The organism is Sphingomonas sp. AOB5, assembly GCF_029433115.1.
Classification (GTDB): domain Bacteria; phylum Pseudomonadota; class Alphaproteobacteria; order Sphingomonadales; family Sphingomonadaceae; genus Sphingomonas.
In genome coordinates this window covers 1-55,607 of the sequence record NZ_JARNTV010000010.1, presented here as the reverse complement: position 1 = coordinate 55,607, position 55,607 = coordinate 1, and the positions used below count along the sequence as shown (strand labels likewise).

The window sequence follows — 55,607 nt, the reverse complement described above, 5'->3', positions numbered from 1 at the left end:
GCGCGGGGGAGGTAGCCTTCCTTCACGCCCCAGGCGAGTGCGTGGACGAAGAAGCCGGTGCCGCTCGATTCATCCTGCGCGGTCTTGAGATCGCCGAGCAGTGAGGGTGCCCAATAGCCGTTCTCGCGCTGGAGCGTCAGCAGCTTGGCTGCCATCTGCTTGTAGAGCGCGATATAATAGGGGCGGCGCGGATCCTTCTTGTCGAGCACCGGGATCAGCCGGGCGAGGCCCGAGATCACCCAGCCGTTTCCGCGCGACCAGTACAGCTTTTCACCATGGGCGCCGCGCTGGGTGAAGAAGCGGCTGTCGCGATAATAGAGATGGTCCGACCTGTCGTAGAGATAGTCGGTCGCGGCGACATATTCCTTGTGCGCGAAATCGCCGTAGCGCTTGTCGCCGGTCTCCTTCTGGAGCGCGTAGAGCGTGGGCGGGGCCATGAACAAAGCGTCGCACCAGCACCAGCGGATGGTGCATTCCGGATCGCCGCTGGTCGGGTTGATGAATTCGAGCGAGCTGACGGGCGGGGCGGCGAGGATCTGTTCGAACCGGGCCTTCATCGGCGCCAGCGCCTCGGGTCCGGCGCCGTTGCGAGAGGCCCAGAGCCAGGTCCAGCCGATCAGGTGATCGTCGGCATGGAAGACGCGGCCGCCGAGCTGCCAGTTTTGCGCGCGACCCATGGCGAGGATCGCGTCGCGATAGCGTGGCGACTTCGAGCGATCGGCGACATTGGTCAGCGCAACCCAGAAGGTTGCCTGCTGCCAGTCGCGGGGATTGCTGAGGCTGGGGCGGGCGAGGGGGATATAGGAGGAGATATTGTCGAGATGGGCGAGCTGCCAGTCGGCCATGCGCTCCATCGAGGCGAGGATCTCGGCGCGGGCGGGCAGCTTTGCGGGAGCGGCCTGAGCCGTGGGGATCGCGACGGCCTGAGCGCCCGCGGTCAGCAACAAGGCGGCGAACGCACCGGCGAGCTTCGAAACCATCTTCATCCCTCCTGCTACCGCTGTCACTCGCGGCCGGGCGGACGATGTTTTGGCCAGACGATCAAGTCAAGTGGTAAGGCCAATTCTTTGCGGATGACCAAGAGGGAAACGGCAGCTTTAGCGGCGCGGAAAATCGGCTGGCTTGCCGTGCCGGGCAGGGCGGACTAGCTGCGATTCCCAAAGCGAGGAGAGACGGGATGAGCGAAGCGCCATCGGTGTTGTTCGAAATGGACGGGCAGGTCGCCGTGCTGCGGTTGAACCGGCCGGACCGGCTGAACGCGCTCACCCCGGAAATGCTCGACCTGATCGCGGCGTCCCTGCGCCGCGCCGTCGATGAAGGCGCGCGCGCGGTGTTGCTGACCGGCGAGGGCCGGGCCTTCTGCTCGGGCGCCGATCTGGCCGCGGCGATGACGGCGCCGCCGGAGAAGCGCCAGCTGGGCGATGCGCTGCGCGATCATTACAATCCGGTGGCCGAGACCTTCGCCGCGTTGCCGATCCCGGTCGTCAACGCGATCAACGGCGCGGCGGCCGGTGCCGGTGCGGCGATCGCGCTTTCGGGCGACATCATCGTGGCGGCGAAATCATCCTATCTGCTGCTGGCCTTCGCCAATATCGGGCTGGTGCCCGATGCCGGATCGACCTGGCTGATCGCCAAGGCGGCAGGCCGGGCCAAGGTGCTGGAAATGGCGCTGCTGGGCGAGCGGATGACGGCCGACGATGCGCTCGAGGCCGGACTCGTGACCGCGGTGGCCGAGGACGAGGCGCTGTTCGAAACCGCGATGGGCTATGCCCGCAAGCTGGCCGGCATGCCCACGGTGGCGCTGGGGCTGATCCGCAAACAGGTCGCGTCGGCGCTGACGGGCACGCTGACCGAGACGCTGGAAGTCGAGGCGGTGCACCAGAAGATCGCATCGGGGACGAGCGATTTCGCGGAGGGCGTCATGGCCTTCCTCCAGAAGCGCAAGGCGGAGTTCACCGGCAAATGAGCCATTATGACGTGTTGATCGTGGGTGCCGGCCATGCGGGCGCACAGGCGGGGATCGCGCTGCGCCAGAACAAGTTCGAGGGCAGCGTGGCGATGATCGGCGACGAGCCGGAAATCCCGTACGAGCGCCCGCCGCTGTCGAAGGAATATTTCTCGGGCGAGAAGGTGTTCGAGCGGATCCTGATCCGGCCCGCTGCCTTCTGGGAAGAGCGGCAGGTGACGATGCTGCTGGGCAAGCGCGTCGTGAGCGTCGATCCTGCGGCCAAGACCGTCACCACCGATGGCGGCGAGACGATCGGATACGGATCGCTGATCTGGGCGACGGGCGGCAAGCCGCGCGAGCTGCCGTGCGGCGGGCATCATCTGACCGGTATCCATACCGTGCGCACGCGGGCCGACGCCGACCTGATGCTGTCCGAACTGGACGGCGTGCAGAAGGTGGTGGTGATCGGCGGCGGCTATATCGGGCTGGAAGCGGCCGCGGTGCTGACCAAGTTCGGCAAGCATGTGACCGTGCTGGAAGCGCTCGACCGGGTGCTGGCGCGGGTTGCGGGCGAGCCGCTGTCGCGCTTCTACGAAGCCGAGCATCGCGCGCATGGCGTGGACGTGCGGCTGGGCGTGCAGGTCGCCTGTATCGAGGGTGAGGACAAGGTGACCGGCGTGAAGCTGGCCGATGGCAGCGTCGTGCCCGCCGACATGGTGATCGTGGGCATCGGCATCGTCCCCGCGGTGCAGCCGCTGATCGATGCGGGTGCGACGGGTGGCAATGGCGTCGCGGTGGACGGCCAGTGCCGCACCTCGCTGCCCGATATCTATGCGGTGGGCGATTGCGCACACCATGCGAACCGCTTTGCCGATGGGGCCGATATCCGGCTGGAATCGGTGCAGAACGCCAACGACCAGGCGACCGTCGCGGTGAAGACGATCCTGGGGCAGGAAGTCGCATATGACGCGGTGCCGTGGTTCTGGTCGAACCAGTACGACCTTAAGCTTCAGACCGTGGGGCTTTCGATCGGGTACGATCAGATCGTCGTGCGCGGCGATCCGGCGGCGCGGAGCTTTTCGGTGATCTACCTGAAGGGCGGGAAGGTGATCGCGCTCGACTGCGTGAACATGGCCAAGGATTATGTGCAGGGGAAAAAGCTGGTGGTGGAGGGGCTGTCGCCCGATCCTGCCACGCTGGCGGATACGGGTGTGCTGCTGAAGGAACTGGCGGGCTGAATCAAATCCTCCCCCGCCAGGGGGAGGTGGCGCCGAAGGCGACGGAGGGGGAGGACTCTTCAACACTCGTTCTGGAATCCTCCCCCTCCGTCAGCTGCGCTGACACCTCCCCCTGGCGGGGGAGGATTTGATTCACCGAAACCCGTACGGCACCGCGCCGCGCGCATCGGCATCGATACGGATTTCGCTGCCGGCGGGCGGGAAGGCGCGCTGGTCGCAGTCGTGGCGGGGGCAGATGCGGCAGCTGGTGCCGATCGGCGTGGCGATGCCGTCGGTCCGCAGGCCATCGGCATAGATGAAGTCGGGCGCGTGGCTTTCCTCGCAGCCCAGCGCGACGGCGTAGCGGCGCGGCGGGCGGGTATAGCTGCCCGAGGGTTTCACCAGCCCCTTGGCCATCGAGACGTAGCGGACGCCATCGGGCGTCTCGGCGAGCTGGACGAGGATGCGGTCCGGGATCGCCACTGCCTCATGCACCACCCAGAGCGGGCAGGCGCCGCCGAAGCGGGCGAATTGCAAGCGGGTGGCCGAATGGCGCTTGGTGATGTTGCCCGCCATGTCGACGCGGCAGAAGAAGAAGGGGATGCCCGCCGCACCCGGCCGCTGAAGGGTGGAGAGGCGGTGGCAGGCCTGTTCGAAGCTGGCGCCGAAGCGCTGGCGCAGGCGATCGATATCGTGGCGCATTTCGCGTGCGGCGACGCGGAAGCGGCCATAGGGCATGACGAGCGCGCTGGCGGCATAGTTGGCGAGGCCGGCGGACAGCAACTCGCGGCCTGCGGGCGTGTCGATCCCGCTATGCGCGATGTCGCGGATCAGGTCGGCGAACTCCAGCCGGGCGAGCTGGTGGGCGAGGCTGAACAGGTTCGTCTCGGGCGCCTGGGACGGATCGAGGCGCAGCGTGCGGGTTTCGGGGTCGTAATCGCGGAGGCGTTCGCCGCTGGCGATGGTGACGCCGTGGCGCTCGCGCAGCCGCTGTTCGATGCCGCGGGGGCCTTCGGCGAGTTCGTCGGCGATGCGTTCGGCTTCGCGGTCGATGGGATCGACATAGTTGCGCTCGGTGTGGAACCAGTCGCGCACCTCGTCCCATGGCAGGCGGGCCTCGCCGGTCTCGAACCGGTCGTCGAGCACGCGGAGTTGGTCCTGCGAGCGGCGATAGGCCCCGTGCAGCGCGACCATTCGACGGACGAGCAATGGCTGTTGCTTCACGCCACGCTGGACGATCTCCTGCGCGAGCGCGCCTTCCGGGACGCTGGGATCGGAGGCTGCGTCCATGCCCTCGATCAGCAGCGAGGTTTCCTCCTGCGGATCGATGGTGGCCCAGTCCGTAGGGAAGGCCTCGCCCAGCGCGGTGAGGACGGCAGGGGTGATCGGGCGGTCGCCATTCTCGATCTGCGAGAGATAGCTGACGGAGATGCGCAGGCGCGCGGCCATTTCCGCCTGCGGGAGTGCCAGGCGGGTGCGGAGTTCGCGGACCAGATGTCCGGCGAAGATGCGGCGGGTCATGCGTCCGCTATAGTTTGCAAACCTATCCCCCACAACTTTGCAACATCACAGTTGCGCCGCGATGTGACATATGGAACGGGCTTCAGCCACTCAGCGGAGAGATGCCCTTGTCCTCGACGATCCAGGAACTCGAACGGCGCCGCGAGGCGGCACGCGCCGGTGGCGGCGAGAAGCGCGTCGCGGCCCAGCATAGCAAGGGCAAGCTGACCGCGCGCGAGCGGATCGAAGTGTTTCTCGACGAAGGATCGTTCGAGGAGCTGGACATGTATGTCGAGCATAACTGCGTCGATTTCGGCATGCCGGATCAAGTGGTGCCGGGCGATGGCGTGGTGACTGGCAGCGGCACGGTCAACGGCCGCCTCGTCTTCGTGTTCAGCCAGGATTTCACCGTGTTCGGCGGATCGCTGTCCGAGCGACATGCCCAGAAGATCTGCAAGATCATGGACATGGCGATGAAGGTTGGCGCGCCGGTGATCGGCATGAACGACAGCGGCGGCGCGCGCATTCAGGAGGGCGTGGCTTCGCTCGCGGGCTATGCCGAAGTGTTCCAGCGCAACGTGCTGGCCAGCGGCGTGGTGCCGCAGCTGAGCCTGATCATGGGGCCGTGCGCGGGCGGCGCGGTCTATTCGCCTGCGATGACCGACTTCATCTTCATGGTGAAGGACAGCAGCTACATGTTCGTCACCGGGCCGGACGTGGTGAAGACCGTCACCAACGAAGTGGTGACGCAGGAGGAACTGGGCGGCGCGGTGACGCACACCACCAAATCCTCGGTCGCGGACCTCGCGTTGGAGAATGATATCGAGACGCTGCTGGCGGCGCGCGATTTCATCGACTTCCTGCCCGCATCGAACCGCGAAAAGCCGCCCGAGCGGCCGTGCCACGATCCGTGGGACCGCATCGAGGACAGTCTCGACACGCTGATTCCGCCCAGCGCCAACCAGCCCTACGACATGCACGAGCTGATCCGGAAGACGTTGGACGAAGGCGATTTCTTCGAGCTGCAGCCGGCGCATGCGGCGAACATCATCATCGGTTTCGGCCGGATCGAGGGCCGCACGGTGGGCGTGGTGGCGAACCAGCCGATGGTGCTGGCGGGGTGCCTCGACATCAACTCGTCGAAGAAGGCGGCGCGCTTCGTGCGCTTCTGCGACGCGTTCGAGATTCCGATCGTCACCTTTGTCGACGTGCCGGGCTTCCTGCCGGGCGTGGGGCAGGAACATAGCGGCATCATCAAGCATGGTGCGAAATTGCTGTTCGCCTATGCCGAAGCGACCGTGCCCAAGATCACCGTCATCACCCGCAAGGCCTATGGCGGCGCGTATGACGTGATGAGCTCAAAGCATCTGCGCGGCGATCTCAACTATGCGTGGCCGACCGCCGAGATCGCGGTGATGGGCGCGAAGGGCGCGGTGGAGATCATCTTCCGCGGCAAGACGCCCGAGGAGATCGCCGAGCGGACTGCGGAGTACGAAGCGCGCTTCGCCAACCCGTTCGTGGCGGCGAGCAAGGGTTTCGTGGACGAAGTGATCATGCCGCATTCCACCCGCCGCCGGATCGCGCTGGGGCTTCGCAAGCTTCGCAACAAGAAGCTCGAAAATCCGTGGAAGAAGCATGACAATATTCCGCTTTGATCCCGGGATGCGCGGATGAGCGCACCGTCGAAGCCCATGTCGAACGGCGTGCTGATGCTGGTGGCCGCGATCGTGTTGATCGCGGTCGGCGCGGTATCGTGGATGCAGCATCTGCAGGGTGGTCAGGGCGGGCCGCGTGATGCCGGCGGGATGCTCGCGGGTCTGGCCGCCATCGCCTTTGCCGTCATGGCGCTGGCGAAGCGCGGCTCGCCGCAGCGCCGTCGCGATCCGGTGCGCTTCTGGACGATTTTCGTGCTGCTTGCCGGGACCGGGACGATCCTGGTCCTGAGCGGCCTTTCCCGCTTTGCCTTGATCTGATGGAACCTTGATATGACCGATCCCGTCGTCATCCTCTCTTTTGCCCGCACCCCGATGGGCAGCTTTCAGGGCAGCCTGTCGGGCGCGACCGCGACCGAGCTGGGCGCTGCGGCGGTGAAGGCAGCGGTGGCGCGCGCGGGCGTGGACGGCGCCGATGTCGAGCGCTGCTATATGGGTTGTGTTCTTCCGGCCGGCCTCGGCCAAGCCCCGGCGCGGCAGGCCGCGCGTGGTGCGGGTCTTCCAGATCATGTCGAGGCGACCACCGTCAACAAGATGTGCGGCAGCGGCATGAAGGCCACGATGATGGCCGCCGATGCAATTCTGGCGGGGAGCGCGGACATCATCGTCTCGGGCGGCATGGAGAGCATGTCGAACGCGCCGTATCTGTCGAAGAAACATCGCGCGGGCGCGCGGATCGGGCATGACACGGTGTACGATCACATGATGCTCGACGGCCTTGAGGATGCCTATGAGCCGGGCAAGGCGATGGGCGTGTTCGCCGAGGCGACGGCGGGTGAGTATCAGCTGACCCGTCAGGCGCAGGACGATTATGCGATCGAGTCGCTGACCCGTGCGCAGAAGGCGCAGGCATCGGGCGCATTCGATGGCGAGATCGTCGCCGTGCAGGTGAAGACTCGCAAGGGCGTCGAGACGGTCGACAAGGACGAGCAGCCGCTGAAGGGCGATCCGTCGAAGATCCCGACGCTGCGCCCGGCCTTCACCAAGGACGGCACGATCACCGCGGCCAACGCCTCGTCGATCTCGGATGGCGCGGCGGCTCTGGTGCTGGCGCGCGCTTCGGTGGCTGCGGCCAAAGGGCTGAAGCCGGTGGCGACCATCGTCGCGCATGCCGGCCATGCGAAGCTGCCCGCGCAGTTCACCACCGCGCCGGTGGGCGCGATCCAGAAGGTGCTGGACAAGACCGGCTGGAGCGTCGGTGAGGTCGACCTGTTCGAGATCAACGAGGCGTTCGCCTGCGTCACCATGTTCGCGATGCACGATCTGGGCATCCCGCACGACAAGGTGAACATCCATGGCGGCGCGACCGCGATGGGCCATCCGATCGGCGCGTCGGGCGCACGTATTCTGGCGACGCTGATCGCGGCGTTGCAGAAGACCGGCGGCAAGCGCGGGATTGCGGCCTTGTGCATCGGCGGTGGCGAAGCGACGGCGATGGCGGTGGAGCTGGTTTGATGAAACTCGGACGGCTCAACCATGTCGGCGTGGCGACGCCTTCGATCGCGGACTCCATCGCCTTCTATCGCGACGTGATGGGCGCCTCGGTGATCACCGAGCCGTTCGACCTGCCGGCGCAGGGGGTGAAGGTTTGCTTTGTGGATACGCCGAACAGCCAGATCGAGCTGATCGAGCCGCTGGGCGAGGCGTCGCCGATCCATGGGTTTCTGGCGAAGAATCCGGCGGGGGGGCAGCATCACCTTTGCTACGAAGTGCCCGATATCCATGCGGCGAAGGCGTGGTTCGAGGGCAAGGGCGCCAAGGTGCTGGGCGAGCCGCGGATCGGTGCGCATGGGACGCTGATCTTCTTTGTGCATCCGAAGGACATGGGCGGGGTGCTGACCGAGATCATGGAGACGCCGAAAGATGCGCACTAACTTCCGTTCGCCTCGAGCGAAGTCGAGAAGCCTGTCCTTCAATCTCCGTTTCTCGACTTCGCTCGAAACGAACGGAGTGGGGGTGACCCGTGGCTAACAAACCCACCCTCGACCAATGGTCCGCCGCCGCGTCCAAGGAAGTGAAGGGCAAGGACCTCATCTGGCGCACGCCGGAGGGGATCGACGTCAAGCCGCTCTACACCGCTGAGGACGTGGCGGGGATCGATCCCGGCCTGCCGGGCTTCGCGCCGTTCACGCGCGGGGTGCGCGCGTCGATGTATGCCGGGCGGCCCTGGACGATCCGGCAATATGCGGGCTTTTCGACCGCCGAGGAATCCAACGCCTTCTACCGCCGCAACCTCGCGGCGGGTCAGAAGGGTCTGAGCGTCGCTTTCGATCTGGCCACCCATCGCGGCTATGACAGCGATCATCCGCGCGTCACCGGCGATGTCGGCAAGGCGGGCGTGGCGATCGACACGATCGAGGACATGAAGATCCTGTTCGACGGGATTCCGCTCGATCAGATGTCGGTCAGCATGACGATGAACGGCGCGGTGATCCCGATCCTCGCCTTCTTCATCGTCGCGGGCGAGGAGCAGGGGGTCGACCGCAAGCTGCTCGACGGGACCATCCAGAACGACATCCTCAAGGAGTTCATGGTCCGCAACACCTACATCTACCCGCCCGAGCCGAGCATGCGGATCATCTCGGACATCTTCGGCTATACCAGCCGCGAGATGCCGAAGTTCAACAGCATCTCGATCAGCGGCTATCACATGCAGGAAGCCGGGGCGACGCAGGTCCAGGAGCTGGCCTTCACCATCGCCGACGGCATGGAATATGTGAAATACGGCGTCGCCAGCGGGCTCGATATCGACAAGTTCGCCGGGCGGCTGAGCTTCTTTTTCGCGATCGGCATGAACTTCTTCATGGAGATCGCGAAGCTGCGCGCGGCGCGCGTGCTGTGGCATCGGGTGATGACCCAGCTGGGCGCGCAGGACGAGCGCAGCAAGATGCTGCGCACGCATTGCCAGACCAGCGGCGTGTCGCTGACCGAGCAGGATCCGTACAACAACGTCATGCGCACCACGATCGAGGCGATGGCCGCGATGCTGGGCGGGACGCAGAGCCTGCACACCAACGCGCTGGACGAAGCCATCGCGCTGCCCACCGATTTCTCCGCCCGGATCGCGCGCAATACGCAGATCGTGATCCAGGAAGAGACGGGGATGACCAAGGTCGTCGATCCACTTGGCGGCTCCTATTATATCGAGGCGCTGACCCAGGAACTGGTCGACAAGGCGTGGGAGATCATCGAGCGGGTCGAGGCCGAGGGCGGCATGGCGAAGGCTGTGGCGGCAGGCTGGCCCAAGGCGATGATCGAGAGCGCCGCAGCCGCCACCGCCGCAAGGATCGACCGTGGCGAGCAGGTGATCGTCGGGGTCAACAAGTACCGCAAGGACGGCGAAGACCCGATCGACATCCTCGACGTCGATAACGTCGCGGTACGCGAGGCGCAGATCGCGCGGATCAAGCAGGTCCGCGCGAACCGTGACGAAGCCGCGTGCCAGTCTGCCCTGATGGCGCTGCAGAACGGCGCGGCGGGCAGCGAGAATTTGCTCGAACTCGCGGTGGAATGCGCCCGCAAGCGTGCGACGCTCGGCGAGATCAGCGCGGCGATGGAAGCGGGCTTCGGACGCCACGCGACCGTGCCGACGCCGGTGAAGGGCATCTATGGCGGCGCCTATGCCGACGATCTCCGCTGGGCGCGGTTGAAGGACGGCGTGGCCGCGACCGAGCGCCGCCTTGGCCGTAAGCCGCGCATGCTGGTCGCCAAGATGGGGCAGGACGGGCATGACCGGGGTGCCAATCTGGTCTCGTCCGCATTCGGCGATCTCGGCTTCGAAGTGGTGCCGGGGCCGCTGTTCCAGACGCCTGCCGAAAGTGCGGCGCTGGCGTTGGAGAAGGATGTCGACGTGGTCGGCGCCTCGTCGCTCGCCGCAGGGCACAAGACATTGATCCCCGAGCTGATCCGCGAGCTGCAGGATGCCGGCCGCGCGGATATCAAGGTGATCGCAGGCGGCGTGATCCCGGCGCAGGATTACGAGTTCCTGCGTGAGGCGGGGGTGCAGGCGATCTTCGGGCCGGGCACGAACCTTGTCGCGGCGGCCGAGGAAGTGTTGCGGCTGCTGGGGCACAACATGCCGCCGATCGAGGAAGCCGCGGAATGAGCGACGGCGGGGAAATTGGCGCGTTCGTTCAGAGCGTTGCGTCGGCGGTTCTGAAATGATCCTGTCGATCGGCCTTGCGCTGTTCGCGGCGGCACCTGCGCTGGCGCAGGACCGGGCGCCGACCGCTGGCCGTTCGATCTCGACGCTGGCAGGCGTGCCGCTGAAGTCGCGCAACGGTGCGCCGATCACGCTTGGATCGCGGATCGTGCCGGGCAAGCCTACGCTGATCGCATTTTGGGCAAGCTGGTGCGGGCCATGCTATGCCGAGGCGCCCCACCTCAACCGAATCCGCAAGCAGTTGGGCGAGCGCTATAATTTCATCTATATCAATCGCCGGGAAGGCGATCCCGATCCCGACCAGACCCCCGCTTGGATCGCGCGTTTCCTCGCCTATGGCGGGATGACCGATGTCGATTACGTCATTGCCGATGTGGCTGCCTATCGCCGGATTCTCGGGAAGGATATCGCGACCGTGCCCGAAGGCCGGGTTGGGATTCCGCGCGTCTATCTGTTCGATCGCAACGGGCGGCAAATCTACATGTCCCACGGGTTCGCGGAATCGGATGGCCCGGAGCTTGAGCGGCTCGTGAAACAGGCGGTGGCAGAGCGATGATCGCACTGCTGCTTTCCCTTGCGGCCTTGCCGGCGCAGGACATGACGCAGATGCGCGTGCGGCCGACGAGCGAGCAGGCGGCGGTCGCCGAGTTCGAGGCGACCTGCGTCGCCAACTTCCGCGATGTCGAGGGGTTGAAGAGTGCGGCGGCGGCCTCGTCGCGCGGCTATGCGTTCGATGACAAGGGGCCGCTCGACTGGCGCAGCTGGTCGTCGGCCTATGGTGGCGTCTATTATTATCAGGGGCGGCCCGAGGGCAGCGCGATCACGCCCGAATGCAACCTCACATCGTATACGCGGCTGGCGGTGGACGACGATCTGCTGATGTCCGAGCTTCGCGCGATGATCGCGCGGCAGAACGGCGCGCAGGTTGTGCGGACCAGCTTTCGCACCCGTCCGGTATGGCGCTGGCGCGATGCGGCGGGCAAGCCGATGGCGGTGATCGTTGCGCTCGATCCGCGGACGCCGCAACAGATCACGCTGTCGCTGCGGCCTGGCGTGGCGGATTCGTAAGGGAATGGGAATGATGCGTACCGACTGGACCCGCGACGAGATTGCCGCGCTGTTCGACATGCCTTTCCTCGATCTGGTGTACGAAGCGGCGTCGATCCATCGCGCGCATCATCCGCGTAACGAGGTCCAGCTTTCCACGCTGTTGTCGATCAAGACCGGCGGTTGCGTTGAGGATTGCGGTTACTGCAACCAGTCGGCCAGTGCCGAGACCGGCCTGAAGGCGACCAAGCTGATGGACGTGCGCGCGGTGCTGCAGGCGGCGGCACAGGCCAAGGACAATGGCTCGTCGCGCTTCTGCATGGGCGCGGCGTGGCGCAGCCCCAAGGATCGCGACATGCCCGCCATCGTCGAGATGGTGAAGGGCGTGCGCCAGATGGGGCTGGAGACCTGCATGACGCTGGGTATGCTCAGCGAGAAGCAGGCTGCGCAGCTCGCCGATGCGGGCCTCGACTATTACAACCATAATATCGATACCTCGCCCGAGAACTACGCGAACGTCATTACGACGCGGACCTTTGAGGATCGCATCGAGACGCTGGAGAATGTCCGCGGCGCGGGGATCAACGTGTGTTCGGGCGGGATCGTCGGCATGGGCGAGAAGCGCGAGGACCGGGTGGGTTTCCTCCATGCGCTGGCGACGATGCCGCATCCCGAAAGCGTGCCGATCAACGCGCTGGTGCCGGTGAAGGGCACGGTGCTGGGCGACATGCTGGCGGATACGCCGCTGGCCAAGATCGACGAGATCGAGTTCGTGCGGACGGTGGCGGTGGCGCGCATCGTGATGCCGCTGTCGATGGTGCGTTTGTCGGCTGGCCGAGAGAGCATGAGCGATGAGACGCAGGCGCTTTGCTTCATGGCCGGGGCGAACTCGATCTTCACCGGCGACAAGCTGCTGACCACCGGCAATGCGGGCGACGACAAGGACAGCGCGCTGTTCGCGCGGCTGGGTGTGCGGGCGATGCAGGGCGAGGTTAAGGCCGAGCTGGAGGCGGCGGAGTGATCAGCCGGGCGACATGGCGCCTGATCCTGGCGTTGTTGCTGTTGCTGCCCGTCCCCGCGCTGGCGCAGCCGGCGGGCGGGACGCCTATCGCGATCGGGCAGACCTACAAACTGCCGTCCAAGGTGATGGGTGCCGAGCGCGCGCTGAATATCTGGCTGCCGCCCGGCTATGCGACAAGCGGCAAAAACTATCCCGTGCTGTACCTGCTCGACGGCGGTCTGGAACAGGATTTCCAGCATATCGCGGGGCTGGCGCAGTTGGGGACGGTGGTCGATACGATCCAGCCGATGATCGTGGTGGGGATCGAGACGGTCGATCGCCGCAACGAGCTGGCCTTCCCGACCAGCAATGCCAAGGATCGCGCGACCTGGCCGACTGCCGGGCATTCGGAGCGGTTCCGTCGCTATCTGTCGAGCGAGGTCCTGCCCTGGGTGGAGACCAATTTCCGCACCACCGGCGATACCGTGCTGATGGGGGAATCGCTTGCCGGCCTGTTCGTGGTCGACACGCTGCTGAAGCAGCCCGATCTGTTCCGGCGCTATATCGCGATCAGCCCCAGCCTGTGGTGGGACGACATGTCGCTGGTCAAGGCTGTGGGGCCGGTGATCGCGTATGTGCCGGGCGAGCGCTGGCTGTGGCTGGCGCTGGCCGATGAGGGCGCGGCGATGGGCGTCGATCCGCTGGTCGCGGCGCTGAAATCTTCGGCGCCCGCGGGCCTGCACTGGAGCTTCACGCCGATGCCGGCCGAAACCCACGCCACCATCTATCATCCTGCGGCACTTGCCGCGCTGCGTGCCCTGTTCGGCCCGCCATCCGAGAGCAAATGATGATCACCAAAATCCTGGTCGCCAATCGCGGCGAGATTGCATGCCGCGTGATGCGGACCGCCAAGAAGATGGGCATCAAGACCGTCGCGGTTTATTCCGATGCCGATGCGCGCAGCCCGCATGTGCTGATGGCGGACGAGGCGGTTCGGCTGGGGCCGGCGCCTGCGTCTGAATCCTATCTCAAGGCCGAGCTGATCCTGCTTGCCGCCAAGGAGACCGGGGCGGATGCGATCCATCCGGGATATGGCTTCCTGTCCGAGCGCGAGAGCTTCGCCAAGGCTTGCGCGGAGGCGGGCATCGCGTTCGTCGGGCCGCCGCCGAATGCCATTGCGGCGATGGGCGACAAGATCGAGTCCAAGAAGCTGGCCAAGGCCGCGGGGGTGAACGTCGTGCCCGGCTTTGTCGGGGTGATCGACGATACCGAGCATGCCGTGCGCATCTCGAACGAGATCGGCTATCCGGTGATGATGAAGGCCTCGGCTGGCGGCGGCGGCAAGGGCATGCGCCTCGCTTATTCCGAGAAGGACGTCCGCGAAGGCTTCGAGGCGACCAAGCGCGAGGGGTTGGCGTCGTTCGGCGACGACCGCGTGTTCATCGAGAAGTTCATCGAGAGCCCGCGCCATATCGAGATCCAGGTGCTGGGCGATCAGCATGGCAACATCGTCTATCTGGGCGAGCGCGAATGCTCGATCCAGCGGCGCCACCAGAAGGTGGTGGAAGAGGCGCCGTCGCCCTTCGTCACGCCCGAGATGCGCAAGGCGATGGGCGAGCAGGCGGTCGCGCTGTCGCGGGCCGTGGGCTATTACAGCGCGGGCACGGTCGAGCTGATCGTCAGCGGCGCGGACACGACCGGGCAGGGCTTCTACTTCCTCGAGATGAACACCCGCCTGCAGGTGGAGCATCCGGTGACCGAGGCGATCACCGGCCTCGATCTGGTCGAGCAGATGATCCGCGTGGCATCGGGCGAACCTTTGGCCTTCACCCAGGACGAGGTGACGCTGACCGGCTGGGCGATCGAAAACCGCGTCTATGCCGAGGATCCGTATCGCGGCTTCCTGCCCTCGACCGGGCGGCTGACCCGCTATCATCCGCCGATGGAGACGGTGCCGGGCAGCCCCGGCGCGCACGCCCATGCGGGATGTTGCGGCCCCGCACCGGAGCAGACGGGCAAGGGCTATGTCCGCGTCGATGACGGCGTTCGCGAGGGCGGCGAAGTCAGCATGTTCTACGATCCGATGATCGCGAAGTTGATCACTTGGGGCGAGACGCGCGACGAGGCGGCGGACCTTCAGGTGACTGCGCTCGACCGGTTCCAGCTGGAAGGGGTGGGCAACAATCTCGATTTCCTGTCGGCGATCATGCAGCATCCGCGTTTCCGCGCGGGCGAACTGACCACCGGCTTCATCGCCGAGGAATATCCCGAGGGCTTTGCGGGCGCGCCTGCGGCCGAGGGGCTGGCGGCGAAGATCGCGGCAGTGGCGGCGTTCGTCGCGGCGACCGAAGCGAGTTGGGCGGGGAGTATCAGCGGGCAGTTGAACGGCGCTCCGGCGGTGTCGACCGAATGGATCGTCTCGTTCGACGGCAACAAGCATCAGGTGATCTTCGACCAGATCATGACCGTGGTGGATAACCGGGCCATGGCGCTGAACATGGCCTATCAGCCCGGCCAGCGGCTGGTGGACGCGACGATCGATGGCGAGACGCTGTCGGTGCAGATCGAGCGCAAGCGCGGGCACTGGAAGATCACCACGCGCGGCGCATCGCATCAGGTGCGTGTCTATCGTCCGCGCGTGGCGGCGCTGGCGAAGCACATGATCGAGAAGATCCCGCCGGACATGTCGCGCTTCCTGCTGGCGCCGATGCCGGGCCTGCTGACCCAGTTGCACGTCCAGCCGGGCGACAAGGTGGAGGCGGGCCAGCCGCTGGCGGTGGTCGAGGCGATGAAGATGGAAAATATCCTGCGCGCCGAGAAGGCCGCGGTGGTGAAGGCGGCGAACTTCGCACCCGGCGACAGTCTGGCGGTTGACGCGGCGATCCTCGAATTCGAATAAGGGCCGATGATCAAGTTCCTCCCCTATGTGCTGCCCTATGCGGTGGTCGCCGCCGTCATTCCCGCTGCCGCGATGGTGCAGGACGCGCCCGACGCGACCACGCCGCAGGACGCCGCGTGGCACAACCGCCAGCAGCTCGCGATCTCCAGCCTGAAGGCGGCGGACGGCTGGCAGCCCTTGCCGGGCAATGGTCGCTGGCGCCGGGTGAAGGGCGATGGCACCGGACGGCATCCGGCGGTGACCGATACGGTGACGCTGCACTATGCCGGCACGCTGATCGACGGCACCGAGTTCGACAGCTCGTTCAAGCGCGGCGAGCCGGCGACCTTCCCGCTGAACCGGCTGGTCAAGGGCTGGCAGGTGGCGGTGCCGAACATGGGTGTGGGCGACACGATCGAAATCGCGATCCCGGCGGACATGGCCTATGGCCCCAACGGCCGCGGTCCGATCCCGGGCAATGCGACCCTGCTGTTCACCATCCAGCTTATCGCGATCCAGTAGGCCTCACGAAATCGCTTGCGCTGGTTAGCGCTAACATAACAAGATGCCGGCATGATCCGCTGGCTATTTTCGCTCATGCTGCTGGCCGCGACGCCGGCCTTTGCCCAGATCCCGCAAGTCGCGCAGCGCGGCGAGGTGCGGCAGTTGATCGTGGACGGAAAGCCGTTCCTGATCCTGGGCGGCGAACTGGGCAACAGCAGTTCATCGAACCGCGCCTATATGGCCCGGCACTGGGCTAAGCTGCGCGCGATGCGGCTGAACACGGTGCTGGCGCCGGTCAGCTGGGAGCTGATCGAGCCGGTCGAGGGGCAGTTCGATTTCTCCAGCGTCAACTGGCTGATCGAGGATGCCCGCGCCAGCGATATGCGGCTGGTGATCCTGTGGTTCGGCACGTGGAAGAATTCGATGTCGAGCTATGTGCCGGCATGGGTGAAGCGCGATACGAAGCGCTTTCCGCGCACCACCGATGCCGAGGGCAGATCGCAGGAGATCCTTTCCGCGCTTTCGCCCGCGGTGCGCGATGCCGATGCGCGGGCGTTTGCGGCGCTGATGGCGCATCTGCGCAAGGTGGATGGCGAGCGGCACACGGTTATCATGGTGCAGGTGGAGAATGAGATCGGCTTCCTGCCGACCGCGCGCGAGCATGGTGCGGTGGCGGATGCGGCCTATGCCAAGGCGGGCGGCGATGAGGAGCGGTTCACGGCGCTGAGCTATGCGCGGTTCGTCGAGGTTGTGGCGGGGGCGGGCAAGCGGGCCTATCCACTGCCGATGTTCGTCAACGGGGCGCAGGGGCGGCCGGGCAAGAAGCCGGGCGAATATCCCAGCGGCGGCCCGCTGGCGCATCTGATGGCCGAATGGCGCAAGGGCGCGCCGTCGATAGATTTCATCGCGCCGGACATCTATTTCCCGAACTTCGCGGGGATCGTCGCGGGCTATGTGACGCCGCAGAACCCGCTGTTCGTGCCCGAAGCGAACAATGCCGGGGATCCGCGCGCGGCGGCGAATGCGATGCTGGTGATCGGCAAGCATGGCGGCATGGGGTTCAGCCCCTTTTCGATCGAGAATATCTCCGATGCTGGCGCCGAGCGGCTGGGCGGGCTGTACGCACTGCTGGAAAGCATGGCGCCGGTGATCCTGACGGCGCAGTCCGAGGGGCGGATTGCGGGCTTCGCGCCGCCGGTGACGTTCGACGGGGTGGTGGACGAAGCGCCGCAGAGCGTGACGATCGGCGGCTATCGCCTGACGGTCAGCTTCGTCGATCCGTGGACAGCGAAGGACAAGCAGCAGCCGTCGGAGCATGGCGGGATGGTGATCTGGCTGGGTGGGGAGGAATTCCTTGTCGCGGGCCGCGGCGTGACGCTCACGGTCGAGCCGGCGGATGGGAAGGGCCGGGCAGGGCTGGACGCGGTGGACGAGGGGCGGTTCGAGGGCGGCAAGTGGATCGCGGGCAGGCGCCTGAACGGCGACGAGACCCATCAGGGGCGGCATGTGCGGCTGCCGCCGGGGCAATTCGGGGTCCAGAAGGTGCGATTGTACCGCTATTGACGTCGCGCCGGTCTGGCGGCTGGCGTCACGCTGAGCCATGATGCCCGGGGAGGGCCATCATGTCGCTGAACGAGTTGGTGCTCGCATTTATCGGGGTCGTCATCGGGCTGGGCGTCGCCGATCTACTGACCAGCTTCCACAAGCTGTTGCGCGCCGGATCGCGGGTGAAGTGGGACTGGTTGACCATCGTCTATGCCGTGATGATGCTCTACTCGATGATCGTCTTCTGGTGGTGGCAGTTCGGCTATCCGGGCACGCAGACACTGACGATCGCGGCGTTCCTGATCAACTTCGTGTTCCTGGTCATCTCATTCCTGATGGTCGCCGCTGCGCTCCCCGATGAGGTGCCTGCGGAGGGGATCGATCTGAGAGCTTTTTATCTGGAGACACTCGCGCACCGATGAGGACTCATGCTGATCTCGCTGGTGCTGGCCATCGTCATGAACCTTTACAGCGCCAGCACGACGGGCAGGTGGAGCCAGACGATATGGAATCTGTTCCCGGTTGGCAGCGCAATCCTTGCCGCTTTGGCGATCCGCATTCGCGCCGCGTGGTTCCAGGCCCTGGTGATCCTGTGGATCTTCGCCGTGACGAGCTATTTCAATCTGTTTCGGGCAATCGGTCCATAATTGCCGCCACCAAATCGATTCCGATGCGTTACGATCACCATGCAACGTCTCTGGTTCATCACCAATCCCAATTCCGGCACTGCGACTCCCGCCAAATGCGAGGCTCTTGAAAAGGTCTTTGCCGAGCGCGGGATGGAGCTTGCCGGCCGCACCGCCTTTCCCGACGAGGAACTCCCCAAGGGAGGTTCGCTGACCCGCAAGAAGGTCGACACCGTCGTGCTCTATGCGGGTGACGGCACGATCAACGCGGCGCTCAGCGCACTGTCGACATGGAAGGGATCGTTCCTGATCCTGCCGGGTGGGACGATGAACCTGCTCGCCAAGGGGCTGCACAAGGAACTGGATCCCGCGAAGATCATCGCTGCGGCGCACAAGGAAACCACGCGGGTGACGCTGCCCTATATCGAGGCGGGGGAGCATCGTGCGTTCGTTGGGCTGATCCTGGGTCCGGCCGCATCCTGGTTCCGTGCGCGCGAGGCGGTGCGCAAGGGGCGGGTCGGGCGGCTGTTCCAGGCGGCGCGGGCGGCGTGGGCGAATACCTTTGCGCGCAAGGGCATCCGCGTGCGCGGCGCGCCCGAGCTGGAGCGCCATTATCAGGCGGTTTTCGTGTTCCCCGACAGCGACGGGCTGGAAGTCACCGGCGTCGACGCGCGCGACTGGCGATCGATTGCGCAGCTGGGCTGGGAATGGCTGACGGGCGACTGGGTGGCGGCGCATGCGGTGACCAAGACCAATACGCCCGAGCTGCGGCTGAAGGGCAATCGCAAGGTGCTGGCGCTGTTCGACGGCGAACCGGTGACGCTGGATCCCGCGACGCGCATCCGCAGCGGCACCAGCCTGAAGGCGTTCATCTCGACCCGCGAGGCATGAGATGATCCGCCTGTTCCATGTCAGCGACATCCATTTCGGCGCCGAGGATCAGGTGGCGCTGGACTGGTTCGCGGGGCTGGTGAAGGCGGAAGAGCCCGATGCGGTTGTTGTGACCGGCGACCTGACGATGCGGGCGCGGCACCACGAGTTTGCCGCGGCGTCGAAATGGCTGGAAGGGCTGGGGCGGCCGGTGACGGTGGAGGTGGGCAATCACGACCTGCCCTATTTCAACCCATGGGCGCGCTTCGTGACGCCGTACAAACGCTACACCGCGCTGGAGCGGATGATCGAGCGGCCGCTGGACATCAAGGGCGTGAGCATCGTGCCGCTGCGCACCACCGCTCGCTTCCAGTTCCGGCTCAACTGGTCGAAGGGCCATGTCGGCATCCGCGCACTGCAGCAGGCGCTGGCACTGGTCGAGGCGGCACCGGCGGACGATCTGAAGTTCGTCGCCTGCCACCATCCGCTGATCGAGGGCGGCACGCGCATGTCGTCGAGCACGCGCGGCGGGCGGCGGGCGTTGGCGGCGCTGGCCGCGGCGGGCGTGGACGCGGTGTTGACCGGGCATGTCCATGACCCGTTCGATCTGGTGCAGGAGGTTGGCGGACGCACGGTGCGGATGATCGGCGCGGGCACATTGTCGGAGCGCGTTCGCGTGTCGCGGCCCTCATTCAACGAGATCCGGATCGAGGGCAGGGCGTTCCGGACGCTGGCGCGGGTGATGGACTGAAGCGGATCGCGGCTAGCGGAACCGCGCGCATCGGCCTGCGTCCCAATCCTCGCGATTGTCGTAGAATGTCGGCTGATAGGTCATGTCTCCGATCCCCTCGAAACGAAGCGTCCGGGTGATCGCCAGATCGTTCCGCTGATTGGGTACGGCGGTTAGCTGGATATATTTCCCGCCCTTGCCATAGAGCTGACTGGCCCAGCAATTGCGCGTGACCCAATCGGTGATGTCAGCCACGTTGGTTGCGGTGATCGGCGAAAGCTTGTTGCCGTTGCGATAGATCACCGTCGCGGGGCGATCGGTCAGCCGTGCGATGACGTTCGAAGTACCGGCGCGGTGGATCGCGAACGGCAGGCAATTGCCCTGCAGATTGACTTCGAGCGACACCTCCCGCCGACGTTGGTCCATCGTCATGCGCGGGACGGTGCAGGCACCATTCTCCTGTTTAATGTCCTCGGCCGGGTCTCCATTTGGGTTTCCGGCGGCGTCCAGCCAGTCGTCGTTGAAGACGAGACCGCGTGTTGCCTTCTGGCTGGTCACGCCGATCGGCAGCACCCAGGCGCCGGTGCCGTCGACATCGAGCGCGAGAATGAGATCGTCGGTCTGCTCGGGTGAATCCGCGTCAGCCATCAGCATTTGCAGCAGCGGGATGAAGGTGTGCCGATAGCTGTTTGAATCGTCGAAATATTCATGGGCATCGGCAAGACGGCCGTATTCGTCGTCGCTCTCGTCATATTCGGCGACAGCGGCGAAGCCCTCTTTCAACGTCTCAAACTCTGTGGCGCTGAACCCGCCAAAGGTCATCCGGATCCGCAGCGAGCCGAGCGGCTGGCCCTGCAGGACGATGCGTTGTGACTGGGCGAGCTGGAAGATCCGCGCATTGCCCGCGATGGTGCGGTCGCGTTGTTCCTCGATCGCGGCGAGCAGGTCCTGGTTGGAGACGATGCGGCCGCCTTCCTCGCGGGTCGCGGCAATGCCGAGCTGGCTCAGCGCCTCCTGATATCTCTTGTTAAACGCGCGCCAATTGGCCTCGTCGCGCTGTTCGGCTTCGGCTGCCTGTTTCTGCTGGAGTGCCAGCAGCCGTGCGTCGGCCGCGGCCCTTTCCCGCCGTTCGGCTTCCGTCCGCTGCTTGTCGTTGTCGACCATGGCCTTGAAGCCGATGCTGGTCACCGCGACCAGCGCGCTGATCGCGGCAAAGCCGATCGCCACCCGGCCCGCGGGCGTGAGCTGCTTGCTGCCATCCTCGGCCTTTGTCGAAACTTCGCGGGTCAGTCCCCAGAATGCCGAAGTGGCGGCAATGATCGGCGCGGCTATTGCGAGCCCGATCAGGATCATTTCGCTGACGGACATCAAGGCCCCCCTTCGTAACCGGCAGTCAAACCGGAACGCTGTCGTCACGAACAAGAATGTCGCGGGCAGGGGGCAGAGTCGAACAAACTATGGGGTTCGTCACCATTTCGGAGTCGAAACCCGTGCAAAGAAAAAGGGCCGCCCCTCGCGGGACGGCCCCTTTATTTCACTGCGTTTCGATCAGAACTTGAACGAGATCGATCCGCGATAGGCCTGGCTCTTCACGTCTTCGCGTTCGAGCGTGGTCTCGGCCGAGATCGAGAGATCGAACGAACCTGCGCTGATGGTCAGGCCGCCATTCAGTTCGAACCAGTCATGATCCTGGCCGTTCAGGGCGAACAGGACGTTGCCGCCCACGCCGCCGACGAAGTTCGCGCCGATCACGGCCGGACGGTCCGTGAAGTCGTGAACCACGGTGCCGCTGATGTACGGACGGATCTTCGGGCCGGTGCCAGCGATGGTCAGACCACCGCGGGCCTGGGCACTGTTGACAGGCGAACGATCGGTCATGAGTGCCATCGGCCCACCGGTCTCGATCTCACGCGAGAAGCCGATATGGGTCGTGCGGCCGGCGATGCGCGGGGTGAGCCGCGCGGCGCCGAGATCGAAATCATAGCCCAGGCCCAGTTCGCTGGAGAGGACCAGCGAAGACTGCGACGAGCGCAGCGTGTAGGGCGTGCCCACGAAGCTGACCACGCGGGTGGTGTCGGTCGACAGCGCACCGGCGCTGAAGATGACGTCGAGGTTCACGCCACCGCCAAGGTCACCCTTGCCGTAGATCGAGCCCTGATACAGCGTTCCCTTGGCGCTGTTGCCGACCAGCGCCGACGTGCCGTCGAGGCGGGTATAGGACAGTGCGAAGCCGAGCGTGGCATCCGACATCGAGGTTTCGATACCGGCGGCCGCATACCAGCCGTCATAATCGTCGCGTCCGGTGATGCCCGTCATCGGGGCGCTGTCGCCCTTCAGATAGCCGCCCGCGAAGAAGGCGCTCATATTCTCGGGAAGCGCATTCTCCTGGATCATCGGCGTGACCGCATCGCTGCGGATATCCATGCCGAAGCCCATGCCCGACAGACCGGCAATGCCGCGCGTCGCGGTGAGGTTCTGCGCGACCTGGGTCACCGCGCCGTAACGGGCGATGGTGCCGCCCGCGCTGCCGGCTTCGATGCCGTCGACGCGCGTGCGCAGGAAGCCCGCCATGTTGTCGACACCGACGATGCCGAGCGACTGGGCGGTCGAGTCCGCTGCCGGCGCAAGGCCACTCAGCGTCGTACGGATCACGCCAGCCGTCTGGAGATCGAGCGGGCCGTAGATCGCATCGAACGCCGCTGCCTGGCTGCGGTTGCGGTCCAGCAGCAGGGCATAACGGTTCTGCACTGCGTTGGTGTTATCGACAGCGCTGAAATACGAGCTGGCGACAAGCTGAACCGTCACGGCATTGTTCGAATAGGTGAGGTTCGGCTTCAGGATCGCGCTGCTGGTGATCGGGTTCACCGTGAAGCGATGCGACGAGTCGAGGCCGGCAAGGCCGCCGCCCGCAGCGGTCATGATCGTGTAGCTGTTGCCCGCACGCGCGGTCGGCAGCAGGCCGAAGCTGACCTGACCACCGATGCTGGCGACGCCGGTGTTGCCGCCGAACGCCTGAACCGCGATGCGGTCAGACACGCCGTTGGCGCCCAGATCGACCAGGAACTTGTTGCCCGAGCTGAGGACCACGTTGCCGCGGAAGGTGAGCGTGCCGGTGGTGCCCGCAGTGCCCGGCGCGATCGTGCCGGCAAGGCTGGTGAAGTAAGGCACGGTGATGGTGCCGCTGCCGTTCAGGCCGCCCGACATCATCAGATAATCGCCCGACGAGGTCAGCGAACCATTGACCTGCATCGTGCCAGTCGCCTGGGTGATGTCGATCAGGCTGGTGAGCGAGCCGGTCGAGGTGATGTTCAGCGCCGCGCCGCCGCCCGCGATCGCGAAGCGATCGATGGTCACCGCGCTGCTGAGCGTGGTGGTGCCGGTGGCGGCGAGGGTGACGTCGAAATACTTGCCCATCACGCCGTTGGCGCGATTGCCGTCGGTGTTGTTGGGCACGAAGTTGGTCGCACCCGGCAGGCCGTTGGCGAGGGTCGCCGCAGGCAGGGCGTTGGTGCCGACGCTTTCGTTCGCCTGCGCGGTGGGTGCGGTGGCATCGACATCCTCGATGCTGAAGACATGCGACGACGCGGTGCCGCTGCTGTCCTCGAGCGTGGAGATGCTGACCGTGGCTGCGCCGCCGCCTTCAAGGCTCTGGCCGATCGGGCGGGTGCCGCTGGTGATCGCGCCGGTCGCCATGTTCTGGCAATCATAGAAGCCGCCGCTTTCGAAGCAGGCTTCACCGAACGTCTTGTCGCCCGGAGCTTCGTTCTGCGCCGTGCCGGGGTTGGTCGGCACGCCATTGATGAAGGTGCCGTTGGGGCCGATGATTGTGTAGTTCGGGTCGAGATTGGTGACCCAGTGCGACGCATCGGTCCAGTTCGCGTCACCCGCCAGCGACGAGACGTAGCGATACGGATTGTTCGCCGCGATCCAGTCCCAATAGAGATAGAGCGGCTGGTAGAATGCGGCGGTGCCATAGCCATTCGCCGGGGCGCCGTTGAAGAAGCGGGTATAGCCGCCCGAGAGGACGCCGATCACCAGCTGCTTGGCGAGCGTCTGGTTGCCGATGCGATCGAGGATCAGCGGGCCGCCCGAATCGCCGCTGGCGGTGATGCCTTCGTTCGGGGTCGGGTTGTCGCGCCACGCGTTGAAGTCGCGCGGATCGGCCGATGCGGTGCCGCGGCGGGGATCGTCGAAGTCGATCCAGTAGAGGTTCTGCGGCAGCACGCCCGAAGCGCCGCCGAACAGGAAGCCTTCGAAATCGTCGATCGAGGCGAGCGCGCCGAGCATGTTCTCGGCAAGGCGGCGGCGATAGTCGATGCCGCCGGTGGAGCCGGTGGCGCCGGTGCCGTTATTGCCATAGCCGACGATGTTGACGTGATAGCCGGTGCCGCCCGCGCCGCCCGTGGTCTGCGGCAGCTGCGAGAACAGCAGCGCCCAGGTGGGAATGTTGACCGCAGGCGTATCGAGCGAAGCGATCGCGACGTCGGCATAGAGGAAGCCCGACGCGTTCGGCTCGAGCGAGCCGGGGTGATAGGCGACCTGGTTGACGTTATACATATAGCGGCTGGTGTTGGTCTGGTGATTGCCCAGCCAGCCACCGAACGCGCTCGCGCCCGCCTGGTTGTTGTTGCTCGAGAAGCCGAAGCCGATCGGCTTGCCGCCGGTGTTCGAGCCATAGGAATTGGCAGGATCGTCGTTCACGCAGTGCGCCGCGAAGATCACGGTGCGGGCGTTGATCAGCGTGCCGGTGCACAGGCCGATAAAGCCGTTCTGCTGATCGACGATCATCTGGCCGACGCCGGTGACGTTGACCGGATCGCGCGCAGTGGTCGGCGTGCCGGGCGCGCCGATGACGATCTGAGGATCCGGAGCGGTATATTCGAGCGCCGACACAAGGGTCGGGCCGGTGGTCTGCCGCTCGAGTACGGCCTCGTCGTCAGACGGGCGGTTGATTTCGCCGCTGGTGTCGCTGCTCTGGGCGTGGGCGCCGGCTGCGAGGGCGGTGAGGCAAAGGCCGGCCGAAGCCAGCAGCGACGCGCGAAGCGTGCGGGAGGTACGTGTGTGCTTCATGTAACGGATCCCCCTGAATCGTGGACAGTCGGGTGACGTATCCAGGCCAGAGGGTGAGGCTATTTGCGGAGGCCTCGCTTCTCAAGATACTTTTCAATAAATTTCGATTTATTTCAAAGTGTGACATCGCAGTATTGCGATACGCATTATTTGATGCGCGTACCTATCAGCGTGCCCTTGGTACCCGGATGGGTCAGGTTGAACTCGAAACCGGGCCAGCGCTTCTTCCATTTGCGTGCGACGACACGCTCGCCGGGGCGCGCCGCATCGTCGAGCATCACCGTGCCGCCCACCGGAATCCGGTCGAACAGGCTGTCTGCCGCGCCGCGGACGTAAGGGTGGATCGCCCAGGGCGGCCCGTCGATGATCAGCAGGTCGATCTCCTGCGGCAACTGGCCGTGATCGTACCACACGCCCGGCCAGCCATTGGGCGAAGGGCGGAACGGCGTGGCGCGCAGATCGGCATCGACGCCGTTATCGTGCAGCCATTCGAGGGTCGCGGCGACGAATCCGGCATGCTGGTCGCAGGCGATGTGCCGGCCGCCGCCATTGCGCTGAAGCGCTCGCGCGACGATCAGGCTGGAGGCGCCTGCGCCGAATTCGACAACGGTCTGCGGCTTCTTCGCTTCGATATGATCGACGATCAGGTGGAGGAAGCCGGTATCGGCCTTCCAGCTGCCGAGATAGGGCAGGGCGTCGGGCGCGAGGTCGAGGCGCTCGATCAGGCGGCGCTTCTCGGCCTTGGTGCCGCCCGACAGGCTCTTGAGCAGCCACGGCCAGCCGATCGCCCCGAACGCCATCACGTGCAGCACGTCGGAGATCGAGCGGCGAGCGTCGGCGGGCCACGCGCCGTCATCGGCCAGCGGCAGGAACGAAGTCATCTCACGCGACGTCATCGAAATCTCTTTCCTTCGCGTCCGGCGAACGACCTTTGCCGACGGAGCGAGCAAATCAACGCACGAACAGGCATTTGGGTTGTGTTGAAAGTGCGCGGGCAGCGCGTCAAGCGGCATCTCCAATCCGCGGTGGCGTGCCCCGTCGCCGCGATCCCTGATCGGCACATCGCAGCCAAGTGCGGCCATGAAAAGGCGGGCCGGAACGGTTCGCCGCACGGCCCATGCACCTTGACTTTCCGTCAGGCTGACCTCATATTTCTGTTATGACAGAAATTGCAGACAAAACGAGCCTTCTGCCCCCGGCGGTGCAGCAATTCGTGCTGCATTGGGGCGAGATGGGCGGGCAATGGGGCGTGAACCGCTCGGTCGCGCAAATCCATGCGCTGCTCTATCTCAGCGATCGGCCGCTCAACGCGGAGGAGATCAGCGACACGCTGCGGATCGCGCGGAGCAACACGTCGAATAGCCTGAAGGAACTGCTCGGCTGGAAGCTGATCCGCCGCGTGCCGGTGATGGGCGACCGGCGCGAGCATTACGAGGCCGAGGTCGACCTGATGCAGATGCTGACCCGCATCGCCGAGGGCCGCAAGGAACGCGAGATCGACCCCGCCGTGGCGGCACTCAAGGTCTGTCGCGAGGAAGCCGAAGTCGACCCGCGCATCTCCGCGGTGGCGCGTGAGCGGATCGAGGCGATGCATGGCTTCGTGGCGACGCTGGACGACTGGTACGAACAGATGATCGCGATCCCGCCGAGCCGGCTGATGCTGCTGATCCGCATGGGCAAGCGGGTGCTGGCCTTTCTCCCCAAGGGCAAGGCCGAGAGATAGGAGGCGAAGATGGCGCTGGCAGTCGATTGGTGGAGCGAACCGGTCCGGCGGCGGTGCGGCAGCTGGCACCGCCCGGCTGCGGAAACGCTGCCCGCGGGCGAGGCGCCGTTCCGCAATGTGATGGGCGAGGCGCGCTGGGCTGCGCTGCCCGAAGCGACGCGTGCACGGTTCGCGCGCCATGTCGGGCGCGGCGCCTGCGTCTCCTATGTCGGCGAAGTGATCGAATGCCGGTTGAGCCGGGGCGGGTGGCTGCTGGCACAACTCGGCCGGCTGATCGGCGCGCCGCTGCCGCTGGGCGAGGATGTCGGCGTTGCCGCCAGCGTGAGCGTGACCGGCGATGTCGAGGGCTGCAGTCAGTATTGGACGCGCCAATATGGCCGCCGCCACGGCTTCCCGCAGGTGATCCACAGCAGCAAGCGCTTCGCGGGACCGACGGGACTCGAGGAGTATCTCGGCCTTGGCGTCGGCATCGCGCTGACGCTCGACGCGGCGGACGGGACGCTGCTGTTCCTGGGCGATCATTATTTCCTGCGGCTCGGCGGATTGCGGCTGCGCGTGCCGGACTGGCTCGCGCCGGGGCGGCTGGTAGTCGGCCATGTCGAGCTGGGCGAGGACCGTTTCGCCTTTACGCTGGATTTGGTCCATCCTTGGTTCGGCGAACTGATCCACCAGATCGCGGTGTTCGCGGATTGCGATGCGGGGGCGGTGGCGTGACGCATCCGGTCATCGTGTTCGACGCGATGTGCGTGCTGTGCTCGGCAAATGCGCAGTTCGTGCTGCGGCATGACCGGCTCGGCCATTTCCGGCTGGCGTCGATGCAGAGCGAGGCCGGGGCGGCGCTGTACCGCCGGTTCGGGATCGATCCGGCCGATCCGGACACGCTGATCGTGGTCGACGGCGAACGGGCGCTGCGGGATAGCAATGCGGTCTTCGCGATCTGGCGCGGGCTGGGCTGGCCGTGGCGGATGCTCGTGATTGCGGCGGTGGTGCCGCGGGTGGTGCGCGATTCCGTGTACCGATGGGTGGCGCGCAATCGCTATCGGCTGTTCGGGCAGCGGGAGACCTGCTGGATGCCGACACCGGCGCAGCGGGAGCGTATCCTGTGATCGACCGTGAATTTGGCGCCATGCTGCTCGCTTCGCTGGCAGCGGCGGCGGTGCCAGCCCTTGTTTTCGTGCTTTTCATCGCTTCGATCGAGGGATTCTATCTCGGTGCCGTGGGAGTCGCGCTGGTCATCTTCGTCTTCGGCTGGGCGATAGCATTGCTGCATTTGTTGCTCGCTCTGCCGTTGTACAACTTTTTGCGTACCAGAGGCGCCACGAACTGGGGCATATCGGCATTGGCCGGTGCGGTGATCGGGGGCTTGCCGTTGACGCTGATCATGCGGCTGACAGGCTTCAATCCAACCTCGTTCAGCGAGTTGCTGTACCAGGCCATCCCCGCCGTCGCCGGGCTGGCTGGCGGTCTGACCTTCCGCTGGAAGGTCGGGCTACCGGAGCAGATCCTATGAGCCGCATTCTCGTCATCGGTGGCTATGGCGGGTTCGGCGCGCGGCTGGTGCGGCGGTTGCTGGGGGCGGGGCATGAGGTGCTCGTGGCCGGGCGGTCGCTGGAGAAGGCTGCGGCCTTTTGTGCCGGGCTTGAGCGCGCCGAGCCGGTGGGGGCGGATCGGGCCGGGGGGATCGGCATGGTCATGGCGCGGCATCGGCCCGATCTGGTGATCGACGCGGCGGGGCCGTTTCAGGCGAGCGGCTATACCGTGCCCGAGGCGTGCATCGCGATGCGCATCCCCTATCTCGATCTGGCCGACGGGCGCGATTTCGTGAGCGGGATCGCGGTGCTGGACAAGGCGGCGAAGGCGGCGGGCGTGGCGGTGATCGCGGGCGCCTCCAGCGTGCCGGCATTGTCGGGTGCGGTGGTGCGCAAGCTGGCGGATGGGCTGGAGCGGATCGACCGGGTCGAGATGGCGATCAGCGCCTCCAACCGGGCGAGCGCGGGCGTGTCGGTCGCGGCGGCGATCCTGAGCTATGTCGGGCGACCGGTGCGGCTGTGGCGGGGCAAGCGTTGGGAGACCGCTTATGGCTGGCAGGAGATGCAGCGCGAGGATTTCGTAACCGCGGACGGCGTGCTGCGCGGGCGGCTGGTCGCCATCGCCGATGTGCCGGACCACGCCATCGCGCCGGAGCGGCTGGCGGGGCGGCCCGCGGTGACCTTTCGCGCGGGGACCGAACTGGATTTCCAGATGCTCGCTTTGTGGCTGATGAGCTGGCCGGTGCGCTGGGGCTGGCTGAGTTCGCTGACCCGCGCCTCGCGCTGGCTGACGCCTTTGTACCGGATGACTTTGGGCTTTGGCGGGGATCGTTCGGCGATGCATGTGACCGTGCGCGGCGGGCGGACCGAACGGCGCTGGACGCTGATCGCAAGCGACGGGGATGGACCGGAGATTCCGGTACTTGCCGCCGAGCTGATCGCGGGGGACATGCTGGCCGGACGGGTCGTGCCGGGCGCTCGCGATGCATGGGACGCGCTGACGCTGGAGCGGTTCGAGCCCTTGTTCGCGAGACTGGCGATTGGCCATGAGATTGTGGAACGGCAATTGCCCGAGCCGCTCTATGCCCGATTGATGGGGGAGCGGTTCGCGAAGCTGCCGCCGATGGTGCGGGCGATGCACGAAAGCGACGAGGCTGTGGGCGAAGGCGTGGTTGAACGGGGCACCGGTCCGCTGGCCGGGCTGTTCGCGGCGATGATGGGGATGCCGCCTTCGGGACGCTATCCGCTGCATGTTGCCTTTGCCGAGCGTGACGGGAGCGAGACCTGGCACCGCGATTTTGGCGGGCATCGCTTCCGCAGCGTGCTGAGCGCGAAGCGGGGGCTGGCGGTGGAGCGGTTCGGGCCGTTGCGCTTCGCGTTCGACCTGCCCTCGGACGGAGAGGGGCTGCGGATGGCGTTTCGCGGCTGGAGCCTGTTCGGGGTACCGCTGCCGCGTTTCCTGGGTCCCCGCATCGCGGCGCGGGAGTGGCAGGAGGACGGGCGGTTCCGCTTCGAGGTGGACGTTGCGGTGCCGCTGGTGGGGCGGGTGATCCGCTATTCGGGCTGGTTGCTGCCGGCCGGGGAAGCGGCGGACCCGGTGCCGGAACGTCGAAGCGCCTAGCGCAACCAGCGCGCCATGGCGGGGAAGGGCGCGCGGTCTAGTGCTGCCGCTTGCCGGGCTTCGGCGGTCATGCCGTAATATTGCAGCATCGGCACGCCGATCCCGCCATTGCCGTCGAACGATGACAGGAAGTTGGCGCCGCCGCCCTTGTAGCCGCCTTCATGGAAGACGATCGCGGGATCGATCCCGATCTCGATCGCGGCGGCATAGGACCATGCGATTGCCGCCATTTCCTCTGCCTGATCCTGCGAGACTTCCTCCAGCGTATCGCGAAGCACGGGATCGGTCACCGCGATGTGTCCCGCCTCGTGCAGCAGGTCGCCGGGCCAGGGGAGCGTTGCGGGATCGAAGATCAGCGCGCCGTGACGTACGGTTGCGCCGGGCAGCAGCACATCGTCCCCCACCGGCTCGACGATCACCGGGATGCCGACGCTCTCGATGAACGCGACGATCCGGGCGACGATGGGGTCTTCGAAGGTCATGTCGTGCGCCTAGCGTATGGCGCTCCAACGAAAAAGGGCGGCCCGTTGCCGGACCGCCCTTTTCGTGTCGCTGATCGCGAAGCTTAGCGCTTCGAGAACTGGAAGCTGCGGCGGGCCTTCGCCTTGCCGTACTTCTTACGCTCGACGGTGCGGCTGTCGCGGGTCAGGAAGCCCGCGGCCTTCACCGGCGCGCGCAGGATCGGCTCGAACTTGGTCAGCGCCTGGCTGATGCCATGCTTGACCGCGCCGGCCTGGCCCGAAAGGCCACCGCCCTTGACGGTGCAGACGACGTCATACTGACCTTCGCGGCCGGCAACGCCGAACGGCTGGTTGATGACGAGACGCAGCGTCGGACGCGCGAAATAGGTTTCCTGATCGCGACCGTTGATCGTGATCTTACCGGTGCCCGGCTTCAGCCAGACGCGGGCAACTGCGTCCTTGCGGCGGCCGGTGGCATAGGCGCGGCCATAGGCATCGAGTTCCTGCTGGCGCAGCGGGGTGTTCGACACGGCCGGAGCGGCCGGGGCGTTCAGATACTCGTCGGCGCTGGCCGGAGCGGCTTCACCGCCGGCGATGTTGCCGAGATCGGAAAGGGACTGGCGATTGTCGGACATTATGCGCCCACCTTGTTCTTCCGGCTCATGCCGGCAATGTCGAGGACTTCGGGGTTCTGAGCGGCGTGCGGATGCTCGGTGCCGGCGAAGATGCGCAGGTTGCGCATCTGGGCGCGACCCAGCGGACCGCGCGGGATCATGCGCTCGACAGCCTTTTCGAGAACACGCTCGGGGAAGCGGCCGTCGAGCACCTTGCCCGCGGTGATCCCCTTGATGCCGCCCGCATAGCCGGTGTGCTTGTAGTACACCTTCTGCGCCAGCTTCTTGCCGGTGAACTTGATCTTGTCCGCGTTGATGACGATGACATTGTCACCGCAATCGACGTGCGGGGTGAAGCTGGTCTTGTGCTTGCCGCGCAGGACGTTGGCGATCACCACGGCAGCGCGGCCGACGATCAGACCGTCTGCATCGACGATGTGCCACTTCTTTTCCACTTCGGCCGGCTTTACCGACTTGGTGGTCTTCATCAGAGCCTTCATGGCCTGTGACCTTTCATTAGAAACGCAAACACGCCGACCTTTCGGCCAGCGCGGTTGGCGGCCATTTGCAGAAGAGGTGCGATAAAGTCAAGCGAATGCGCGGGTTTCCTGACGGGTATCAGGATACCATTCGGTTGGAGCCGCCCTCAGTCGGGCCAGTTTGTGCCCGGTTCGATGCGCACCGACAGGGTCGAAACGCGCTCGCGGGTCTGCTCGCCGAGGCGGGTGCGGGTGGTTTCGCGGGCCGATGCGATCAGGCCGGTGCGGGGATCGGTGTCGCGCACCGTCTCGACCGAGACGCGCGCGGTGGCGCCGTCGCGGCCTGCGACATCGCCTTGCGCCAGCGTCGTGCTGCGCAGGATCTCGCCGCTTCGTTCGAAACGGCGAGTGCCGTCGAGCATCGCGGAGCCGCCAAAGGGCGAGGCGGCGGGGAGGCGTAGCGTGCGCGTGGTGTCGGGGGTCTCGCCGCCATCGCCGCTGATCAGCGCGGTGACCAGTGAAGCGAAGATCGCCTGCTGCTGCGCTTCGGGCAGGGTGCGGATGCGTTCGGCGGCCGCGGTTGCTGTGGGATTCCGGTTGGCGGTCAGCCGGGCGATGCCGTCGCTGAACGCCTTCCAGTGCGCGGCGAGATCGATCACTTCGACGACATTACCGGTCGGGTCGAGGCGGAACTCGATGGTGCGGCCGATGATGCCGCTGAAGCCCGCATCGAACATCGCGCTGCGCTGGTCCGAGGTTTCCGCGCTGGCGGCGATCACGCGGACCTTCGCGCGATAACCGGCGCCGTCGCGATGGAAGCGGACGAGGCGTTCGGCGCGATACGTGCCTTCCGGCTCGATCCGTTCGGTGACGACGCGGATCGGCACGTCGAGCGGCGGGGCGAAGATCGCGGCCTGCGCCAGTGCGACGATGGCCGCGAGGAACATCAAGCGCCGGTTTCCCGCGCGATCCAGTCGGATACCGGGTCCGAAGCGGCGGCGAGCCAGGCCTCGATCACCGGCAGGTCGTAGGAATGCAGTTCGGCGATGCGCGCGCGCAGGCGATCGGCGAGTTCGGGTGTCGTCTTGAACAGAGCGGGGACTTCGTCGCCGCGCTCAACCTTGCCCTCCCAGCGATAGATGGAGGTGCAAGGCGCGAGGATGTTGACGCAGGCGGCGAGGCGCTCGGCGATCATCGCTTCGGCTACGCGCTCGGCGTCGGCCCGGTCGGCGAAGGTCGACCAGAGCAACGCTACATCGCTCATCGCCCAATTCTCATTTACGCCGGCCGATGGCGTGGGCGCCCCAGACGGTGGCGACCAGCAACAGCGCGCCGGTCAGCTGGTGAAGCGCTGCCAGCACGATATCCATGCCCGACATCACCGTGGCGATGCCCAGCAGGATCTGGATGCCGAACGCGCTGTGGATGGCGATAGAGGCGCGGCGGTCGAGCGGCTTGGCGGCGCGGGCGAGCAGGATCAGCCCGGCGACGGCGACCCATGCCCACCAGCGATGGACGAAATGGACGATGGCCGGATCGTTGAACAGCGCACCGAAGAAGCTCTGGCCCTCGGTTGTCGCGCCGGGGAAGAAATGGCCGTTCATCAGCGGCCACTCATTGGTGACCAGCCCGGCATTGAGCCCTGCGACCAGCGCGCCGAACAGCAATTGCACGAACAGGATCGCGAGCACGCCCGTGCCCAGCCGGGTCAGCCGCGCAGGGCGCTCTGCGGCATTGCGGTCCAGCGTCCGCAGATCGAGCGCGACCCAGACCAGCGCCGCGAGGATCGCCAGCGCCATCAGCAGGTGGGTCGCCAGGCGGATATGGCTGACATCGGTGCGTTCGGTGAGGCCGGAGGTGACCATCCACCAGCCGACCACGCCCTGCATACCGCCCGCGATCAGCAGCGCGACCAGCTTCCAGCCATAGCCGCGCGGGATCGCCTTCTTCACCGCGAACCAGATCAGCGGCAGCGCGAACGCCATGCCGATCAGCCGGCCGAGCAGGCGGTGCAGATATTCCCAGAAGAAGATCGCCTTGAACCCGGCGAGCGTCATGCCCTGGTTGAGTTGGGTGTATTCGGGGATGCGCTTGTAATTGTCGAACTCTGCCTGCCACTGCGCGTCGGTGAGCGGCGGGACGATGCCGCTGATCGGCTTCCATTCGGTGATCGAGAGGCCGGATTCGGTCAGCCGCGTGATGCCGCCGACCACCACCATCAGGACGATCAGCGCGGCGACGGCGAACAGCCAGTTGGCAATGGCGCGGGGCCGGGCGGTGGCGGGCAGGGGAGTCGCTTGGAGCACGGCGCGGGATTTAGCGGGGCCGGGATGGGAAGGCCAGTGCGCGATGATTGCGGCGCTTCCTGCGCAACAGTGAACATATGAACTTTGAGTCGGAAATGGTTGTATCTATTGACGAAACGATTCGATGCTTCAGGATGCCCTTCGGACAGAAAGCGGCGTTGGAGCCGCTTCGCAAGCGGAGGGTATATGGACGATATCTATATGGGTGAGGTCCGCGCCTTTGCCTTCGGGCTGGTGCCCGTTGGCTGGGTGCCGTGCGACGGGCGGACGCTGCCGATCGGGCCCTATGCGGCGCTGTTTGCGCTGCTCGGCACCACTTATGGCGGCAATGGAACCACGACTTTCGGCGTGCCCAACCTCGCCGGCCGCGTGCCCGTGGGGCGTGGCCAGATGCCGGATGGCGCGAACTATGTCCTCGGGGCGCCCGGCGGACTGGAAGAAGTCGCGCTGACCGCCGCCAACCTGCCGCCGCACCAGCACAATTGGTCCGCGACCAATGCGCCGGCCAATACGCCCCCGCCGACCGGCAACTATCTGGCGGGCGCCAAGTCGGGGACTCAGGCGATCAATCTCTACGGCACGCCGGCAATGCCCGACGATACCGTCCAGCTGGCGGCCGACAGCATCTCGAGCACCGGTGCCGGCAAGCCGCATGCCAATGTCCAGCCCTATTTGGCGACGCAATACTGCATGAGCACGATCGGGATGTTCCCATCCTCGGCGAGCGATAGCGAAGCGAACACGGAGGATGCGCTGTGAGCGAGCAATATCTGGGAGAGATCCGGCCGCACGCGGGCAAGACCGTGCCGCAGGGGTGGAAGCTGTGCAACGGCGAGTATCTGGTGATCGCCGGCAACGAGCAGCTCTATGAGTTGATCGGCACGAAGTTCGGCGGGGACGGGACGAGCACATTCCGCCTGCCCGATCTGCAGAGCCGCGTGCTGGTGTGCACCGGCCGGGCGCAAAGCGCGCATGTCTACGACTGGGGTGAGCAGGGCGGGGGCGAGAAGGTCGCGCTCGGCAATCTCGAGCTTCCGCCGCACAGCCATCCGCTGAACGTCATGAAGCGATCGGCGACGGATTCAGCTCCGGGCGCCAACTCGATGCTGGCGGCTCCGGGTAGCCTGGCCCAGTTCTACCACAATGGCAGCGTGCCGGCGACGGAAGCAGCCGTAGCCAGCGATACGCTGCAGATCGTGGGCGGCTATGGCGATCACGACAATGTGATGCCCAGCCTGGTCGTCAATTACATCATCGCGGTTGAGGGTGTGGTGCCCAAGCCGTTTACCGGCGACGCCGCAATCGACGGGGAGGTCTCCGATGCCTGTTATTGGTGAAATCCGCGCCTTCGCGAGCAACCGCGTGCCCAGCGGCTGGGCAGAGTGCAACGGCGACCTGGTGGGCGTCGGGGGCCAATATGCCGGCCTGTTCCGGGTGGTGAAGAACATCTATGGCGGTGACGGTGTCACCCAGTTCGGCTTGCCCGATATGCGGGGACGCACGCTGATGGGCGCGGGGGAAGGGTTCGGCCAGTCGCCGCGTCATGTCGGCGAGAAGCCGGGCAGTGAAAAGGTGACGCTGTTGCCCGATCAGATGCCGGCGCACCGGCATTTCGCACGCGGTCGGCTCGGCGAAATCGCGTCCCAGCGCAAGACGCCGCAGGCAGGTGACTATATCTCGCGGCTCGTCGCCACGCCGCAGGGGCCGATCGCCTCTGCCTATGACACGCCGTTCATCCTGCCGGGCACGCGGCGGACGATGCATGCATCGATGGTCGGGCAAACCGGCAGCGGGCAGGCGCATGAGAACCGCCAGCCCTATCTGCCGCTGTTGTTCTGCATCGCGCTGGAGGGGACGTTACCCTGACGAATGCCGGGGCGGAGCGCGGTTAGGCCCGCGCTCCGCCTTCGACTGCGGTTTCGTTCCACCGCAGCGCCTTCAGCACCGTGTCGACGATATGCTCGGCGTTCAGGCCGGCTTCGTCATATTGCTTCTGCGGACTGTCCTGATCCTGGAAGAGGTCGGGCAGGCGCATCGTGCGCAGCTTCAGTCCGGCATCGATCAGGCCCTGATCGCTGGCCATGGTCAGCACATGCGCGCCGAGGCCGCCGATTGCGCCTTCCTCGACCGTCACCGCCACTTCATGTGTGGTCAGCAGGCGGCGGATCAGATCCTCGTCCAGCGGCTTGGCGAAGCGCAGGTCGGCGACGGTGGTGGAGAGGCCGCGGGCCTCGAGCGCGTCGGCGGCCTTGAGCGCCTCGGCGAGGCGGGTGCCGAGCGACAGGATCGCGACCTTCTTGCCCTCACGCACGATGCGGCCCTTGCCGATCTCGAGCTGTTCGGGAATTTCGGGCAGCGCAATGCCGATGCCGTTGCCGCGCGGATAGCGGACCGCGATGGGGCCGGTGTCGTAGAGCGCGGCGGTGTGGGTCATATGGACCAGTTCGGCTTCGTCGGCCGCGGCCATCACCACGAAATTGGGGAGCGTCGCCAGATAGGTGACGTCGAAGCTGCCGGCATGGGTGGCGCCATCCGCCCCGACCAGACCTGCGCGGTCGATCGCGAAGCGCACCGGCAGGTTCTGGATCGCAACGTCATGGACGACCTGATCATATGCACGCTGCAGGAAGGTCGAATAGATCGCGCAGAAGGGACGCATGCCCTGTGCGGCGAGGCCGGCGGCGAAGGTCACTGCATGCTGTTCGGCAATGCCGACGTCGAAGGTGCGGTCCGGAAACGCCTTGCCGAAGCGATCGACGCCGGTGCCGCCGGGCATGGCGGCGGTGATCGCCACGATCTTCGGATCCTTCTTCGCTTCCTCGATCAGCGCGTCGCCGAACACATTCTGATAGGCGGGCGGTCCCGGCGGGGCCTTCACCTGCGCGCCGGTGATCACGTCGAACTTCTGGACGCCGTGATATTTGTCCGCGCTGTTCTCGGCCGGGGCATATCCCTTGCCCTTCTTGGTCACGACATGGATCAGGACCGGGCCTTCCTTCGCGTCGCGCACATTTTCGAGCACCGGGATCAGATGGTCGAGATTATGGCCGTCGATCGGGCCGACATAATAGAAGCCCAGTTCCTCGAACAGCGTGCCGCCGGTGACGAGGCCGCGTGCGAACTCCTCGGTCTTGCCCGCAGCGGCGGTGAGGCGGCGCGAGAATTTGCGGATGGCGCGCTTCGCGAGACTGCGCAGGCCCATATATTCGGACGAGGACACCATCCGCGCGAGATAGGCGGAGAGCCCGCCGACCGGCGGCGCGATCGACATGTCATTGTCGTTGAGAATCACGATCAGCCGGTTGCCCGCAACTTCGGCATTGTTCATCGCCTCATAGGCCATGCCCGCCGACATCGATCCGTCGCCGATCACCGCAATGGCGCGGCCGGGCGATCCGGACAGCTTGTTGGCGACGGCGAAGCCGAGCGCCGCGCTGATCGAGGTCGACGAATGCGCCGCGCCAAACGGGTCGTATTCGCTCTCGCTGCGCTTGGTGAAGCCGCTGAGGCCGCCACCCTGACGCAGGGTGCGGATGCGATCGCGGCGTCCGGTCAGGATCTTGTGCGGATAGCATTGATGCCCGACGTCCCACACGAGGCGGTCTTCGGGCGTGTTGAAGACATAGTGGATCGCGGTGGTCAGCTCGACCACGCCAAGGCCCGAACCCAGATGGCCCCCGGTAGTGCCGACCGCAGAAATGGTCTCGGTACGCAGCTCGTCGGCAAGCTGGCGGAGTTGTTCCGGCTTCAGCTTGCGAAGGTCGGCCGGTGTGTCGACAGTGTCGAGCAGCGGCGTTTTGGGTAGGTCGGACATGCCGCCTGATACCGCAGCCTAACCCCCAAGTCGAACATTGTGATTCAGCAGCTTGGATGCAGATTCTGTGCAGCTTGCCGTAGCGTCAGTCGCAGTCGGCGCATTTTCCGCGGACTTCGATCACCGGGCGGACGGGCGAGAAGCCGGTGCCCTTGGCGGCCGAACGGACGCTCTTGGTGATGGTGTCGTCATCGATATGCGTGGTCTGGCCGCAATTGTCGCACACCAGGAAGATGCAGTCGTGCAGGCAGTCCGGATGCGCGTTGGCGACATAGGCGTTGGCGCTTTCCACGCGGCGGGCGAGATTCGCGCCGACGAACAGGTCGAGGATGCGATAGACGCTGTTGGCGGCGACGCGGCGGCCCTCGATCTTCGAGACGGCCTCGGCAATGTCATAGGCGGAGGCGGGCTTTTCGAACCCGGCCAGCGCCTCGAACACGCGTTCGCGCATGCTCGTCCATTGCTCGCCGGACTTTTCCAGCGTGGTCTGGGCGGCGCGCGTCAGGTCGGTGCCTTCGTGCTCGTGATGGTGATGATGGGCCATTGATCGAATTTAGGCGCTCGGACGGCTTGCGGCAAGCGGCGGCACCACGCATCATCGCATCCATGAAGCTATGGCAGCGGATCCTGCTCGTGCCCGGCGCCATATTGGTGCTGGGCGCGCTGTTCCTGGGCTGGGTCTGGCTGGCGAGCGAGGCCGAACTGCGCCGCTTCGATCCGCCAATGGCGTTCCGGCAGCCGATCCCGACCGACGCGGCCTCGATCGCGAAGGGCGAGCATATCGCCCGCACCCGCGGCTGTTTCGGCTGCCATGGCGATGCGTTGCAGGGCGAGGTGTTCGGCGACGATCCCTGGTACGGCTATGGCCGCGCGGTGGCGCCCAATTTGGCCCGCTATGCGCGCGAGCATGCGCCGGGGGTGATCGAGGCTGCGGTGCGGCACGGGATCGGAGCGAACGGGCGGGCGCTCTATTCGATGCCGTCGTTCAACTTCGCGCGGATGAGCGATGCCGATATGGCGGCGCTGATCGCATTCCTGCGCACAGTGCCGGTTCGCGAAGCGGCGCTGCCCGCCGGCTATCTCGGCTGGCAACCGCGCTGGGATATGGCGCGGGGCCAGGATCATGCGATTCCATTCTTCACCGGCAAAGTGCCGTTATTGGCGAAGGCGAACGATCCGCGGCCCGAGGTGCGGCTGGGCGAATATCTGGCGATGACCAGTTGCAACGAATGCCATGGCTTCTCGCTGCGCGGCGACAATCCGTTCGACGCGCCGGGCAAGGGGCCGCCCGATCTGGCCGGTGCAGCGGGCTATGACCGCGCGGCGTTCTTCCGATTGATGCGGACGGGCAAGGCGACGGGAAATCGCGAGCTAAGGCTGATGAGCGGGGTTGCTCGCGGCCGGTTTGTGCATTGGAGCGACCCGGAGGTCGACGCGATCTACGCCTATTTGCTGACGCTCGGCGCTCAGTAAGTCGCGCGGCGGTTCAGGTCGTGGCCGAGCGCGACCAGCGACACGCCGATCAGCGTCCAGACGATCTCGTAATTGCCGTGCGGCAGCGAGAGCGCTCCGGCCATGATGCCGATGCCGAATGCGCCGACCACCGCGGGCATCATATAGCCATGCATATAGATGCCGCGGCCCAGCGCGATGATGCCGAAGACAATCGCCAGCAACAGGCCGAATTCATGCACCGCCGGATGCAGCAGGCCCCCGGCGGCCGAGAAGACCGCGAGCAGCACCGTCGTCGCGAGGCAGTGCGCCAGGCACAACCCGCTGAGCCCGATAGCGATGCGATCGATGCGGGTGTCCAGCGTATTCCAGAATCGCGAAAGGGGGAGAGTCGTCGCCATCTGGCGGCGATATAGACCCGGCCGGTGTAAGTTACAACATATCATCGTGCCGGTTGGTCGTCACGGTAGATACATGGACGCGCCATTTTTTCGGCATCCGCGCTTAAGTCACTCAGAAGTGGCCGGTTAGCTGCGGTAACCCCGCCGCAACAGCGAGGCAGTTGTATATGAGGATCAGTCCGCCGGAGATGCCGAGGAGAACGGTGACCCCAAAAAAGGGCATCCACAGCCGCCGTTGAATCCACTGCAAGAAGTTCATTTGCTTTCGCTCAATCGCATCCCACTCCAGGAAAGCTTCTTCCGGTTTTTGCGTCTTTACCATCGAGGCCGCAAACTCCCGGTCGTGATGATGTCGTGCGACCATCACCCCCATTGTCCACACGATGTAGAGTGCGATCGAAATACCCATTAGGAATGCTGTGGTCACGCGCGCGAAAGGAGTTATGTCATCTGATACCCCTGCCCAGAGCGCGAAGAATGCTCCGTACCCTGCAACTATGATCGCAGCGTCGTAGGTGTTCGCTGAACTCCATTGCTCACCCGAGAATTTTCGCCTTTGCTCCAGCAAACGTTCCACATCGTCGGCGCTATAGTGGATTATTGCACCTGGCCCGCTATCCATGCCGCCCCCAAAACCTAGGCACCTAAACTTCACCAGTGACGTCAATTGGCGCAAACTAGGCAGGCTGTATAGTTGCTTGGCTCCTACCAGCCGTGCCGCTTCGCAAAGGCCATGAACAGGTCCGGCCATGCCGCGACAGGCTTGCCGAGGGTGAAGCGCAGGCCGAAGCCGTGGCCGCCCTCCTCGAACAGATGCGTCTCGACCGGCACGCCTGCTGCCTTCAGCGCCGCGCGGAGGCGGACGGTGAATTCGACAGGCAGGGTCGCGTCGTCCTCGGCATGGCAGAGGAAGCAGGGCGGGGTGTCCTTGCTCACCTGCGCGTCGAGCACCTGCCAGCCGGTGCCGCTGCTGGCATAGGTGCCGGCGGCGGCTTCGCGGGTGAGGAACGGGTCCATCGCGATTGCCGGGTAGATCGGCGCGGCGACGATCGGCTTCGCGTCGAGCGTGTCGGCGTCGTCGACCGGCGCGTAGACCTTCTCGGCATGGCGGGTGGCGAGATCGCCGCAGACATGGCCGCCTGCGGAATAGCCGAGCGCAGCGACGCGTTTGGGATCGATCTTCCACTCCGCGGCGCGATGTCGGATCAGCCGCATCGCGCGCTGGGCGTCGGCGAGCGAGACGGTGCGCGGATTTTCCCAGCCTTGTCCTGGCAGGCGATAGAAGCAGACGAATGCGGTCACGCCGCGTTCGGCGAGCCAGGCGGCCAGTTCATAGCCTTCCTTGTCGATCACCACGCGCTGATAGCCGCCACCCGGCGTGATCAGCACCGCGGCGCCATTGGGGTTCTTCGCGGGGAAGACGTCCATCCGCGGCGTGCGGACCTTCACCATCGCGCGGTCGCGGATCGCGGGATCCTTGCTACGCTCGATCACCTCGTCCTTCAGCGCCGGGTCCTTCAGGCCGGGCGCTTCGCCGGGCCACAGCTTCACGCTGAAGGCGGGTTCGGGAAATGCAGGGGCGCTGGCCGCATGCGCGACGGCGGGGAGGAGCGGCGCGGCAAGGGCGGCGCCGATCAGGGTGCGACGATCAACCGGTGTCATCGCGCCGTTCTGCGCGCAAAGACGGGTCTTATCAATCGGGGAGGAACGGTTGGCCGGGCGGACGCTCTAGGGGGACGCCACCCGGCCTGCCCGCACGCGATTTATAGGGTCGTTTCACCTCCGTTTCCACTGGAACCGCGACGGTCCGGGGCGGCGATGCGGTAGCCCGAAATCGGGGTCAGCCGGCGCCGAGATAGTGGGACTGCGCAGCCTCGGTTGCGTTGACCGCGAGCAGCGAGCGCGCCTCGCCTGCATTGCGCGGACGGCCGCCGCGATCGGAGGCCGCGTCGAGCACGCGATCGAGCAGTTCCTGCCCTTCCTCCCACCAGCCGATGCCGCTGGCGGCATTGATATGCCCCTGCGCGCCGGCGTCGACGAAATGGCTGCCCCATTGCGCGGCGAGGCCCTTCGCCCGGTCGATGCCGATCCACGGATCGTCGGTGCTTGCGACCAGGATCGAGGGGAAAGGCAGGGGCTTGGACGGGGTGGGGCGGAACGCGGCCAGCTCGGGCGCTTCGCTGCGCTCGACATCTGCGGGGGCGACCAGCAAGGCGCCCGCGACCGGATAGCCGAAGGGCTGGCTGGTCAGTTCGGCCCACCATGCCACGGCCAGGCAGCCGAGCGAATGGGCGGCGAGCACCACCGGTGCCTGCGCCTGTCGGATCGCCTGATCCAGCTTGGTCACCCAGGCATTGCGATGCGGCGTGTTCCACATGCCCAGCTCGACGCGGGTCGTGTCGGGGCGCGATTGCTCCCACAATGTCTGCCAGTGCGACGGCCCCGAGCCGCCAAGGCCGGGCACGGTCAGGATGAGCGGCGCGCCGCTCTCGATGGGCGTAAAGATACTCATGTCCGTTCTCCCTATGAGGAAGTGGCCGGACCCTTTACGTAATTCCCACTGAATTGATGGGCAATAGCCATTGCGACGAAATGCGGGGCAGTTGCGCCGGGTGGAGGGGAGCCTCTAAAGCGCGTCATGGCCAAGCAGCGCGCAGACCAGATGCTCGTCGATCGCGGGCTGGCCGAGAGCCGGACGCGGGGGCAGGCGCTCATCATGGCGGGCCTCGTCTTTTCGGGCGAGCGCAAGATCGACAAGGCGGGGCAAATGCTCGCCGAAGACGCTGGAATAGAAGTGCGCGGGCGCGATCATCCCTGGGTGTCGCGCGGCGGGATCAAGCTGGCGCATGGGCTGGACGAGTTCGGCTGGGACGTGACCGGCGCGGTGGCGATCGACGTGGGCTCTTCGACCGGCGGCTTCACCGATGTGCTGCTGACCCGCGGCGCGGCGCGGGTCTATGCGGTCGATTCGGGGACCAACCAGCTTGCGTGGAAGCTGCGGCAGGACCCGCGGGTGATCGTCCATGAACAGACCAGCGCGCGCATCCTGACCGACGCGCATATCCCCGAGTTGGTCGACCTGATCGTGTGCGACGCCAGCTTTATCGGGCTGGCCAAGGTGCTCGACGTGCCGCTGGGCTTCGCGGCGCCCGATGCGCGGCTGCTGGCGCTGATCAAGCCGCAGTTCGAGGCGGGACGCGAGGAAGTGGGCAAGGGCGGCGTGGTGCGCGATCCGCAAGTGCACGCGCGCGTCTGCCGCGAAGTGGCCGAATGGGTCGTGTCGAAGGGCTGGACGGTGGAAGGCGTGACCGAAAGTCCGATCAAGGGTCCGGAAGGGAATGTGGAGTATCTCATCGGCGCGAGGCGTTAATCCGCCATTCAGTGCTTGAGTGTGCTATCACACTATCGCAATATGCGCCGAAGGGGAGTCGGACATGACAAGGGGAATCACGCGGCTGTCGGTCGCTGCAATCGCATTGATCGCGGCAGTGCCGGCGCTGGCGCAGCGTACGGACGACAATGCTGTCGCCGAGGCGGAAGACGCGTTCGGCACCAGCGTGGGCGACGATTCGATCGGCATCTACAACGCCTATAATGTCCGCGCCTTCTCGCCGGTCGATGCCGGCAATGTCCGCATCGAGGGTCTGTATTTCGACCAGCAGACCTACCTCACCAGCCGCGTGATCGCCGGATCGACGATCCGCGTCGGCATTTCCGCGCAAAGCTATTCCTTCCCGGCGCCGACGGGCATTGCCGATTTCTCGCTGCGCAAGCCCGGCGGGTCGCCGCTGGCATCGGTCGGTGTGGGCTTCGGGCCGTGGAATGGCGGCTATGGCGAAGTCGATTTCGAGCTGCCGATCGATGGCGAGCGGTTGGGGATCGCAGCGGGCGCGGGCATCTATCGCAACGGCCAGCCGTTCGGGGGCAGCCCGAAGGATCTCTCGATGGGCACGGTGGTGCGCTATGCGCCGCGGCCGGGGATCGAGCTGATGACCTTCTGGAGCCGGGTACAGACCAGCGACGCCGAGGCCCAGCCGCTGATCTTCACCAGCGGCGCGTTCCTGCCCAAGCGCTTTGCCCGCAACGAATTCTATGGTCAGGAATGGGCCGATTACGGCGCCGAGCAGGTCAATTACGGCATGGTCGCGCGGGCCGATCCGGCCGGGTTCGACGTGCGGCTGGGCGTGTTCCGCTCGGTCAGCAATGTCGATCGATCGGCGGCGGACCTGCTGTTCAACACTGGGCCGGACGGGCTGGTCGGCCGCCGCATCGTGGTGATCGAGCAGGGTGCATCGTCGGCCTCGACTTCGGGCGAGCTGCGCGTGTCGCGCCATTTCGACGAAGGCCCGCGGCGGCATACATTCATCGCCTCGGCCCGCGGCCGCGCGCAGGACCGGCGCTATGGCGGCGCGGCGCTGATCGACCTTGGCCCCAGCACCAGCCTGGGTCCCGATTTCCGCCCCGAACCGGCTTATGCGCAGGGTCCGCAGACCACCGACGCGGTGCGCCAGACCACCTTCGGCCTCGCCTATCAGGGCCGCTGGCGTTCGGTCGGCGAACTGAGCCTGGGCATCCAGAAGAGCGATTACAGCAAGACGGTGACCGATCCGAACCCGCTGGTCGTGTTCCCGAAGACCGAGGATTCGCCGTTCCTCTTCAGCGCGAATGCGGCGGTCTATGTGACGCCGAAGCTCGCTTTCTATGGCGGCTATACGCGCGGGCTGGAGGAAAGCCCGGTCGCGCCGATCGAGGCGGTCAACCTCAACGAAGCGCCGCCCGCGATCCGCACCCGCCAGATGGACGGCGGCCTGCGCTGGACCGTCGGCAAGGTGCATGCAGTGGTCGGCGTGTTCGATGTCGAGAAGCCCTATTTCAATCTCGATTCCGCGCTGCGCTTCCGTCAACTCGGCATGGTGCGCCATCGCGGGGTCGAGATTTCGGTCGCGGGCGAATTGCTGCCGGGGCTATACGTGGTGGCCGGCAACATCTTCCTCGATGCGCGGGTGAGCGGTGAGGAAGTGGCTAATGGCACGATCGGGCCAAAGCCGGTCGGCAGCATCGGCCGCCACACCATCGTCAGCTTCGACTATCGCCTGCCGAGCCATCCGGCCCTGTCGTTCGACATCTATGCCGAGGGCACCAGCGACCGCACCGCCAATGCGGCCAACACGCTGATCATCCCGACGCGGGCGATCCTGAACCTGGGTACGCGTTACAGATTCAATCTGGGCGACACCAAATTGATGTTCCGCGCGCAGGTTGCGAACGTCACCAACACCTTCGGGTGGAACAATGGCGGCAGTGGATTCTTCGTACCCAATGGCGCGCGGCGCTTCTCGTTGAGCCTCGCCGCCGACATTTAGCAGACATCATCCGGTGGCACGGGTGGTGTTCCCCGGCCAGCTTGTACGGTAGATGTTGAACTTGTATGCAAGATTTGCCTTGCCTTTCTACCGCTGTCAGCATAGCCGCTGAGAATTGATGCGGAGCACAATTCTTCTGATCGCGCTTGCTGTTGCCCTGGGGGGATGCGGCGGGAAGGCCAATGGCAACGCGGGCGGGCGCGAACCGCCGCTCGTGCGGGCCGAAGCGACGAAGAGCGCGCAGTTCATCGACCGGATCGATGCGGTGGGCACCGCGGTCGCCAACGAGCAGGTCACTCTGGCCGCGCCGGTGACCGAGCGGATCGTTCGCCTGAACTTCGACGATGGCGCTTTTATCCAGCGCGGTCAGGTGGTTGCGGTGCTCGCGTCGGGTCAGGAGAGCGCCCAGCTTTCCGAAGCCAGCGCCCGCGAGCGCGAAGCCAACCAGCAACTCGCGCGGCTGAGCCAGTTGCGCCAGCGCGGCTTTGCCACCAACAGCGCGGTGGATTCGCAGACCGCACTCGCGGCACAGGCCAAGGCACAGGCGGCCGAGGCGCGCGCCTCGATCGGCGACCGGGTGATTCGCGCGCCATTCTCGGGCTGGGTGTCGCTCCGCAACATTTCCTCGGGTGCGGTGGTCGGCGCCGGGACCGAGATTGCGACGATCAGCGACATTTCGAAGATCAAGCTCGACTTCGCCGTGCCCGAAACGCTGCTGGCGCAGATCCGGCCGGGGCAGGTGATCGAAGCGCGCGCCGCCGCTTATCCCGATCAGCCGTTCCGCGGAACGATCTCCAGCATCGATACCGTGCTCAATCCTCAGACCCGTGCCGTCACCGTCCGCGCGATCCTGCCCAATGGCGATCGCCGCCTGAAGCCGGGCATGCTGCTGACCGTCTCCATCCAGGCGCAGGCGCGCGAGAACGTCGCGGTGCCCGAACTGGCGCTGGTGGGCGAGGGCGATCAGAATTTCGTCTTCGTGGTCGAGAATGGCGCAGCGAAGCGCATCCCCGTGAAGACCGGGATCCGGCAGAACGGCATGGTCGAGATACTGGAAGGCCTGCGTCCGGGTCAGCGCGTGGTGACCGAAGGCGTGGTCAAGATCAGCGATGGCCAGAAGGTCCGCGTCGAGGGTGAGGCCGGGGCCAAGGGCGGCGATCAGGCAAAGGGCAAGGCCGGGGCGAAGGGCAGCTAAATGCAGCTTTCGGACCTCTCCGTCCGGCGGCCTGTCTTCGCCGCGGTGCTGGCGATGCTGCTCACCATCGTCGGCGCGGTCGCATTCCTGAACCTGTCGGTGCGTGAATACCCCGACACCGATCCGCCGATCGTCTCGGTTTCGACCAGCTATACCGGCGCCGCCGCCAGCGTGATCGAAGCGCGCATCACCCAGCCGCTCGAGGACCAGCTTTCGGGCATCGAGGGGTTGCAGGTGATCTCCTCGCGTTCGCGCGACGGTTCGTCGGACATTTCGGTGGAGTTCGCGCCCGGCCGCAACATCGACGAAGCCGCCAACGACGTGCGCGACCGCGTGGCCGGTGCGGTCAGCAACCTGCCCGAGGACGTGCTGGCGCCGCAGGTGCGCAAGGTCGATGCCGATGCGTCGCCGATCATGTTCGTCACGGTGCGCCGGCCCGGCTGGAGCCAGCTCCAGCTTGCCGACTGGGTCGATCGCAACCTGACCGACCGGTTCGCCAACATCAACGGCGTGGCGCGGGTGTTCGTGGGCGGCGATGCGCGGCCTTCGATGCGCATCTGGCTGCAGCCGGCAAAGCTGGCCGCGTTCCAGCTGACCCCGGCCGATATCGAGGCCGCGCTGCGCCGCCAGAATGTCGAATTGCCCGCAGGCCGCATCGAATCGCAGCAGCAGAACCTGACCCTGCGCGTCGATCGCCAGTTCCAGTCGCCGGAGAGCTTCGCGGCGCTGGTCGTCGGGCGTGGGCCGGATGGCTATCAGGTCAAGCTGGGCGACGTTGCGCGCGTCGAGCAGGGGGCCGAGAACCCCTATTCGCGCTTCCGCGTGAACGGTGCGCAGGCGGTCGGGTTGGGGATCGTGCGCCAGTCCGGCGCGAACACGCTGGCGGTTGCCGATGCCGCCAAGGCGCTGATGGCGCAGCTTCAGCCGACCCTGCCGCAGGGCATGGTGCTGGATATCGGCGGCGACGATTCGCTGTTCATCGGCCGCGCGATCGAGGGCGTGTGGCACACGCTGGGCGAGGCCGCGGTGCTGGTGGTCGTGGTGATCTTCCTGTTCCTGGGATCGTGGCGCGCGACGCTGATCCCCGCGGTGACGGTGCCGATCTGCCTGCTCGGCAGTATGGCGGTGCTGTGGTTCTTCGGCTTCTCGATCAACCTGCTGACCTTGCTCGCGCTGGTGCTCGCCATCGGCCTGGTCGTGGACGACGCGATCGTCGTGCTCGAGAATGTCTATCACCGGATCGAGGAAGGCGAGCCGCCGCTGGTCGCCGCGTACAAGGGCACGCGGCAGGTGGGCTTCGCGGTCATCTCGACCACACTGGTCGTCTGCGCGGTGTTCGTGCCGGTGTGCTTCCTTGCCGGCCAGACCGGCCTGTTGTTCCGCGAGCTGGCGGTGGCGATGATCGGCGCGATCGCCTTTTCAGGCTTCCTCGCGCTCAGCCTCACGCCGATGCTCTGCTCGAAGATGCTGCGCCATGAGAAGCGCGGGCGCTTCACCGGCTGGATCGACGACAAGTTCCAGCGGCTGGAGGGGTTCTACGCACGCCGTCTGGATGGTGCGCTGCGCAAGCCGCTGATCCCGGTGATCGTGGTGGCGATATTCCTGGGCCTGTCGGGGCTGGCCTTCACCACGCTCCAGTCCGAGCTGGTGCCGGTCGAGGATCAGGGCCAGGCGCAGGTGTCGATCAGCGCACCCGAAGGCACCGGCTTCGCGCAGATGGAACGCTATATGACCGATCTGCAGGGCAATCTCCTGCCGATGCTCGATGGCGGTTCGGTGCGATCGCTGATCACCCGCGTCCCGGGCGGTTTCAGCGCCAGCGACGATTTCAACAGCGGTATGTTCGTCGTCTTCCTGAAGCCATGGGAAGACCGCACCCAGACCACGCAGCAGGTCGTGCAGCAGATCAACCGCGTCCTCGCGCAGAACCCGTCGGTACGCGGCAACGCAGCGGTGCGATCGGCGCTGGGCCGCGGTCGCGGGCAGCCGATCGGCTTCGTCATCGCCGGAAACACCTATGAGGATCTCGCCCGTGCGCGCGACCGCATCCTGCAGGCCGCGGCGGACAATCCGGGGATCATCAACCTCGACAGCGATTACAAGGAAACCAAGCCGCAGGTGCGGATCGACGTGGACGCGCAGCGCGCCGGCGATCTGGGCGTGTCGGTGCAGGCGGTTAGCCAAGCGCTGCAGACCCTGCTCGGCTCGACCCGCGTCTCGACCTATGTCGATCGCGGCGAAGAGTATCGCGTGATCGTGCAGGCCGAGGATGGCGACCGTACCAGCCTGGCCAATCTCGCGCAGATCTATGTCCGCGCGCGCGACAACAGCGTGGTTCCGCTGTCGAACCTCGTCACGACGCGGCAGGTGGCCGGTCCGCGCGATCTGGGCCGGTTCAACAAGCTGCGCGCGATCACCCTCTCCGGCGCGCTGGCGCCCGGTTACTCACTCGGTGAGGCGCTGAAGTTCCTGCAGGATCAGGCTGCGGCCTCGCCCGAGGTGCTGGCGGTGGGCTATCGCGGCGAGAGTCAGGCGTTCATCGAGACCGGCGGATCGATCCTGATGGTGTTCGGGATCACCATCCTGATCGTCTATCTGATCCTGGCCGCGCAGTTCGAGAGCTTTGTCCATCCGGCGGTGATCATCACTACCGTGCCGTTGGCTGTGGGCGGTGGCCTGATCGGGTTGATGGTGATGGGCCAGTCGCTCAATCTCTACAGCCAGATCGGCATCGTCATGCTGGTGGGTCTGGCGGCGAAGAACGGCATTCTGATCGTGGAGTTCGCCAATCAGCTGCGCGACGAAGGCGCCGAGATTGCCGATGCGATCCGTCAGGCGGCGGCGCGGCGCCTGCGCGCGATTCTGATGACGTCGATCGCGACCATTGCCGGTGCGATTCCGCTGGTGATCGGCGGCGGCGCAGGCGGTGCGGCGCGCGCTTCGATCGGCGTCGTCATCGTGTTCGGCGTGGCGCTGGCGACGCTGATCACCCTTTTTCTGATCCCGATTCTCTATACCAGGTTCGCAAAACGCACGAGTTCTCCCGAAGCGGTCGGGCGGGAGCTTGACGCGCAGCTAGGTTCGGGGGCACCTCAGCCCGCTGAATAAGGAGGTCGCGGGTTTGAGGGAGATCGCATCGAAGGGGCAATTGCGCCTCGCCTATCTGCGATGGGCGGTGGTCACGGTGCCGTTCATCCTGTTGCTCGGCTTCACTTCGGCGCGCCTCGTTCCCTCGGGATCGCAGAATCCGTGGTATATGGCGCTGATCAAGCCCGAGAACATGCCGCCGGAGATCGCCTTCCCGGTCGCCTGGACGGTGATCTACGTGCTGGCCGGTCTGGCGCTGGCGATGATCATCAACGCCCGTGGATCGACGCTGCGTGGCCCCGCGCTGGTGGTCTTCGCGGTGCAGATGGGCGTCAACCTTGCCTGGTCGCCGGTCTTTTTCGGCATGCATCAGGTGCAGACGGCTTTCATCCTGCTGTGCGTGCTGGGCGTGCTGGTGATGCTGACCATCATCCTGTTCGGCCGGATCCGGGTGGGCGCGGCGGTGCTGCTGCTGCCCTATCTCGCCTGGGTCTGCTACGCGGGTTTCCTGCTCAATCAGATCGACCGGCTCAATCCGAACGCGGCGGGTCTTGTCCCGTCGGGGTCGAGTGACCAAGTGATACTCGACGCGCCGAGCGACAATGGCGTGACCAGTGAACCGTTCGAGGTCCAGACCAATGCAAACTGACAACCGCCTGTTCGACGATTTCGTGAAGTTCGTGAATGGCGCCGCGGGCACCTTTGCCGGCATGGCGCGCGAGGGCAGCGAATCCGCGCGCGAGCGGGCCAAGGAATGGGTCGGCGGACTGGATTTCGTCAGCCGCGACGAATTCGAAGTGGTGAAGGCCATGGCCGTCGCCGCCCGCGACGAAGCCGACGCGCTGAAGCTGCGCATCGCCGCGCTGGAAGCCCAGCTGGGCACCGCGCCCAAGGCCGCCGCAAAGCCCGCACCCAAGCCCAAGGCACCAAAAAAGCCGCAGGGATAAGCTTGCACGGCTTTTCCACAGCTTTTCGACAGGCTTGCCCACGCCGCGCTTGTGCGCTCCGCCGATGGACCGTTAGTTCTGCTCCAGCGTTTCTGGGGTGGAGGTTGTGATGCTCGACGAAGCCGAGTTCGATCGCGACGACGCCGCGCCGATCGACATGCTCGAAAGCTACTATGCCGCACATGGCTGGTCGCACGAGCGCGAGGACGACGAGATCGTCGCCAAGGTGAAGGGCAGCTGGACCGAATATGAGCTTCGCGCGATCTGGCGCGAGGATGACGGCGTGCTGCAGTTCCTGGCCTTTCCGGACATCCGCGTGCCCGACGAGCGCCGCGCCGCGCTGTACGAGACGATCGGGCTGGTCAACGAACAGCTGTGGATCGGTCATTTCGAGCTGTGGTCGGCCAGTGGCATCCTGTTGTTCCGTCACGCGACGATGGTCGATGGCGAGGAGCCGACGCTGAGCCTCGCCCAGGCGGAGCTGCTGATCGAAAGCGCGATCGACGAGTGCGAGCGCTTCTATCCGGTGTTCCAGTTCGTGCTGTGGGGCGGCAAGACGCCGGCCGACGCGCTGGCTTCCGCGCTGATCGAGACGCAGGGCGAAGCGTGACCGCCGCTGCCAGCATCTGGCTGGTGGGCTGCGGCAATATGGGCGGAGCGATGCTGCGCCGCTGGATCGCCAGCGGCACCGCGCCGTCCTCCATCACCGTGATCGATCCCTATGCGCCCAAGGTGCCGCGCGGCGTGCGCCTCGTCGCCGAGGTGCCCGAGGGTGCGCCGGACGTGCTGGTGCTGGCGATCAAGCCGCAGCAGCTGGGTAGTCTACCGCGGCTGAAAGCGAAGCTGCTGGTCTCGATCCTTGCGGGGGTCGAGGAGGCGACGCTGGCCGCACGTTTTGACGCCGATGCCGTGGTGCGTGCGATGCCCAATCTGCCGGTGGATATCGCGAAGGGGGTGGTCGCGCTCCATACCGAGAGCAGCGACGCCGATGCCCGAGCGGTCGCCCATGGGCTGATGGCGCCGCTGGGGCTGGTCGAATGGATCGAGCGCGAGGACCAGTTCCATGTCGTCACTGCGCTGTCGGGCAGCGGGCCGGGTTTCATCTACCGGCTGATCGAAGCGCTGGCCGATGCCGGTACTGCGCTGGGGCTTCCTGCCGATCAGGCGCAGCGTTTCGCCATCGCCACTGTGGAAGGCGCCGCGGCATTGGCCGAGAAATCGGACGCCAGCCCCGCCACGCTGGCGGATCGCGTCGCCAGCCCCGGCGGCACCACCCGCGCCGGCCTGAACGTGCTCGATCACGACAATGCGCTGAAGCGGTTGATCCACGAAACGCTGGATGCAGCGGCGAAGCGCAGCGCCGAACTGGCGGAAGCTGCGCGGGGCTAGGTTACCGCCCCAGCTGTGCCACCCGGTCGCGCTCGCTTTCGGGCACAAGACCTTCCAGCACCGCCCAGAACCCGCCGACCGCCTCACGGTCGGCGCGCGAATAGGCGGCGGAGAGCTTTTCGCGCAGAGCTTCGAACAGTTCGGCTTCCAGCGCGGTGCCCTTGGCGGTCAACCGCAACAGCCGTTGCCGCCGGTCCTTCTCGCCGGTGCGCGTCTCGACCAGTTCGCGCTCTGCCAATTCGCCCAGCACCCGGCCGAGCGATTGCTTGGTGATCGCCAGCAGCGCCAGCAACTCGCTCACCGTCAGGTCCGGCTTGCGGGCGATGAAATAGAGTGCGCGGTGGTGCGCCCGGCCCAGGCCCTGCTCGGCGAGCCCCGCGTCGATGGTGCGGGTCAGGTGCGAATAGCCGAAATAGAGCAGTTCCACGCCGCGCCGGATTTCCGGCTCGCGCAGGAACAAAGGAGAGGCGGGAATTGGGGCAGCCATGTTGACCATTCTTGCCACCGGGCCTAGTCCTCCGCAACCCAAGACGAACGACCGGACACAGCCAATGGAAGACGCGACGATCCTGGATTTCGAGTTCGAGGCACATGCCAATCCGGTCGCCGTGGCGGACCGTGCGGCGATCCTCGAGAATCCCGGTTTCGGCAAAGTCTTCACCGATCACATGGTGGTGATCAAATATTCGGTCGAGAAGGGCTGGCACGATGCCCGCATCCAGCCGCGCGGCCCGATCCAGATGGATCCCGCCTGCGCCGTGCTCCACTATGCTCAAGAGATTTTCGAAGGGCTGAAGGCCTATCGCCTGCCCGATGGCGGCGCGGCTTTGTTCCGTCCCGAAGCCAATGCGGCGCGTTTCCGCGAATCCGCCGAGCGTATGGCGATGGCGCCGCTGCCGGACGAACTTTTCCTCAATTCGGTGCGCGAACTGGTGAAGGCCGACCGCGACTGGATCCCGGACAGCGAAGGCGGCTCGCTCTATCTGCGACCCTTCATGTTCGCCAGCGAAGTGTTCCTCGGCGTGAAGCCTGCTTCCGAATATCTCTACATGGTGATCGCATCGCCGGCCGGCGCCTATTTCAAGGGCGGCGCGCCTTCGGTGACGCTGTGGATCTCCGAGCATTACACCCGCGCGGCGCCCGGTGGTACTGGCGCGGCCAAGTGCGGCGGCAACTATGCCAGCAGCCTGATCGCTCAGGCAGAGGCGATCCGCAACGAATGCGATCAGGTGGTTTTTCTCGACGCGGTCGAGAATAAGTGGGTCGAGGAACTGGGCGGCATGAACACCTTCTTCGTGTTCGACGACGGTTCGATCCAGACGCCCCCGCTGGGCGGGACGATCCTGCCGGGCATCACCCGCGAATCGCTGCTGACGCTGGCGCGCGACGCCGGGATCACGGTGCGCGAGGAACGCTACAGCATCGATCAGTGGGAAGCCGATGCACGCAGCGGTAAGCTGCGCGAGGCGTTCGCCTGCGGCACCGCGGCGGTGGTCACCCCGATCGGCCGCGTGCGCGGACGCGAGACGGATTTCACCATCGGCAATGGCGGTCCCGGCATCCTGACCGAGAAGCTGCGCGCCGATCTGGTCGCGATCCAGCGCGGCGAAGCACCCGATCCGCACGGTTGGCTGCAACGCCTTTTCTGAGGCTTCCCAAGCGCGGCGGGAACACTATAAGCCGCGCTTCCTGCTGGGGCGTAGCCAAGCGGTAAGGCAACGGCTTTTGATGCCGTGTACCGAAGGTTCGAATCCTTCCGCCCCAGCCAGTTCCTTTGCGGCCGCCGCATCTTCCGCTTGACCCTGCCAATCGCAGGCCGGAAGCCACGCCAATGACCGACCGATCCAAAACCGCACCACCGCTTGCCGGGCGCCGTGTCCTCGATCTCTCGCGCGTGCTGGCGGGGCCGTGGTGCACGATGGTGCTCGCGGATCTGGGTGCGGACGTCACCAAGGTGGAGCATCCGCGCGGCGGGGACGATACGCGGCATTGGGGACCGCCCTATACCGGCGGCGAATCGGCCTATTATCTGTGCGCCAATCGCAACAAGCGCAGCATCGCGCTCGATATCTCGAAGCCCGAGGGGCAGGCGATCGTGAAAGCGCTGGCGGCGCAAGCGGACGTGCTGGTCGAGAATTACAAGCTGGGTGGGCTGGACAAATACGGGCTCGATTACGCGTCGATCGCCGCGATCAACCCGCGCATCGTCTATTGTTCGGTCTCGGGATACGGCCGCACCTCGCCGATCGCGGAGCGGCCGGGCTATGACTATGTCATCCAGGCCGAGGGCGGGCTGATGTCGGTCACCGGACCGGTGGATGGCGAGCCGATGAAGGTCGGCGTGGCGGTGGCGGACCTGTTCACTGGCATGGCCGCGGCGCAGGCGATCCTGGCGGCGCTGATCGCGGCGGACCGGGACGGGGAGGGCCAGCATCTCGATATGGCGCTCTATGATTGCCAGCTGTCGATGCTCGCCAATGTCGGCAGCGCGGCCTTGGTCGCGGGCACCGAGCCGAAGCGATACGGCAACGGTCACCCCACGGTGGTGCCCTATCAATTGTTCGACACCAGCGACGGGCAGGTGGTGATCGCGGTGGGCAATGACGGGCAATTCGCGGCGCTATGCACCAGGCTGCTCGAGCGGCCCGATCTGGCGAGTGACGAATGCTTCGCGAAGAACAGTGCGCGCGTGACCAATCGCGCTGCGTTGCTGGCCGAGCTGATCCCGTTGATCGCGCAGCGGCCGACCGAGTGGTGGCTGGAGGGATTGCGTTCGGTGGGTGTGCCGACCGGCGCAGTTCGCGGTGTGGGCGAGGCGCTGGCAGCGCCGGAAACGCAGGCGCGCGGCATGGTGGCTAGCGTGCCGCATCCGAGTGCCGGGGAAGTGAGACTGGTGGCGTCGCCGCTCAAGCTGGGGCGCACACCGGTGGTCGATCCCGTCGCGCCGCCGACTCTGGGGCAGCATAGCCGGGAAGTGCTGGAAGGACTGGGTTATGACGCGGCGATTATCGATCGCCTGGTTGCCGACGGGATCATCGGCTGATCGTCATTGCAGTTCGATATTGCAATTGCTTCAGGCAACGAAAATCAGCCCCGGCGATGATCGCCGGAGCTGATGAATTTCTTCCGCGCTGGCGCTATTAGCTGCCGTAGCCGACCGGATTGGTGGCTTCGTAGTTATCGATGCCCGCCAGGAAATAGTGCTGGGTCGAATCGGTGATGCGGTCTTCGCTCAGAACGGGCGTGTTCCACTCGGGCTGGGCGGCATCGATCTTCAGTTCCGGATTCACAGGCGTTACCCCTCTTTATGTCCCTCGGGCACTTACACGAACCTTTTGTGCCGCGCAATTCATGTCTTAGCCATTTCCGACAAGAAACGAACAAGTCGGATACGGTGTAGCAATTATGCACCGCATCGACGTCCGAATCGTTAACGACGTGGCGTTTCGACGAAGCGATGATAATCACGGGGACCGCAACGAGTCCAATATGAACGCCATCCTGTCCCAAATTCGCGCAGCCCTGCCTGACGAGACGCTGCGCGAGCATATGGCCGCGCGGCGCCTGCTGCACATACCCGGTGCGATTGCCGATCCCGCTTCGATCTGGACGATGGCGGATCTGGAGCGGGTGCTGGCGCGCGGTGCGCTGGGTGCGCATGAGGTCAAGATTTATGCCGGCGACACCGGGGTCGATCTGAAGAAGGTCGGGGCGGAGGAGAATGGCTATCCGCGCCCGATCGCGATGCGCACCGTGGCGCGTCAGGGCAACACGCTGATCGCCAACAGTCTGATCCGCGCCGATCCGAAATTGTGGGACCTTGCCTGCGCGGTGGAGCGCTGGACCGGCGCGCGCACCATGATCGGCGCGATCGCCTCGTTCGGCCCCTCCGGGCTCAAGGTCCATTATGATTCCGAAGACCTGATCATCGTTCAGCTTTCGGGATCGAAGCTGTGGCACTTTCATGGCGATGTGGTGGAAGGGAGCATGCGCCGTTCGGTGCCGATGCCACCTGATGCGGTGCCGCCGGTCGCGTTCGAGGTGATGATGAACGAGGGCGACATGATGTTCGTCCCTTCGGGCTTGCGCCACCGCTGCACGCCGCAGGGCAATTCGCTGCATTTCGGCATCCTGCTCGAATATGACGCGCCCACCGATTTCCTGACCCATCTTGCCACCCAGGCGCGGGCGGAGGCGCTGTTCCACGCGCCGCTGCGCCGGTTCACGGGCCGCGAGACGGTGGCAGTGCAGCTGGATGCGATGCGCGAGCGGCTGAAGGCGCTGATCGACGAGAGCGATCCGCTGGCCTGGTATGACGAGCGTATCGCGGCGCGGGGCCGGTCGAGCGGTGCCGAGTTCGCGCCCGCCGGGATCGACACGCCGGGTGCGTCCGCGATGCTGGCGAGCACGTTGCCGC

57 protein-coding genes and 1 tRNA gene (1 of these 58 running past the window's edge) are annotated in these 55,607 nt (G+C 65.8%); 39 read left to right on the top strand and 19 right to left on the bottom strand.

Going from position 1 to position 55,607, the window contains the following annotated elements; genetic code table 11:
- Positions 1-980, bottom strand: partial view of a glycoside hydrolase family 88 protein gene (locus P1X14_RS06745; RefSeq protein ID WP_277314558.1) — the 5' portion only. It extends 193 nt beyond the left edge of the window; the window shows 980 of its 1,173 coding nt (coding positions 1-980); its start codon is at positions 978-980; its stop codon lies beyond the left edge, outside the window.
- 197 nt (positions 981-1,177) lie between these two features.
- Between P1X14_RS06745 and P1X14_RS06740 the strand changes: the two genes are divergently transcribed.
- A complete protein-coding gene (locus P1X14_RS06740; protein WP_277314557.1) occupies positions 1,178-1,966 on the top strand; it encodes an enoyl-CoA hydratase-related protein in 789 nt (262 codons plus the stop codon).
- Positions 1,963-3,186, top strand: a complete 1,224-nt coding sequence (locus tag P1X14_RS06735) for an FAD-dependent oxidoreductase (RefSeq protein ID WP_277314556.1) — start codon at positions 1,963-1,965, stop codon at positions 3,184-3,186. Before P1X14_RS06740 ends, P1X14_RS06735 begins: the two co-directional genes overlap by 4 nt.
- A gap of 132 nt (positions 3,187-3,318) precedes the next feature.
- Here the strand turns inward: P1X14_RS06735 and P1X14_RS06730 are convergent, their stop codons facing one another.
- Positions 3,319-4,686: an XRE family transcriptional regulator gene (locus P1X14_RS06730; protein WP_277314555.1), complete on the bottom strand. Its 1,368-nt coding sequence runs from the start codon at positions 4,684-4,686 to the stop codon at positions 3,319-3,321.
- 101 nt (positions 4,687-4,787) lie between these two features.
- Here P1X14_RS06730 and P1X14_RS06725 point away from each other — a divergent pair, with 101 nt between their 5' ends.
- From P1X14_RS06725 to P1X14_RS06650, 16 genes are all read left to right on the top strand, one after another.
- On the top strand, positions 4,788-6,320 hold the full coding sequence (locus P1X14_RS06725) for an acyl-CoA carboxylase subunit beta (protein ID WP_277314554.1): 1,533 nt from the start codon (positions 4,788-4,790) through the stop codon (positions 6,318-6,320).
- A gap of 15 nt (positions 6,321-6,335) precedes the next feature.
- A complete protein-coding gene (locus P1X14_RS06720) occupies positions 6,336-6,638 on the top strand; it encodes a hypothetical protein (protein WP_277314553.1) in 303 nt (100 codons plus the stop codon).
- Between the two features lie 12 nt (positions 6,639-6,650).
- Positions 6,651-7,832, top strand: coding sequence for an acetyl-CoA C-acyltransferase (locus tag P1X14_RS06715; RefSeq protein ID WP_277314552.1), 1,182 nt, complete (start codon positions 6,651-6,653; stop codon positions 7,830-7,832).
- A complete protein-coding gene (gene mce / locus P1X14_RS06710) occupies positions 7,832-8,251 on the top strand; it encodes a methylmalonyl-CoA epimerase (protein WP_277314551.1) in 420 nt (139 codons plus the stop codon). Before P1X14_RS06715 ends, mce begins: the two co-directional genes overlap by 1 nt.
- Positions 8,252-8,340: 89 nt before the next feature.
- Complete coding sequence (scpA, locus tag P1X14_RS06705; RefSeq protein ID WP_277314550.1) at positions 8,341-10,482, top strand: methylmalonyl-CoA mutase; 2,142 nt, start codon at positions 8,341-8,343, stop codon at positions 10,480-10,482.
- A 55-nt stretch (positions 10,483-10,537) separates the two neighbouring features.
- On the top strand, positions 10,538-11,095 hold the full coding sequence (locus tag P1X14_RS06700; protein WP_277314549.1) for a TlpA disulfide reductase family protein: 558 nt from the start codon (positions 10,538-10,540) through the stop codon (positions 11,093-11,095).
- Complete coding sequence (locus tag P1X14_RS06695) at positions 11,092-11,607, top strand: hypothetical protein (RefSeq protein ID WP_277314548.1); 516 nt, start codon at positions 11,092-11,094, stop codon at positions 11,605-11,607. Before P1X14_RS06700 ends, P1X14_RS06695 begins: the two co-directional genes overlap by 4 nt.
- A gap of 4 nt (positions 11,608-11,611) precedes the next feature.
- Positions 11,612-12,607, top strand: coding sequence for a biotin synthase BioB (gene bioB, locus P1X14_RS06690; RefSeq protein ID WP_277314547.1), 996 nt, complete (start codon positions 11,612-11,614; stop codon positions 12,605-12,607).
- On the top strand, positions 12,604-13,434 hold the full coding sequence (locus P1X14_RS06685; RefSeq protein WP_277314546.1) for an alpha/beta hydrolase-fold protein: 831 nt from the start codon (positions 12,604-12,606) through the stop codon (positions 13,432-13,434). Before bioB ends, P1X14_RS06685 begins: the two co-directional genes overlap by 4 nt.
- Complete coding sequence (locus P1X14_RS06680) at positions 13,434-15,485, top strand: acetyl/propionyl/methylcrotonyl-CoA carboxylase subunit alpha (protein ID WP_277314545.1); 2,052 nt, start codon at positions 13,434-13,436, stop codon at positions 15,483-15,485. Before P1X14_RS06685 ends, P1X14_RS06680 begins: the two co-directional genes overlap by 1 nt.
- Positions 15,486-15,491: 6 nt before the next feature.
- Positions 15,492-15,986, top strand: a complete 495-nt coding sequence (locus P1X14_RS06675) for an FKBP-type peptidyl-prolyl cis-trans isomerase (protein ID WP_277314544.1) — start codon at positions 15,492-15,494, stop codon at positions 15,984-15,986.
- A 51-nt stretch (positions 15,987-16,037) separates the two neighbouring features.
- Entirely contained in the window at positions 16,038-17,531 is a 1,494-nt protein-coding gene (locus P1X14_RS06670) for a DUF5597 domain-containing protein (protein WP_277314543.1), read from the top strand.
- 59 nt (positions 17,532-17,590) lie between these two features.
- Entirely contained in the window at positions 17,591-17,935 is a 345-nt protein-coding gene (locus P1X14_RS06665) for a hypothetical protein (RefSeq protein ID WP_277314542.1), read from the top strand.
- 6 nt (positions 17,936-17,941) lie between these two features.
- On the top strand, positions 17,942-18,160 hold the full coding sequence (locus P1X14_RS06660) for a hypothetical protein (RefSeq protein WP_277314541.1): 219 nt from the start codon (positions 17,942-17,944) through the stop codon (positions 18,158-18,160).
- A gap of 39 nt (positions 18,161-18,199) precedes the next feature.
- Complete coding sequence (locus P1X14_RS06655; RefSeq protein WP_277314540.1) at positions 18,200-19,030, top strand: diacylglycerol kinase family protein; 831 nt, start codon at positions 18,200-18,202, stop codon at positions 19,028-19,030.
- 1 nt (position 19,031) lies between these two features.
- A complete protein-coding gene (locus P1X14_RS06650) occupies positions 19,032-19,760 on the top strand; it encodes a metallophosphoesterase (protein ID WP_277314539.1) in 729 nt (242 codons plus the stop codon).
- Positions 19,761-19,772: 12 nt separating this feature from the next.
- On the opposite strand, the gene P1X14_RS06645 is transcribed toward P1X14_RS06650, so the two are convergent.
- The 3 genes from P1X14_RS06645 to P1X14_RS06635 all read right to left on the bottom strand — a co-directional run bounded on the left by P1X14_RS06645 (position 19,773) and on the right by P1X14_RS06635 (position 25,705).
- Positions 19,773-21,107 carry a hypothetical protein gene (locus P1X14_RS06645; protein WP_277314538.1) on the bottom strand — a complete coding sequence of 445 codons (1,335 nt, stop codon included), beginning with the start codon at positions 21,105-21,107 and terminating at the stop codon, positions 19,773-19,775.
- Positions 21,108-21,287: 180 nt separating this feature from the next.
- Entirely contained in the window at positions 21,288-24,809 is a 3,522-nt protein-coding gene (locus P1X14_RS06640; protein WP_277314537.1) for an autotransporter domain-containing protein, read from the bottom strand.
- Positions 24,810-24,955: 146 nt separating this feature from the next.
- A complete protein-coding gene (locus P1X14_RS06635; protein ID WP_277314536.1) occupies positions 24,956-25,705 on the bottom strand; it encodes a class I SAM-dependent methyltransferase in 750 nt (249 codons plus the stop codon).
- Positions 25,706-25,968: 263 nt separating this feature from the next.
- On the opposite strand from P1X14_RS06635, the gene P1X14_RS06630 reads away from it, so the two are divergent.
- From P1X14_RS06630 to P1X14_RS06610, 5 genes are read left to right on the top strand one after another with little or no spacing between them, the layout of a single operon-like run.
- Entirely contained in the window at positions 25,969-26,532 is a 564-nt protein-coding gene (locus P1X14_RS06630; RefSeq protein ID WP_277314535.1) for a MarR family transcriptional regulator, read from the top strand.
- 9 nt (positions 26,533-26,541) lie between these two features.
- Positions 26,542-27,246: a DUF4166 domain-containing protein gene (locus P1X14_RS06625; RefSeq protein ID WP_277314534.1), complete on the top strand. Its 705-nt coding sequence runs from the start codon at positions 26,542-26,544 to the stop codon at positions 27,244-27,246.
- Entirely contained in the window at positions 27,243-27,638 is a 396-nt protein-coding gene (locus tag P1X14_RS06620) for a thiol-disulfide oxidoreductase DCC family protein (protein ID WP_277314533.1), read from the top strand. The genes P1X14_RS06625 and P1X14_RS06620 overlap by 4 nt, the downstream gene beginning before the upstream one ends.
- Entirely contained in the window at positions 27,635-28,042 is a 408-nt protein-coding gene (locus P1X14_RS06615) for a hypothetical protein (RefSeq protein WP_277314532.1), read from the top strand. Before P1X14_RS06620 ends, P1X14_RS06615 begins: the two co-directional genes overlap by 4 nt.
- Entirely contained in the window at positions 28,039-29,682 is a 1,644-nt protein-coding gene (locus P1X14_RS06610) for an SDR family oxidoreductase (RefSeq protein WP_277314531.1), read from the top strand. The genes P1X14_RS06615 and P1X14_RS06610 overlap by 4 nt, the downstream gene beginning before the upstream one ends.
- On the opposite strand, the gene P1X14_RS06605 is transcribed toward P1X14_RS06610, so the two are convergent.
- The 6 genes from P1X14_RS06605 to P1X14_RS06580 all read right to left on the bottom strand — a co-directional run bounded on the left by P1X14_RS06605 (position 29,679) and on the right by P1X14_RS06580 (position 33,542).
- Positions 29,679-30,164 carry a hypothetical protein gene (locus P1X14_RS06605; RefSeq protein ID WP_277314530.1) on the bottom strand — a complete coding sequence of 162 codons (486 nt, stop codon included), beginning with the start codon at positions 30,162-30,164 and terminating at the stop codon, positions 29,679-29,681. The two genes, P1X14_RS06610 and P1X14_RS06605, sit on opposite strands and share 4 nt — an antisense overlap.
- 83 nt (positions 30,165-30,247) lie before the next feature.
- Positions 30,248-30,778: a 30S ribosomal protein S9 gene (gene rpsI / locus P1X14_RS06600; protein WP_277314529.1), complete on the bottom strand. Its 531-nt coding sequence runs from the start codon at positions 30,776-30,778 to the stop codon at positions 30,248-30,250.
- Positions 30,778-31,257: a 50S ribosomal protein L13 gene (gene rplM, locus P1X14_RS06595; protein WP_277314528.1), complete on the bottom strand. Its 480-nt coding sequence runs from the start codon at positions 31,255-31,257 to the stop codon at positions 30,778-30,780. The genes rpsI and rplM overlap by 1 nt, the downstream gene beginning before the upstream one ends.
- 146 nt (positions 31,258-31,403) lie before the next feature.
- Entirely contained in the window at positions 31,404-32,183 is a 780-nt protein-coding gene (locus P1X14_RS06590) for a hypothetical protein (protein WP_277314527.1), read from the bottom strand.
- Positions 32,183-32,500, bottom strand: a complete 318-nt coding sequence (gene cutA, locus P1X14_RS06585; RefSeq protein WP_277314526.1) for a divalent-cation tolerance protein CutA — start codon at positions 32,498-32,500, stop codon at positions 32,183-32,185. The genes P1X14_RS06590 and cutA overlap by 1 nt, the downstream gene beginning before the upstream one ends.
- Positions 32,501-32,510: 10 nt before the next feature.
- Complete coding sequence (locus P1X14_RS06580) at positions 32,511-33,542, bottom strand: COX15/CtaA family protein (RefSeq protein ID WP_277314525.1); 1,032 nt, start codon at positions 33,540-33,542, stop codon at positions 32,511-32,513.
- Positions 33,543-33,728: 186 nt separating this feature from the next.
- On the opposite strand from P1X14_RS06580, the gene P1X14_RS06575 reads away from it, so the two are divergent.
- From P1X14_RS06575 to P1X14_RS06565, 3 genes are read left to right on the top strand one after another with little or no spacing between them, the layout of a single operon-like run.
- The gene (locus tag P1X14_RS06575; RefSeq protein WP_277314524.1) at positions 33,729-34,301 is read left to right on the top strand and encodes a tail fiber protein; all 573 of its coding nucleotides are present in this window, start codon (positions 33,729-33,731) and stop codon (positions 34,299-34,301) included.
- On the top strand, positions 34,298-34,879 hold the full coding sequence (locus P1X14_RS06570) for a tail fiber protein (RefSeq protein ID WP_277314523.1): 582 nt from the start codon (positions 34,298-34,300) through the stop codon (positions 34,877-34,879). The genes P1X14_RS06575 and P1X14_RS06570 overlap by 4 nt, the downstream gene beginning before the upstream one ends.
- Positions 34,863-35,408: a tail fiber protein gene (locus P1X14_RS06565; protein ID WP_277314522.1), complete on the top strand. Its 546-nt coding sequence runs from the start codon at positions 34,863-34,865 to the stop codon at positions 35,406-35,408. Before P1X14_RS06570 ends, P1X14_RS06565 begins: the two co-directional genes overlap by 17 nt.
- Positions 35,409-35,430: 22 nt before the next feature.
- Here P1X14_RS06565 and dxs read toward each other — a convergent pair whose 3' ends face one another.
- Complete coding sequence (dxs, locus tag P1X14_RS06560; RefSeq protein ID WP_277314521.1) at positions 35,431-37,356, bottom strand: 1-deoxy-D-xylulose-5-phosphate synthase; 1,926 nt, start codon at positions 37,354-37,356, stop codon at positions 35,431-35,433.
- An 85-nt stretch (positions 37,357-37,441) separates the two neighbouring features.
- Positions 37,442-37,900 carry a transcriptional repressor gene (locus P1X14_RS06555; RefSeq protein ID WP_277314520.1) on the bottom strand — a complete coding sequence of 153 codons (459 nt, stop codon included), beginning with the start codon at positions 37,898-37,900 and terminating at the stop codon, positions 37,442-37,444.
- Positions 37,901-37,962: 62 nt separating this feature from the next.
- On the opposite strand from P1X14_RS06555, the gene P1X14_RS06550 reads away from it, so the two are divergent.
- Entirely contained in the window at positions 37,963-38,829 is an 867-nt protein-coding gene (locus tag P1X14_RS06550; RefSeq protein ID WP_277314519.1) for a cytochrome c, read from the top strand.
- Here the strand turns inward: P1X14_RS06550 and P1X14_RS06545 are convergent.
- The 4 genes from P1X14_RS06545 to P1X14_RS06530 all read right to left on the bottom strand — a co-directional run bounded on the left by P1X14_RS06545 (position 38,823) and on the right by P1X14_RS06530 (position 41,721).
- Positions 38,823-39,209, bottom strand: a complete 387-nt coding sequence (locus P1X14_RS06545; RefSeq protein WP_277314518.1) for a MerC domain-containing protein — start codon at positions 39,207-39,209, stop codon at positions 38,823-38,825. The genes P1X14_RS06550 and P1X14_RS06545 overlap by 7 nt on opposite strands.
- A gap of 112 nt (positions 39,210-39,321) precedes the next feature.
- Positions 39,322-39,786: a hypothetical protein gene (locus tag P1X14_RS06540; RefSeq protein ID WP_277314517.1), complete on the bottom strand. Its 465-nt coding sequence runs from the start codon at positions 39,784-39,786 to the stop codon at positions 39,322-39,324.
- A 128-nt stretch (positions 39,787-39,914) separates the two neighbouring features.
- Positions 39,915-40,871 (bottom strand): alpha/beta hydrolase, encoded by a 957-nt coding sequence (locus P1X14_RS06535; RefSeq protein WP_277314516.1) that lies wholly within the window; start codon positions 40,869-40,871, stop codon positions 39,915-39,917.
- 178 nt (positions 40,872-41,049) lie between these two features.
- A complete protein-coding gene (locus P1X14_RS06530; RefSeq protein ID WP_277314515.1) occupies positions 41,050-41,721 on the bottom strand; it encodes an alpha/beta hydrolase in 672 nt (223 codons plus the stop codon).
- A 126-nt stretch (positions 41,722-41,847) separates the two neighbouring features.
- On the opposite strand from P1X14_RS06530, the gene P1X14_RS06525 reads away from it, so the two are divergent.
- From P1X14_RS06525 to proC, 8 genes are all read left to right on the top strand, one after another.
- Positions 41,848-42,579, top strand: a complete 732-nt coding sequence (locus tag P1X14_RS06525) for a TlyA family RNA methyltransferase (RefSeq protein ID WP_277314514.1) — start codon at positions 41,848-41,850, stop codon at positions 42,577-42,579.
- A gap of 64 nt (positions 42,580-42,643) precedes the next feature.
- Complete coding sequence (locus tag P1X14_RS06520; protein WP_277314513.1) at positions 42,644-44,572, top strand: TonB-dependent receptor; 1,929 nt, start codon at positions 42,644-42,646, stop codon at positions 44,570-44,572.
- A 118-nt stretch (positions 44,573-44,690) separates the two neighbouring features.
- Positions 44,691-45,767, top strand: coding sequence for an efflux RND transporter periplasmic adaptor subunit (locus P1X14_RS06515; protein WP_277314512.1), 1,077 nt, complete (start codon positions 44,691-44,693; stop codon positions 45,765-45,767).
- The gene (locus P1X14_RS06510) at positions 45,768-48,875 is read left to right on the top strand and encodes an efflux RND transporter permease subunit (protein ID WP_277314511.1); all 3,108 of its coding nucleotides are present in this window, start codon (positions 45,768-45,770) and stop codon (positions 48,873-48,875) included.
- A gap of 13 nt (positions 48,876-48,888) precedes the next feature.
- Complete coding sequence (locus P1X14_RS06505) at positions 48,889-49,503, top strand: TspO/MBR family protein (RefSeq protein WP_277314510.1); 615 nt, start codon at positions 48,889-48,891, stop codon at positions 49,501-49,503.
- Positions 49,493-49,801, top strand: a complete 309-nt coding sequence (locus tag P1X14_RS06500; RefSeq protein WP_277314509.1) for an accessory factor UbiK family protein — start codon at positions 49,493-49,495, stop codon at positions 49,799-49,801. The genes P1X14_RS06505 and P1X14_RS06500 overlap by 11 nt, the downstream gene beginning before the upstream one ends.
- Positions 49,802-49,910: 109 nt before the next feature.
- Positions 49,911-50,411, top strand: coding sequence for a YbjN domain-containing protein (locus P1X14_RS06495; protein WP_277314508.1), 501 nt, complete (start codon positions 49,911-49,913; stop codon positions 50,409-50,411).
- Entirely contained in the window at positions 50,408-51,190 is a 783-nt protein-coding gene (gene proC, locus P1X14_RS06490; protein ID WP_277314507.1) for a pyrroline-5-carboxylate reductase, read from the top strand. The genes P1X14_RS06495 and proC overlap by 4 nt, the downstream gene beginning before the upstream one ends.
- Before the next feature lies 1 nt (position 51,191).
- Here the strand turns inward: proC and P1X14_RS06485 are convergent, their stop codons facing one another.
- A complete protein-coding gene (locus tag P1X14_RS06485; RefSeq protein WP_277314506.1) occupies positions 51,192-51,677 on the bottom strand; it encodes a MarR family transcriptional regulator in 486 nt (161 codons plus the stop codon).
- Positions 51,678-51,741: 64 nt separating this feature from the next.
- On the opposite strand from P1X14_RS06485, the gene P1X14_RS06480 reads away from it, so the two are divergent.
- The 3 genes from P1X14_RS06480 (at position 51,742) to P1X14_RS06470 (ending at position 54,233) form a co-directional block, all read left to right on the top strand.
- Positions 51,742-52,839, top strand: a complete 1,098-nt coding sequence (locus P1X14_RS06480) for a branched-chain amino acid aminotransferase (protein ID WP_277314505.1) — start codon at positions 51,742-51,744, stop codon at positions 52,837-52,839.
- A 44-nt stretch (positions 52,840-52,883) separates the two neighbouring features.
- Positions 52,884-52,958: transfer RNA gene (locus P1X14_RS06475), tRNA-Gln, on the top strand.
- Positions 52,959-53,021: 63 nt separating this feature from the next.
- The gene (locus tag P1X14_RS06470; protein ID WP_277314504.1) at positions 53,022-54,233 is read left to right on the top strand and encodes a CaiB/BaiF CoA-transferase family protein; all 1,212 of its coding nucleotides are present in this window, start codon (positions 53,022-53,024) and stop codon (positions 54,231-54,233) included.
- A gap of 97 nt (positions 54,234-54,330) precedes the next feature.
- On the opposite strand, the gene P1X14_RS06465 is transcribed toward P1X14_RS06470, so the two are convergent.
- Complete coding sequence (locus tag P1X14_RS06465; RefSeq protein WP_277314503.1) at positions 54,331-54,480, bottom strand: hypothetical protein; 150 nt, start codon at positions 54,478-54,480, stop codon at positions 54,331-54,333.
- Between the two features lie 199 nt (positions 54,481-54,679).
- Between P1X14_RS06465 and P1X14_RS06460 the strand changes: the two genes are divergently transcribed.
- Positions 54,680-55,607, top strand: a 928-nt coding sequence (locus P1X14_RS06460) for a cupin domain-containing protein (RefSeq protein ID WP_277314502.1), incomplete at its 3' end; no start/stop codon positions are given.

Bases quoted from the DNA above. Each gene is read 5' to 3' on its own strand.
- P1X14_RS06630 (WP_277314535.1), top strand. From the start codon at position 25,969: ATGACAGAAATTGCAGACAAAACGAGCCTTCTGCCCCCGGCGGTGCAG.
- P1X14_RS06480 (WP_277314505.1), top strand. From the start codon at position 51,742: ATGGAAGACGCGACGATCCTGGATTTCGAGTTCGAGGCACATGCCAAT.
- P1X14_RS06660 (WP_277314541.1), top strand. From the start codon at position 17,942: ATGCTGATCTCGCTGGTGCTGGCCATCGTCATGAACCTTTACAGCGCC.
- P1X14_RS06670 (WP_277314543.1), top strand. From the start codon at position 16,038: ATGATCCGCTGGCTATTTTCGCTCATGCTGCTGGCCGCGACGCCGGCC.
- P1X14_RS06625 (WP_277314534.1), top strand. From the start codon at position 26,542: ATGGCGCTGGCAGTCGATTGGTGGAGCGAACCGGTCCGGCGGCGGTGC.
- P1X14_RS06525 (WP_277314514.1), top strand. From the start codon at position 41,848: ATGGCCAAGCAGCGCGCAGACCAGATGCTCGTCGATCGCGGGCTGGCC.
- P1X14_RS06665 (WP_277314542.1), top strand. From the start codon at position 17,591: ATGTCGCTGAACGAGTTGGTGCTCGCATTTATCGGGGTCGTCATCGGG.
- P1X14_RS06640 (WP_277314537.1), bottom strand. From the start codon at position 24,809: ATGAAGCACACACGTACCTCCCGCACGCTTCGCGCGTCGCTGCTGGCT.
- P1X14_RS06535 (WP_277314516.1), bottom strand. From the start codon at position 40,871: ATGACACCGGTTGATCGTCGCACCCTGATCGGCGCCGCCCTTGCCGCG.
- P1X14_RS06500 (WP_277314509.1), top strand. From the start codon at position 49,493: ATGCAAACTGACAACCGCCTGTTCGACGATTTCGTGAAGTTCGTGAAT.
- P1X14_RS06515 (WP_277314512.1), top strand. From the start codon at position 44,691: ATGCGGAGCACAATTCTTCTGATCGCGCTTGCTGTTGCCCTGGGGGGA.
- dxs (WP_277314521.1), bottom strand. From the start codon at position 37,356: ATGTCCGACCTACCCAAAACGCCGCTGCTCGACACTGTCGACACACCG.
- P1X14_RS06715 (WP_277314552.1), top strand. From the start codon at position 6,651: ATGACCGATCCCGTCGTCATCCTCTCTTTTGCCCGCACCCCGATGGGC.
- P1X14_RS06605 (WP_277314530.1), bottom strand. From the start codon at position 30,164: ATGACCTTCGAAGACCCCATCGTCGCCCGGATCGTCGCGTTCATCGAG.
- P1X14_RS06655 (WP_277314540.1), top strand. From the start codon at position 18,200: ATGCAACGTCTCTGGTTCATCACCAATCCCAATTCCGGCACTGCGACT.
- P1X14_RS06650 (WP_277314539.1), top strand. From the start codon at position 19,032: ATGATCCGCCTGTTCCATGTCAGCGACATCCATTTCGGCGCCGAGGAT.
- P1X14_RS06555 (WP_277314520.1), bottom strand. From the start codon at position 37,900: ATGGCCCATCATCACCATCACGAGCACGAAGGCACCGACCTGACGCGC.
- P1X14_RS06675 (WP_277314544.1), top strand. From the start codon at position 15,492: ATGATCAAGTTCCTCCCCTATGTGCTGCCCTATGCGGTGGTCGCCGCC.
- P1X14_RS06635 (WP_277314536.1), bottom strand. From the start codon at position 25,705: ATGACGTCGCGTGAGATGACTTCGTTCCTGCCGCTGGCCGATGACGGC.
- P1X14_RS06680 (WP_277314545.1), top strand. From the start codon at position 13,434: ATGATCACCAAAATCCTGGTCGCCAATCGCGGCGAGATTGCATGCCGC.
- P1X14_RS06610 (WP_277314531.1), top strand. From the start codon at position 28,039: ATGAGCCGCATTCTCGTCATCGGTGGCTATGGCGGGTTCGGCGCGCGG.
- P1X14_RS06550 (WP_277314519.1), top strand. From the start codon at position 37,963: ATGAAGCTATGGCAGCGGATCCTGCTCGTGCCCGGCGCCATATTGGTG.
- rplM (WP_277314528.1), bottom strand. From the start codon at position 31,257: ATGAAGGCTCTGATGAAGACCACCAAGTCGGTAAAGCCGGCCGAAGTG.
- P1X14_RS06700 (WP_277314549.1), top strand. From the start codon at position 10,538: ATGATCCTGTCGATCGGCCTTGCGCTGTTCGCGGCGGCACCTGCGCTG.
- mce (WP_277314551.1), top strand. From the start codon at position 7,832: ATGAAACTCGGACGGCTCAACCATGTCGGCGTGGCGACGCCTTCGATC.
- cutA (WP_277314526.1), bottom strand. From the start codon at position 32,500: ATGAGCGATGTAGCGTTGCTCTGGTCGACCTTCGCCGACCGGGCCGAC.
- P1X14_RS06695 (WP_277314548.1), top strand. From the start codon at position 11,092: ATGATCGCACTGCTGCTTTCCCTTGCGGCCTTGCCGGCGCAGGACATG.
- P1X14_RS06735 (WP_277314556.1), top strand. From the start codon at position 1,963: ATGAGCCATTATGACGTGTTGATCGTGGGTGCCGGCCATGCGGGCGCA.
- P1X14_RS06590 (WP_277314527.1), bottom strand. From the start codon at position 32,183: ATGTTCCTCGCGGCCATCGTCGCACTGGCGCAGGCCGCGATCTTCGCC.
- P1X14_RS06565 (WP_277314522.1), top strand. From the start codon at position 34,863: ATGCCTGTTATTGGTGAAATCCGCGCCTTCGCGAGCAACCGCGTGCCC.
- P1X14_RS06470 (WP_277314504.1), top strand. From the start codon at position 53,022: ATGACCGACCGATCCAAAACCGCACCACCGCTTGCCGGGCGCCGTGTC.
- P1X14_RS06720 (WP_277314553.1), top strand. From the start codon at position 6,336: ATGAGCGCACCGTCGAAGCCCATGTCGAACGGCGTGCTGATGCTGGTG.
- P1X14_RS06530 (WP_277314515.1), bottom strand. From the start codon at position 41,721: ATGAGTATCTTTACGCCCATCGAGAGCGGCGCGCCGCTCATCCTGACC.
- P1X14_RS06730 (WP_277314555.1), bottom strand. From the start codon at position 4,686: ATGACCCGCCGCATCTTCGCCGGACATCTGGTCCGCGAACTCCGCACC.
- P1X14_RS06740 (WP_277314557.1), top strand. From the start codon at position 1,178: ATGAGCGAAGCGCCATCGGTGTTGTTCGAAATGGACGGGCAGGTCGCC.
- P1X14_RS06510 (WP_277314511.1), top strand. From the start codon at position 45,768: ATGCAGCTTTCGGACCTCTCCGTCCGGCGGCCTGTCTTCGCCGCGGTG.
- bioB (WP_277314547.1), top strand. From the start codon at position 11,612: ATGGGAATGATGCGTACCGACTGGACCCGCGACGAGATTGCCGCGCTG.
- P1X14_RS06645 (WP_277314538.1), bottom strand. From the start codon at position 21,107: ATGTCCGTCAGCGAAATGATCCTGATCGGGCTCGCAATAGCCGCGCCG.
- P1X14_RS06725 (WP_277314554.1), top strand. From the start codon at position 4,788: ATGCCCTTGTCCTCGACGATCCAGGAACTCGAACGGCGCCGCGAGGCG.
- P1X14_RS06495 (WP_277314508.1), top strand. From the start codon at position 49,911: ATGCTCGACGAAGCCGAGTTCGATCGCGACGACGCCGCGCCGATCGAC.
- P1X14_RS06485 (WP_277314506.1), bottom strand. From the start codon at position 51,677: ATGGCTGCCCCAATTCCCGCCTCTCCTTTGTTCCTGCGCGAGCCGGAA.
- rpsI (WP_277314529.1), bottom strand. From the start codon at position 30,778: ATGTCCGACAATCGCCAGTCCCTTTCCGATCTCGGCAACATCGCCGGC.
- P1X14_RS06520 (WP_277314513.1), top strand. From the start codon at position 42,644: ATGACAAGGGGAATCACGCGGCTGTCGGTCGCTGCAATCGCATTGATC.
- P1X14_RS06545 (WP_277314518.1), bottom strand. From the start codon at position 39,209: ATGGCGACGACTCTCCCCCTTTCGCGATTCTGGAATACGCTGGACACC.
- P1X14_RS06575 (WP_277314524.1), top strand. From the start codon at position 33,729: ATGGACGATATCTATATGGGTGAGGTCCGCGCCTTTGCCTTCGGGCTG.